This window comes from Microbacterium sp. LMI13-1-1.1, from assembly GCF_040815625.1.
In the GTDB taxonomy this organism is placed as follows: Bacteria; Actinomycetota; Actinomycetes; order Actinomycetales; family Microbacteriaceae; genus Microbacterium; species Microbacterium forte.
In genome coordinates, this window is the sequence record NZ_JBFPNL010000007.1 from 57,349 (window position 1) to 112,470 (window position 55,122).

A 55,122-nucleotide genomic window follows, 5' to 3' on the forward strand; every position below is an offset into this window, starting at 1 on the left:
GGCGCGGATGCTCGGGTCTGCGAAAGCTTCGGTGACGTCGGCGGCACGGGCCTCCGCACTTGCGCCAAGTTGCCGGGTAGTTGGGTATTCGACCGGGATGAGTCCTGTCGCCTCGGTCAGCCGGCGCATCGCCTGCTCGTGCAGGGCGGGCGAGATCGCTGGAGCGGCGAATGCCGGCGATATCACTGCGACCCGATCACCTGGCTGAGCCTTCGGGCCAGCTCTGAACGACTTTGCCACCATCCCCTGATTAGACCAGAAGCCCGAGCCGATAGTGGGTTCCGGGCGGTCCGAACTCCCTGCCGAGAGCCCGTTCCGGCGAGCATTTGTGACGTCCTGTTCTGCATTCGCGGCATGGCCCAGCCGCAAGCGATCGTCTTCGGCAGCCCTCAGCTCGCGGCGCGGACCCGTCGGAGGACGTAGGCGGCGGACTCTTCCGCGGTGAGGTTCGAGGTGTCGATCCAGTGGCTGTTGTCGCTGAAGCTCTCGCGCATCTTCACGTCGAGCCGGTCGTAGCCGGTGAAGTCCCATCGATCGCCGATGTTGCGCGTCGCGTTGCGATCGCGACATACCTCGGCGCCCGGTGCGAGGACGACGAGATCCCACGTGCATGTGAGTGCGTCCGTCAGAGTTGCGAGCTCAGCACGCGACTCGAGCACGACGTCGAGAACTGTGGTGAAATGCGCCGCCGTCATGTTGTTCGCCAAAGCGGCCACATTGCGAAGCATCAGTTCGATTTGTCGCTCGGCTTCATCACGGGGACTGCCGAGAGCCCATACGCGTCCGGAGCGAACCATGGCGGATACTTCGTCTCCGCTGAGGCGCGCTGCTCGGGGAAGGCTCTTCGCGATGATCTCGGTGACGGTGGACTTACCGGCGCCGGGCATGCCGGTCACGATGATGCACTCGGGCTCCGCGATGTCCCGGACTTCAACCATTCCCCGAGTATGCCGCAGTCGCTATGGTGTCGTGGATGGCCACCGAGATCCCGTACCGCGAACTGCCCGTCGAGCTCGATGACGTGACGTACCTGTTCGGCCCGGACTCGGAGCGCCAGGCCGGCGTCATGCCGGGCGAGATCATCGAGTTCACGATCGACGACAGCGTCGTCTATCCCGGCACCACCCGTCAGTGCTGGATCCACGTGCCCGCAGCTTATGACGCGGAGAACGAGGCGGGGCTGATGGTGTTCAACGACGGCTGGTGGTACCTGGATCCCGACGGTGACGTTCGCGGAAGCATCGTGCTCGACAACCTCATTCACCGCGGCGAGATGCCGGTCACTGTGAGTGTGTTCGTCGATCCGGGTGTCTTCCCCGACGCGGACAACCCGAAGAATCGAAACGCGGAGTATGACGCCTTCGACGGCCGCTACGCGACGTTCCTGCTCACCGAAGTCCTACCGGTCGTCACCGCCCGATTCCCTGTCTCGACCGATCCCCGAATGCGGGGGATCTGTGGGGGAAGCTCAGGAGGAAACGCGGCTTTCACCGCGGCCTGGGAACGGCCAGACGCCTTCAGGCGCGTGATCGCGTACCTGTCGAGCTTCTCGCAGATGCCAGGCGGAAACCCGTACCCGCGGCTCCTGCCGTCCGAACCCCGCAGGCCACTGAAGATCTTCATGCAGGCGGCGCACCGTGACGACGGCTGGAACCAGCCGGAGATGAATTGGCTCGCCGAGAACCTCGAAGTCGCCGCCGCTCTGGCCAAAGCGGGCTACGACTTCCGATTGGTGCTCGGAGACGGCGGCCACAGCCCGAACCACGGCGGCGTCCTGCTGCCGGACGCACTCCGCTGGATCTGGCGAGATGCCACGCCAGATTCGAGATAGCCGGCGGCTGTCGGTCGTTATAGGCGGGAACAGCAGATGGGAGTGAGGTTCGCCGTCGACCGCGTTGCTTCCGCGACGAGCCGCTACGGGGCCCCGGCGCGAGAGGATGGTTCGGTGCCGATCTCCTCAGACCGCCCGGAATGCTTCCGCCTGCCGGCCGTCGACGCCGCGGCGATCCGCACGCGCCCGGACCAGCTGCACCTCGTGCCTCCGGACAGCGACACCGACGCCTCGGCGATCATCGACAGCCACCGGCGAGCGCGCGCCGCCCGCAGCAGGAGAGATGCTATCGGGTGTCTCGTCCCGATCGCCGGCGGTCTTCTGCTCGCGGCCGTGGCCGTCGCGGTGACCGCATCGCTCGGGCTGCCGTATCGAGACGCGGTCATCGTCGGCCCAGTGCTGTTCGTCCTGGGCGCGCTGGCGACCGCAGTCATCGCCTCGCGCGGGCGACCGGTCGCGTCCATCCTGAAGCCCTTGCCCTCGGTGCTGATCCATCCCCTCGTGGTGGCCGGGGCCCCGGCTGACCTGCCCGTCCGGGATATCGAGCTCGCGTCGCGGGTTCTCGACGAGCGGGACCGTGCCGAGGCCGACCTCCGGAAGGCTCTCACCGACGCTCAACTCACCGACGAGGAACGATATGTCTCCCCGGGCGACCGGTCGACCTGGTACTTCCGCCCGGAGGACCTGCCGGGCCTCAAGCGCACAGCAGATGACGCTGAGAGGCAGGCTCGTGCTGTCGCCGACCGACTCGGTATCGTCCTCGATGCGGACCGCGGCAGGGACTCATCACCGGAAGACTGACTGCGCCCGGTGGAGATGCCGACAGTGTCGGCGGTGGGCGCGCTTGGCTACCCTGACAGGAACCAGGAAGCCTGACCTCGACGGTCGGTGAGGGCACGAGAGGAGGAACACGATGGGCGTCGTATTCCCGGCGGGGTCAATCTCGGTCATGACTGCAGACGGTGACATCGTCATCCTGCGTATCTGCGATCTGTGCGGTGCGGCTGTCGTCGAAGCCGACGGCACCGATCTCGCGTTCCACAAGCGATGGCACCGGATGACCGGCTCGGGCAACTGGATCGACCCCGAGACCCGCCGTCACCACGGGCCCGCTAGCCCGTTCACTCCGGGCAGATCGATCTGACGCAGCCCCGACTGCACGAAGACCTCGTCTGCCTTGGTGGCGGATGCCGTTCCGGGCGTCATCTCCCAATCGACCTCGATGCGGAACACCTGTAAGTGATCGTGGCGAGCGCGAGGATGGCCACCCCGGCGTCGCCATCTTCACCCCGACCGACCGATATGTTGGCTATCTGAACTTGCTCGCCGACAGAAAAAGGTCCCACCTTATGCGCGTCACCCCTCGGGTCTGGATCGGCCTGGCGATCTACGTCGGCTACGTCGCGGTCATCTTCGTCGTGTCGAAACTGAGCGGGGTGGCGTACACCGAGATCGGCAAGTCCGCCGAGTTCACGTGGCGCGGAGCGGTGCTCGACCTCGCGGTCGGCGCGGTGCTGCTCGCCATCACCACCTGGATTCTGGGGTGGTGGAGGCCTGCGCTGTTCGAGCGCAAGCGGTCGCATCACAAGTGGCCGATCTTCGTGCCCGCGCTCATGCTCGTCGTCGCGGTGGTGAACCTGTTCAACACCGACTGGTCGAAGTTCGACGCGTCGTTCCTTCTGTCGCTGCTCGCCCTCGGGCTCGCCGTCGGATTCTGTGAAGAACTGATGTCACGAGGGCTCCTGCTGACGGCCCTTCGCTCACGTCTCTCGGAAGTGTGGGTGTGGCTGTTCACCTCTCTTCTCTTCGGCGGGATGCACATCATCAATGCCGCCCTCGGTGCCCCGCTCGCCCCCACCCTCGGCCAGGTCGTGCTCGCCGCGATGTCCGGCACCTGCTTCTACATCGTGCGGCGAGTCACGGGTTCCCTCATCTGGGCCATGGCGCTGCACGGTCTCTGGGACGTCTCGGTGTTCTCTGTCGGGTTCGCCCCGCTTGGCAGTGCCTGGGCGACTTTCTTCGGGCCAGTCATCGGCATCCTCGCCGTCGCCGTCGTCTACTGGGTGATCAAGGGCACAGATGAGAGGCCGGTCACTACTGCGACGGTGAAAGCGCCCGTGCGAACCTGAAGGAGAGAGACGCGGAGGCTCGTCAAGAGGACCGGGCGGAGACGTTGAATACTGGCTCGGCAACCGTTTCTGAGTTAGAGTGAATGCATCATGATCAGCCCGTTGCCGAAAGGCGCGGGCTGATTTTCTTTTGGGGGATGCATGGTCGAGTACGCCAAAGAGTGGTTGCCTTTGGAAGGTCAGGTCGAGCGGCTGAGGGAGCACGGCCTGCAGGTGCCGGACGACGATCGAGCCGCGAAGGTCCTGGGAGCGATCGGCTACTACCGTCTCACCGGCTACCTGTACCCGTTTCGGAAATCGGAGGGGTACGTCGACGACGAGGATCGTACCCACGTGCGGGTGCTCAGCGGCTTTCAGCCGGGCACGAGGCTTGACCATGCCGAAGAGATCATCGACTTCGATCGCCGGCTCCGGCTGCTCGTCCTAGACGGGGTCGAGCGAATAGAGGTGGCCGTGCGCATGCGCATCGGGTACGTGCTGGGAAGGGCGTCCGCCTATGCGTATGAGGACCCGACTCGATTCATCGAGACGTTCACCGCAAATGGCACTGACATCCGCTGCCCGAAGCCGAGCAAGCACGTGCAGTGGCTGCAACGCGTCAGCGCACGCCAAGCAAGCTCCGATGAGAAGTTCGTCGAGCACTTCCGAGAGAAATACGACGACAGGATGCCCATATGGGCGCTCACGGAGATCCTCGAGCTCGGTCACCTCTCGGTCCTTTACCGCGGTATGAATCAGGTCGACGCGGAAGATCTCGCGATCGCATTTGGGGTCCCGACGAAGAAGTTGATGGCCAGCTGGCTCGCCAGCCTCAACTACGTCCGGAATGTCGCGGCCCACCATGCACGGCTTTTCAATCGCAAGCTCCAGAATGCGCCGTCGAGGCCGAAGATTGGCCAGATCCCTCTACTCGACCACCTGCGCGCGTCGGAGCATGCCAAACAGGTCTACGGCACCTACAGCGCGTTGGCTGTGATCGCCTATCTTCTGCCGTCTATCGATCCGGACACCGGCTGGGTGTCGCGTGTCGCGACTCTGCTTAGAGACTTCCCGACGTCGGACGGGCTCACGGTTGAGTCTCTCGGTGCTCCCTCTGACTGGAGCGCGCTCGCACTCTGGCACGAGTGAGCCGAGATGACCCACCGCGATTTAGCGGCGATAGATCCGAGCACCATCGAGACCCCACGCCTCAGGCGATGTAGATCTTGCGAAGCGTCTCGGTGACCGTCCACACGGTGCGCTGGCCCTCGGACAAGCGCACGACCGACCCGGGGTCGACCTCGATCGCGGGCAGCGGCGGTTCGACGAACTCGATGCGGGCGTGACCTGCGAGCACGACGAAGACCTCGTCGGCCTCGGTGTCGGATGCCGTGCCCGGTGTCATCTCCCAGATGCCGACCTCGACCTCGCCGACGGTGGCCAGCGGGTGCGTGGCGGAGGTCGGCCGGCCGATGAGAACCTCGTCCGCCGGCAACGGCGAGTGCGCGAGCGGCAGCGCCGCGGCATCCACCCCGGTTCCCGGTGCGAGCTCGCTCACGAGTCGAATCCCATGCCGACCGCGTCGAGTGTCTTGAGGAACAGGTTGCGCTTGCCCTCGTTGTGGTCGGCCTGGTTCATCGCCGCGCGGACGAGGTTGACGCCGATCGAGGCGACGGGCTCTGGCGGGAAGGGGATCGGCTTCTCGCGCACCATCGCGAGCTCGGTGCGCTCGGTCGACTCACCCGAGAGCTTGTCGAGCATGACGTCGGCGGCGAAGCGCGCCGCGCCGACGCCGAGGCCGGTGAAGCCGGTCGCATACGCGACCCGACCCTTGCGGGCGGTGCCGAAGAACGCGCAGAACCGGCTCGATGAGTCGATCGCCCCCGCCCAGCGGTGAGTGAAGCGCAGCCCCTCGAGCTGCGGGAACGTCGTGAAGAAGTGCGAGGCGAGCCTGCGGTGGCTCTCGGCACGGTCCTCGTATTCGGGACGCACCTTGCCGCCGAAGTGGTAGACCGCGTCGTATCCGCCGAACAGGATGCGGTTGTCGGCCGTGAGCCGGTAGTAGTGGAACTGGTTGGCGCTGTCGGCCAGGCCCTGACGGTTCGACCATCCGACCGAGGCGAGCTGCTCGTCGGTCAGCGGCTCGGTCATCAGCACGTAGTCGTAGACGGGAACGGTCATCAGGCGGTTGCGCTTGAGCAGCGAGGGGAAGACGTTGGTGGCGAGTGCCACGGCATCCGCTCGCACCCGTCCGCCGTCGCGGGTCACGAGCGTGATCGCGCTCGACCCGTCGCCGATCACCTCGCGCACGAGCGAGTGCTCGTAGATCTCGACCCCGAGCTCGATCGCGACACGGGCCAGTTCGAGACCGAGCTTCGCGGGATGCACGAGCGCGCACGCGTCGCGTTCCCACGCTCCGGCGAGGAAAGTGTCGGAGTGCACCTCGGCCTGCACGGCGTCGCGGTCGAGGAAGCCTTCCTCCTCGCGCAGCCACTCCACCTGGTGCGGCTCGACGGCCACGGCCAGCTGGCCGGTGCGCTCGAAGTCGACATCCATGCCGTAGCGCTTCACGGTTCCCTCGATGCCGTCGAGGTTCTCGAGGCCGAGCTCTTCGAGGCGATCGATCTCGTCGGGCCAGCGGGTGACGCCGTTCTCATGCCCGTGCGTGAGGCTCGCCTCGCAGAACCCGCCGTTGCGGCCGGATGCCGCCCACGCGATGCGCGATGCCTCGAGCAGCACGACACGTCGCTGCGGGTCGCGCTCCTTGGCGCGCACGGCGGTCCAGAGTCCGGCGTAGCCGCCGCCGACGATCGCGAGGTCGGCCGTGATGCTCCCGGCCAGTGCGGGGTGCGAGACACGCTCGACGTCGTCGAGCCAGAACACGCTGAGAGCCGTGTCGCGCAGCGAGGCGTCGATCACGGCATCCGCGGGGCGGCGACGTTCGAAGACCGTGGTTCCCATGATCAGTCCCGTTCTCGGAGCCGCGCCTCAGCGCGTGCCCCAGTTGTAGAGGTCTTTGTAGAGACCGGCGTAGAGCAGACTTTCGGTGTGGGTGATGCCGGGGATCGTGCGGATGCGGGTGGCGATCAGGTCGAGCAGGTGGCTGTCGCTCTCGCACACGGCCTCGACGAGGATGTCGAAGGTGCCCAGCGTCACGACGACGTAGGCGAGCTCGGTGATCTTCGTCAGCTCCTCGGCGATGAGTCGGGGGTCGCCCGTCACCCGGATGCCGATCATCGACATGCGGTTGAAGCCGAGCTGCATCGGGTCGGTCACCGCGACGATCTGGATGATGCCTGCCTCGGTCATCCGCTGCACGCGCTGGCGCGCCGCCGCCTCGCTGAGCCCCACCTCTCGGCCGATCTCGGCGTAGGGCCGTCGCCCGTCCTCTTGCAGCAGCTCGACGATCCGCTTCGAGATGTCATCCAGCACGGGCTGCTTCGCTGTGGCGCTCATGTGTCGATATTGACAGCACCGCCGCCTTCTGGCAACTGATTCCATCGTTCAGGCCAGCAGGCTCTTCTGTATTCGCAGTCGGATCGCTAGCATGGCGACCATGGCCACAGAACTCCTTCAGAACTTCATCGGCGGGCAGTACGTTCCCGTGAACGGGCAGGGGCGGATGCCGCTCATCGATCCCGTCACCGAGGAGACGTATGGCGAGCTGCCGGTCTCGGACACCTCTGACGTCGATGCGGCGTACGCCGCGGCATCCGCTGCCTTCCCGCTCTGGCGCGACACGACCCCGGCCGACCGCCAGCTCGCGCTGTTCCGCATCGCCGACGAGATGCAGGCGCGGGCCGAGGAGTTCGCCGACCTCGAGTCGAAGGACACCGGCAAGCCCCGGGCCAGCCTCGTGACCGACGAGATCCTGCAGTCGATCGACCAGCTGCGGTTCTTCGCCGGTGCCGCCCGCAGCCTCGAGGGGCGGGCGGCGGGGGAGTACCTCGCCGGACACACCTCGTTCGTGCGCCGCGAGCCGATCGGCGTGATCGGTCAGGTGACCCCCTGGAACTACCCGCTCAACATGGCGGTGTGGAAGATCGCCCCCGCGCTCGCCGCAGGCAACACCGTCGTGCTGAAGCCCGCAGAGTCCACGCCGCTGACCACGCTGCTGCTCGCCGAGATCGTGGCGCTGCACACACCGGCCGGCACGCTCAACGTCGTGCTCGGCGACCGCGACACAGGGGTGGCGCTCGTCGAGCACCCGACCCCGCAGATGGTCGCGATCACCGGCTCCGTGCGTGCGGGCATGGCCGTCGCGCGCTCGGCGGCGAACGACGTCAAGCGGGTGCACCTCGAGCTCGGCGGCAAGGCGCCCGCGATCGTGTTCCCCGATGCGAACCTCGACAAGGCGGCGTCCGGCATCGTCGCCGGAGCATTCTTCAACGCCGGGCAGGACTGCACGGCCGCGACCCGCGTGCTCGTGCACTCGTCGGTGCACGACGAGTTCGTGGCGGCGCTGGTCGAGAAGGCGAAGACGGATGCTCGTACGGGCGGCCCCCACGAGGAGGGTGTGCTCTATGGCCCGCTCAGCAGCGCGGCCCAGCTCGCTCAGGTGCAGGGCTTCGTCGACCGTCTGCCCGCGCACGCGAAGATCGAGACCGGCGGCACGCGTCAGGGCGAGACGGGCTACTTCTTCGAGGCGACCATCGTCTCGGGCCTGCACCAGGACGACGAGGCGGTGCAGGGCGAGATCTTCGGCCCGGTGCTGACCGTGCAGTCGTTCGACACCGAGGAGCGCGCGCTCGAGATGGCGAACGACGTGCCCTACGCGCTCGCGTCATCAGTGTGGACCACCGACCACGCCAGAGCGATGCGCTTCTCGCGGGATCTCGACTTCGGGTGCGTGTGGATCAACACGCACATCCCGTTCGTCTCCGACATGCCGCACGGCGGGTTCAAGCACTCGGGCTACGGCAAGGACCTCTCGCAGTACGGCTTCGACGACTACACGCGCATCAAGCACGTGATGTCGGCGCTCGACTGAGGATCGGGGTTCTGATTCCTCGACACGTATGACGCGATGTGTCAAGCTGGGCGCACGTCGAATCCGGGGGGATCATCTTGGCACGACCACTCGCGGGGCCTCAGACCCTGCTTCGAACGCTCAACGGCCGCGCGATCCTCGAGACGCTCGCGCGCCGGGGCCCACTCACACGTGCGGAACTCGTCGCCGAGACAGGTCTGTCGCGCACGGCGGTGACGCAGGTGCTGCGAATGCTCGAGGCATCGTCGGCGGTGGCCGCGGCCGGGGTCGATCGTGACACGCGCGGACCCGCAGCGGGGCGCGTCGCACTGCATCCGCAGCTCGGGTTCGCCGCAGCCGTGCACGTCGACGCCCACGCCGCTCATGTCGCCCTGGTCGACCCCGCCGGGGCAGTGCGAGCAGAGACTCACGCCGCATTCCCGCCGCGCGGCGACCGGGTGCAGCACATCGCCTCGCTGGTCGACGCGTGTCGTCGCACGGTGAACGGGCCGCTGCTGCTCGCTGTCGTCGGCATCCCCGGCATCGTCACCGCCGACGGAGGCATCCGCGACGACCAGGGTCCCGACGGCGGCGCGTTCAAGAACGGGCTGGCCGCACGGCTCGGATGCCCGGTGCGCGTCGAGAACGATGTCAACCTCGCGGCTCTCGCCGAGCTCTCGGAGGGCACCGGCGCAGAGCTCAGCAGCTTCGCGCTGCTGCTCCTCGACGACGGTCTCGGAGCCGGGATCGTCATCGACGGGTCCCTGCACCGTGGATTCTCGGGTGTCGCCGGCGAGGTCATGTATCTGCCGCAGAGCCCGCTGCCGATCGGCGCTCCGGTGCTCGGCGACGCCGTCGTGCGCGATCTCGCACTCGCCCACGGACGTGACCCCGACGAGACGATCGACCAGCACCTCGACGCGGCGTGGGCCGGCGATGCGGCCGCGCTCGCCATGACCGCCGAGATGGGGCGCAGGCTCACCCTGATCGCCGGCAGCATCGCGCTCGTGCTCGACCCGGAGGCGTTCCTGCTCAGCGGCACGGCCGCGCACCCGGCGCTCGCCCGTGCAGCAGCCGAGTTCGCGGAAGAACTCGCACCGCAACTGCCGCTCACACTCGTGGTCTCGTCGTTCGGTCCGGAAGCGCCCCTGGTCGGCGCGGTCGGCGAGGCGGCATCCGCGCTTCGGGCATCGGTCTTCGCCCGGCTGCTCCCCGCCTCGGACAGGAGCCGAAGATGACCTCGGACCTCGCGGATCGCCTCGGCCTCGCACCCGGAGCCAGGGCCGTGATCATCAATGCGGACGACTTCGGCATGTGCCACGCGGCCAACACGGCGATCACCCAGCTGCTGGACGCAGGCCATGTCGACTCGACGACCCTGATGGTGCCGTGCGCCTGGGCGCCCGAGGCGATGGCATTCGCAGCCTCGCGCACCGACCTCGACGTCGGTGTGCACCTCGTGCTCACGAGCGAGTGGACCGACTACCGCTGGCGACCGCTCACGGGCACCGGCACGACTCTCGTCGACGAAGCGGGGTACTTTCCCACTGACGTCCTCGCGATCGAAGAGCTCGCGACGGTCGATGACGTCGCCGCCGAGATCGCCGCGCAGCTGCAGGCGGCGCTGGATGCCGGGGTCGACGTGACCCACCTCGACAACCACATGGGATCGGTCTACGGTCTGCTCACCGGGCGGGACTTCCTCGGTCCGGTCTTCGAGCTCGCCGCCCGCAACGGACTGCCTTTCCGGCTGCCGCGCAGCATGGAGGGCACAGACGACGACCCCGCGCTGCAGGCGAAGCTCGCGGAGGCATCGGCCGCAGCCGACGCCCTCGGGGTCGAGATCATCGATCGGCTGTGGAGCCACCCGTTCGAAGAGGTGCCCGGCGAATCCTATGAGCAGATCCGCGACGGCTTCATCGCGCTGCTGCGGGCTGTTCCGGCCGGGGTGACCGAGATCTACCTGCATCCGATGGTCGACGACGACGAGCTGCGGGCCGTCGTCGACTTCGCCGCCGCCAAGCGCGGACACGAGCTTCGCCTGCTCTCCGACCCCGCTGTGCTGCAGGCGTTCGCCGACGAAGGACTCGTGCGACTCGGCTGGCGCGACCTGCGCGATCTGCAGCGGAGCCGGCGCGCATGACCTCGATGGCGACGCGGCTGCGCGATCGTCGGCTCGACGGCGCTCCCACCAGAGCGCAGGCGCTCGCGTTCGGCGCATCCGGGTTTCCCACGCAGCTCATGGCGCAGACGTTCTCGGCCTTCGTCGTCTACTTCTACGTCACCCACCTCGGCGTCGCACCGGGGTGGGTCGCCGCGGCGATGATCGCGCACGGCATCCTGAACGCGGTGCTGAACCCCGTCGTGGGCGCGCTGTCCGACCGCATCCGCACACCGTGGGGCCGCCGCATTCCGTGGATCGGTCTCGGCATCGTGCCGCTCGTGGTCGCCTTCGCGCTGGTGTGGATGCCCCCGGAGCTGCCGACCGCCGGGCTGATCGTGTGGTTCCTCGTCGTCGTGGCGGTGTACGACATCGCGTTCGTGGTGGTGGTGCTGAACATCTCGGCGCTGTTCCCCGAGATCTTCCGCACGACCGACGAGCGGGCGCGGGGCAACGTGCCGCGCCAGATCTTCGCGATCCTCGGAATGGTGCTCGGCACCGCGGGCGCCCCTGCACTGTACGGGTCGATCGGCTGGCCGGGCATGGCGATCGTGCTCTCGACCGTCTGCCTCGTGCTGCTGGTGTGGTCGTTCTTCGGCGGCATGATCGAGCGCCGGGTGCCGGAGGCGGCATCCGAGGCTATGCGGTGGCGCGACCAGCTGAAGTACACGTTCGCGAATCGGGCGTTCGTCCCCTACGTGCTCGGCTCGCTGTTCATCCAGACATCGATCGCCGTGATCCTCGCCGCTCTGCCGTTCTACGTGAGGTATTCGCTGGGCGCCGCCGAGGGCGAGGCCAGCCTGCTGCTGGGTGCGATCTTCGTGACCGCCATCCCGTCGATCGTGCTGTGGAGCGCGGTCGTGCGCCGCACCTCACCTCGCGCGGCGCTGCTGTGGAGCGTCGCGGTGTTCGGCATCGCCATGCTCGGCTACCTGCTGCCGTCGACCGTGCCGGCCGCGGCTCTGGTCGGCGTCGCGGTGGGTGTCGGTGTCGGCGGCCTGCTGCAGCTGCTCGAGGTCGTGCTCGCACAGATCATCGACGAGGACGCCACCCGCACCGGTCATCGACGAGAGGGCGCCTACTTCGGCGTGAACGGCTTCGTGGTGCGCGGCTCGGTCGTGCTGCAGGCCGTCGTCGCAGCGGCCGTGCTGACGGCGTCCGGCTTCGATGCGTCGCTGGGCGATGCGCAGCCCGAGGCGGTCGATGGCGGCATCCGCGTGATGGTCGCCGTGGTTCCGCTCGTCTTCTCCGCTCTCGCGTGGCTGTGCTTCTGGCTCTACCCGATCCGCACCCGAGACCTCTGAGGCCGCTCCCGAGACCTCTGAGGCCGCACCCGAGACCTCTGACGTCAGGACGCGGCCCGACGCGCTTCCCACCCCGTCCGCACCATCTCGTCGACCGTGTACCGCATCTTCCAGTCGAGGTCGCGCGCGGCGAGCTCGCCGGTCGCGACGATGCGGTCGGGGTCGCCGGGGCGACGGGGGCCGATCTCGGGGGTGAAGTCGATGCCGGTGACGCGTGCGACGGCATCCATGATCTGCTTCACGCTGAGGCCGTCGCCCGAACCGAGGTTGTAGGCCGCTTCGATCGGCGCGCCGGTGGCGAGGCGCTGGGCTGCGGCGACGTGGGCCGCCGCGATGTCGCCGACGTGCACGTAGTCGCGCACGTTGGTGCCGTCTTCGGTGTCGTAGTCGTCACCGTTGATGCGCGGGGTCTCTCCCGCGAGGAGCTTCTCGAACACGATCGGGAACAGGTTGTGCGGGCTCACGTCGTAGACGGTCGGGTCTGCGGAGCCGACGACGTTGAAGTAGCGCAGCGACGTGTGTCGCAGCGGCTTGTCGGACTCGGCGGTCGCGATCGCCTGATCGCGCAGCAGCCATTCGCCGATCAGCTTCGACTCGCCGTAGGGGCTGGCCGGCTTCTTGGCGGTGTCTTCGACGACGAGCGCCACATCGGGGGTGCCGAACACGGCGGCCGACGACGAGAACACGATGTTGGCGACGCCCGCGGCCTCCATCGCCTCGAGGATCACGCGGGTGCCTTCGACGTTCTGCGCGTAGGTGTGCAGCGGACGCTGCACCGACACCCCGGCGTACTTGTATCCGGCGACGTGGATGACGCCCTCGGCGTGGTGGTCTCGGAGGGTCTTCTCGACGAGCTCGCGGTCGAGGATGCTGCCCTGCACGAAGGCCACGCCCTCGGGCACGAACGATGCGACGCCACTCGAGAGGTCGTCGAGGATGACGGGCGTCAGCCCCGCATCCGACAGTGCGCGAACGACGTGCGAGCCGATGTAGCCGGCGCCGCCGGTCACGATCCAGGACATTGTGCTCCTCAGGGTGGGGAAGTGTTCAGTATCTCAGGTCGCGATCAGCAGACCCTGACTCCGGTCAGGCGTCGCGGCGCGCTCCGGCCGACGGGGTGACGGTGAAGATCACGGGGGCCGTGAACCCGGATGCGGCGAACGCGGCGTTCACAACATCCGTCACCTGCTGCACGGCATCCTGCTCGATGAGCGCGATCGCGGCTCCGCCGAACCCGCCGCCGGTCATCCGAGCGCCGATAGCTCCGGCGGCGAGGGCGGCCTCGACCGCCGTGTCGAGCTCGGGCACCGAGATCTCGAAGTCGTCGCGCATCGAGGCATGAGAGGCCACGAGCAGGTCGCCGATGGATCGGGGGCCCTCTTCGCGCAGCACCTTCACAGTGTCGAGCACGCGCTGGTTCTCGGTGACCACGTGGCGCACTCGACGGAAGGTCACGTCGTCCATGAGCTCTTCGGCGCGGGCCAGGTCGTCGACCGAGACGTCGCGCAGGCTCGGCACGCCCATGATCGCGGCGCCGCGCTCGCAGGCGGCGCGGCGCTCGCCGTAGCCGCCGGTGGAGTGGGCGTGCTTGACGCGGGTGTCCATCACGAGGATCGCGAGGCCGGCCTCGGCGATGCCGACCTGCACGAGGTTCGCGTCGAGCGAGCGGCAGTCGAGGAAGATCGCCGCGTCGGGCTCGCCGAGCATCGAGGCCATCTGGTCCATGATGCCGGTCGGAGCGCCGACTGCCTCGTTCTCGGCTCGACGGCCGACGCGCGCGAGGGCGGTGCGGTCGAGTCCGGCGGCCCAGAGGTCGTTCAGGGCGGATGCCGTGGCGCTCTCGATCGCGGCGGACGACGAGAGTCCTGCGCCGACTGGGACGTCGGAGGTGATCGCGATGTCGAGGCCGCGGCCGTCCGCACCCGCCTGACGGAGCGCCCAGGCGACGCCGAGCGGGTATGCGGCCCATTCGGGCACACCGGGGGCGGTGCCGGACGGGGTGGGGAACAAGTCGTCGAGCTCGACGAGGGAGACCTCGACCGGTGCATCGGCGAAGGTCGATGCGACGCGCACTCGGCCGAGGCCGTCGTCGCGGATCCCGACGGCCGCGTAGGTGCGGTGCGGGATCGCGAACGGCAGCACGAAGCCGTCGTTGTAGTCGGTGTGCTCGCCGATCAGGTTCACTCGTCCCGGCGCCGACCAGACACCGTCGGGGGCGCGGCCGGTGAGGTCGGTGAAGAGCGCCGTCGCGGCCTCGATGGTGGTGGTCATGCGGATGCCTCGTCTGCGGTGTCTGCGGTGTCTGCGGATGCGTGGGTGGCGTCTGCCTTCGCGATGGCCTCGCGGATGCGGGCGGCGCCCTGTTCGGGGGTGACCTCGGCGGCCCAGGCCCACATCGCGGCCTCGGAGCCGGCGAGGAACTTGAGCTTGTCGGCGGCCCGGCGGGGGCTGGTCAGCTGCAGATGCAGCCGCACGCTGTCGCGACCGACGTTCACGGGAGCCTGGTGCCAGGCGGCGATGTACGGGGTCGGGGTGTCGTAGAGCGCGTCGACGCCACGGAGCAGGCGCAGGTAGAGGGGAGCGAGCTCGTCGCGCTCGGCATCCGTCGTCTCGGCGAAATCGGGAACGTGGCGGTGCGGCATCAGGTGCACCTCGAGAGGCCAGCGGGCGGCGAAGGGCACGAAGGCCGTCCAGTGCTCTCCGCGGAACACGACGCGCTCGGACGCCTGCTCGGACTCGAGGATGTGCTGGAACAGGTCGGGAGCGGTGCGGTCGATCGAGTCGAGCAGCCGCGTGGTGCGCGGCGTCACGTAGGGGTACGCGTAGATCTGGCCGTGGGGGTGGGGGAGCGTGACCCCGATGGCCTCGCCGCGGTTCTCGAACGGGAAGATCTGCTGGATTCCCGGGAGCTGGGAGAGCGCTGCGGTGCGGTCGGCCCAGGCCTCGATCACGGTGCGGGCGCGTGTGACCGACTGCGTGCCGAACGATCCGGTGTGCTCGGGGCTGAAACAGACGACCTCGCAGCGACCGACCGACGTGCGGGTGCGGCCGAGGCCCAGAGCGCTGAGGTCGTCGAGTCCGCGCGGAGGGTTGCTCGCTGCGGGGGCGGTGCCGGTGGCCTCGGCCAGGGCAGGGCCGAACGCGGGCGAGCGGTTCTCGAACACGGCGACGTCGTAGAGCGACGGCACCTCAGACGGGTTGGTCGGCGACTGTGGAGCGAGCGGGTCGGCGTCGGGGCTCGGCATCATCACGCGGTTCTGCCGGTTCGCGGCGACGGTGATCCAGTCGCCCGTCAGCACGTCGAGGCGCATCGTGGCGGTCTCGCCGCGGGCATCGAGGGTGCGTGCGTCGACCGCGCGCTCGGCACCGAGCGTCGTGTCGGGGTCGTCGAAGTAGATCAGCTCGCGGCCGTCGGCGAGCGTGGTGGCCCGTTTGATGATTCCGGCTGAGAGAGTCTCGGTTCGCAACTCAGGAGATTCGTGCGTGTTCACGTAAACATGGTACGCACATCGTCGTGGTAACGTCAACATTCTGAGAGTTGTGGACGGACTTCGACGGAGACGGACCGAGTGATGGGTGGAGGATGCCGATGAGCGACGACCTCGCGCTCCGCGGCGACCGGCCGCGCCGGAATCGCCCCGCATCGGGTCGAGTGTCGATGGCGATGGTCGCCTCTCGCGCCGGCGTCTCGGGTCAGACCGTCTCACGCGTCGTCAACGACAGCCCCCGCGTCGACCCCGCCACCCGTGAACGTGTCGAGACGGCGATGGCCGAGCTCGGTTATCGCCCGCATCGCGCCGCGCGGGCGCTGCGCACCGGCCGCTCGCAGACCATCGGGCTCGTCGTCACCACTCTCGCGACGGTCGGCAACTCGCGGATGCTGCAGGCCACCGCCGAGGCAGCGGCGGAACGCGGCTATGCGCTCACCCTCGTGACGGCGGGCGACAGCGTCGCCGACGCCTTCGAGCGGCTCGCCGAGCAGGAGGTCGACGGGGCGATCGTGCTGAACGAGGCGTCCGCTCTCGTTCCCGAAGCCCAACGCCCGCCCGGTCTGCGACTGGTCGTGGTCGATGCGCCGGCGTCAGCCGAGCTCGCCGTCGTGCACAGCGACCACGTCGGGGGCGCCGCCGCGGCGACCGCCCACCTGTTGAGCCTCGGTCACGAGACCGTGCACCATCTCGCCGGGCCTTCCGGGTCGTTCGCCGCGGCGGAACGCGAGCGCGGGTGGAGGCAGGCTCTCGCGGACGCGGGCATCGAGCCGGCGCCCGTCGTCCGCGGCGACTGGACGGCCGAGGCCGGTTTCGTCGCCGGGGAGGCGCTGCGCGCAGCATCCGCCGTCTTCTGCGCCAACGACCAGATGGCGCTCGGGCTGCTGCGGGCCTTCGCCGAGGCGGGGCGGCGGGTTCCCGAAGACGTCGGCGTCGTCGGGTTCGACGACGTGCCGGATGCCGCGAACTACCGGCCTCCGCTGACGACGATCCGCCAGGACTTCACGGCTCTCGCGCAGCGCGCCGTGGGTCTGCTCGTCGCCGAGATCGAGGGCACGCCGGGCGCCGCGGCATCCGCTGTCGTCCCGACTCTTCTGATCGACCGCGCCAGCACCCGCTGAGGCGCTCGGTTCTTCACGCGGGCAGCCGCCCGTCTCGCCCTGCGGGGTCAGAAGCGCGCCCGGCGCACGGTGTGGGGCCAAAAACGCATCTGGCGCACGGTGCGGGGTCGAAAAAGCACCGGAACAGGCCGGTTCGGATGCGGAATTGACCTCTGCACCCGGCCCCGCCCAGCGAGACCCGTCGCAGAACTAAGGGAGAGCGTTTTCCCCACTGCTTGCACATAAGCCTCGGGCGTGGCATGCTGACGGAAAGCGCTTACCCGCGCCGGATCGCACACAGGGGTTTCCCCGCAGAGGATGCGGGATCTGAAAGAAGAGAACGGACCAGCAATGTCGCAGACGACAACCCGCCAGATCGGGATCATCATGAACGGCGTCTCGGGGCGCATGGGCTACCGGCAGCACCTCGTGCGGTCGATCCTCGCGATCCGCGAAGAGGGCGGCATCGAGCTGCCCGACGGATCCCGCATCACGGTGAAGCCGCTGCTCGTCGGCCGCAATGAGGCCAAGCTCGCCGAGCTCGCCGCCAAGCACGGCATCGAGGACTACACGACCGACCTCGACGCGGCCCTCGCCGACCCGAAGTGGGAGATCTACGCCGACTTCCTCGTGACCAAGGCCCGTGCCTCCGCTCTTCGCAAGGCGATCGCGGCAGGCAAGGCCATCTACACCGAGAAGCCCACCGCCGAGTCGCTGGACGAGGCTCTCGAGCTCGCGCGTCTCGCCGATGAGGCGGGCGTCAAGACCGGCGTCGTGCACGACAAGCTCTACCTGCCCGGCCTGCAGAAGCTCAAGCGCCTGATCGACTCGGGCTTCTTCGGCCGCATCCTGTCGGTGCGAGGCGAGTTCGGCTACTGGGTGTTCGAGGGCGATTGGCAGCCCGCGCAGCGCCCCAGCTGGAACTACCGCACCGAAGACGGCGGCGGCATCATCGTCGACATGTTCCCGCACTGGAACTACGTGCTCGAGAACCTGTTCGGCGAGGTCAAGAGCGTCTACGCGCAGGCCGCCGTGCACATCGCCGACCGCTGGGACGAGAACGGCGAGCACTACACCGCCACCGCCGAAGACGCGGCATACGGCATCTTCGAGATCGAGGGCGGCATCATCGCCGAGATCAACTCGAGCTGGACGGTGCGCGTGAACCGCGACGAGCTCGTCGAGTTCCAGGTCGACGGCACCCACGGATCCGCCGTGGTCGGACTCTTCGGCGCGAAGATCCAGCCGCGCAACGCGACGCCGAAGCCGGTGTGGAACCCCGACCTCGAAGACAGTCATGACTACGACGCCGACTGGCAGCAGGTGCCCACGAACGACATCTTCCTCAACGGCTTCCGTCAGCAGTGGGAGGAGTACCTGGTCTCGTTCGTCGAGGGCACGAAGTACCCCTTCGACCTGCTTTCGGGTGCTCGCGGCGTGCAGTTCGCCGAGGCCGGTCTGACCTCCAGCGCCGAGGGCCGCAAGGTCGCGCTCGAGCCGCTGACGCTGGGCTGAGCATGAGCACTCTCCGACTTCTCGACACCGCGGGCGCGGTGACGGATGCCGAGCTGCGCGAGGGCGGCGGGTACTCGCGACCGTCCTCGCCGCTGCAGAGCCGCGTCGCTTACGCCGCAGCCCACGTCGTGCCCAAGGTGCACGCCGACAACACCCCCGGCCAGCCCGCCGACATCGATTGGGATTCGACGCTCGCGTTCCGCCGCAACGTGTATTCGTGGGGACTCGGCGTCGCCGATGCCATGGACACCGCGCAGCGCAACATGGGCCTGGATGCCGCGGCGACGCGCGAGCTCATCGCACGCAGCGCCGAGGTCGCCCGCGAGGAGGGTGGCTCCGTCGTGGTCGGCGTCAACACCGATCACGTCGCCGAGTCGCACATCACGCTCGACCAGGTGATCGATGCCTACAAGGAGCAGCTGCACTTCACCGAGGAGCAGGGCGCGGGCCCCGTGCTCATGGCCTCGCGCCACCTGGCCCGCGTCGCGGAGAGCTCCGACGACTACCGTCGCGTCTACCGCGAAGTGCTGTCGTCGGCCACGGTTCCGGTCGTGCTGCACTGGCTCGGCACGGCCTTCGATCCCGAGCTCGCCGGCTACTTCGGCGCGGACGAATGGCAGACGGCATCCGCTGTGCTGCTCGACATCATCGGGGAGCAGCCCGACAAGGTCGCGGGCGTGAAGATGAGCCTGCTGAACGCCGAGTCCGAGATCTCGGTTCGTGAGCAGCTTCCGCAGGGCGTGCGCATGTTCACGGGCGACGACTTCAACTACGTCGGCCTCATCGGCGGCGACACCGTGGGGCAGGGCGACGGGCATTCCGATGCGCTGCTCGGCGCGTTCGCGGCGATCACCCCGGTGGCGTCCGCAGCGATCCAGGCGCTGGATGCCGGAGCCCCTGCCCGCTACCTCGAGATCCTCGGACCGACCGAAGAACTGAGCCGCCAGGTATTCGCCGCTCCGACGTTCTATTACAAGGCCGGAGTCGCCTTCCTCTCTTGGCTCAACGGGCATCAGCCCGCGTTCCAGATGGTCGGCGGTCTGCACTCGGCGCGGAGCCTTCCGCACCTCAGCCGCATCGTCGAGCTGGCCAACGCGTCGCTCGCATTGGAGAAGCCCGAACTCGCGCGCGAGCGCTGGCACGGGATGCTGCGCCTGAACGGGGTGGATGCATGATCGTCGATCCCCGCCTGTCGATCAATCAGGCGACCATCAAGCACGCCGACCTCGCGACAGCGCTGCGGGTGACGGCGGATGCCGGCATCCAGGCGATCGGTCTGTGGCGCGAGCCCGTGAACGAGGTCGGGCTCGACGTCGCCGCCCGCATGCTCGAGGACTCGGGGCTGCGATTCACGACGCACTGCCGCGGCGGGTTCTTCACCCTTCCCGAGGGGCCGGAGCGCGTCGCGGCACTCGACGACAACCGCCGCGCGATCGAAGAGACCGCGACGCTCGCCGCCGTGGGTGCAGACGGGTCGACCGCGGTCCTCGTGCTCGTGGCCGGCGGCATCCCCGCCGGCTCTCGCGATCTGATCGGCGCGCGCGAACGAGTGCGCGACGCGATCGGCGTGCTCGCCTCCGACGCGAAGGCGGCGGGCGTGACGCTGGCGATCGAGCCGCTGCATCCGATGTACGCCTCCGACCGCGCTGTCGTCTCGACGCTCGGCCAGGCGCTCGACATCGCCGCCGACTTCGACGCCGATGTCGTGGGCGCAGCAGTCGACACGTTCCACATCTGGTGGGATCCGCAGGTGCTCGAGCAGATCGCGCGCGCCGGTCGAGAGGGCCGCATCGCGACCTATCAGGTGTGCGACTGGAAGACCCCGCTCGCCGCCGACGTGCTGCTGTCGCGGCACTACACAGGCGACGGCGTGATCGACTTCGGTGCGCTCACCCGCGCCGTGATCGAGACGGGATACGACCGCGATATCGAGGTCGAGATCTTCAATGCCGACATCTGGGCGGATGCTCCCGAGAACGTCGTGCGGCGCACGGCCGAGACCTTCGGTGCCACGGTCTCGCCGCACCTGCGCTGACGTCGAGGACTCGATCGCCGAAGGCGGGTCGCTTGAGTGCGACAGGCGAGCCACGTGCAGGACCAGGGCACGGATGCCGGGCCGGAACACGGCTTCTCGTCCTGCATCCGTGCCTTGATCCTGCAGGCGGCAGAGGGCTCCTCGGACGGCGGCCCGGATCGGAATCGGTCGGCGTGCCACCTGCAGGACCAGGGCACGGATGCCGGAACACGATTCCGATCCTGCATCCGTGCCTCGATCCTGCAGGCGGCGCAGAGCGCTGACACAACGAGAGCCGCCGGGCGCAACCCCCGAGACACCCACGCAGACCGTTGAGAGGATGAACCCATGACAACGATCCGGCCAGGACTCTGCTCGGTGACCTTCGCGTCGCTGAGCGTCGAACGCGTCGTCGAGCTCGCAGCCGAGGCGCGACTCGAGGTCATCGAGTGGGGCGCCGACGAGCATGTGCCGGCCGGGGACGTCGAGCAGGCGGTGAGGGCGGCGAGGCTGACGACGGACGCCGGGCTGGTGTGCTGCTCGTACGGCTCGTACTTCCGCGCCGGTGCCGACGAGGCGGTCACTCCGGTGCTCGACACCGCCGAGGCTCTCGGCGTCGACCGCGTGCGCGTCTGGGCGGGGTCGATCGGATCCGACGAAGCCGCACCGCAGGACTGGGCGGCGACGATCGCCCGACTGCAGGATGCGGTCGACGAGGCGAGCGCGCGGGGCATGTCCCTTGCGCTCGAGTTCCATTCGGGCACGCTCGCCGACACCGCGCCGACGACACTCCGGGTGCTCGAGGAGGTCGCGAGGCCGACGCTCAGCACCTACTGGCAGCCCACTGTCGGTGCCGCGGTCGACGCGGTGCTCGATGAGTATCGCGCGATCGCAGACCATGTGAGCGCCGCGCACGTGTTCTCGTGGTGGCCCGACCACGACCGGCTGCCGCTGCGGGCACGTGATGCCCTCTGGACCCGGTTCTTCGGAGAGGCGCAGTCTGCGCCCACGCCCCCGAGAGACGCACTACTCGAATTCGTGCCCGGTGATGATTCGACGATGCTGCGTGGCGAGGCCGCGACGCTCCGCTCGTACCTCTCGCTCTGAGGCCGGCATGCACGTCAGCACTCGGGATGCCGCCGCCCACCGTTCCTCGGCGCCGCCCGCATCGCACAGTATGCTCGGGGCATGAGTCAGCAGGAAAGCCCTTCCCGGGCGCGTCAGCCGCGGCACTCCCGAGGCGCAGCCCCGACCCTGCACGACGTGGCCCGAGAGGCCGGGGTCTCCCTCGCCACGGCATCCCGCGTTCTGAACGGATCCGAGCGCAAGGTCGCCGAGTCCTTCCGTGAGCGCGTCGAGCAGGCGGCGGCCGAGCTGGGCTACACGGCGAACGCGTCTGCTCAGGCCACCGCCCGCGGCAGCTCACCCGTGATCGCGCTGCTCGTCGCCGACATCGCCGACCCCTACTTCGGACTCATCGCCGCGGGCGTCGCTCGCGGAGCCGACGAGCACGGTCTCGTCGTCACGATCGCGATCACCGAGCGCGACCCGGCCCGCGAGGCGCGCATCGTGCGCGCGCTGCGCGGACAGCGACCCCAGGGCCTGATCCTCGCCGCCTCACGCACGAACGAGCCGACCGACTCCGACACCTCGCGCGAGCTCGCGGAGTACGCCCGGTTCGGCGGGCAGGTGGTCACCTTCGGGGCCGGCAGTGCAGAGAACCGCCACGTCGAGATCGACAACCGCGCCGGTGCGGAGGCGCTGGGCCGCCGCATGGCGTCGCTCGGCTACCGCTCGGCCATCGCGATCGGTGCGGCGGAGGGAGTCCTGACCTCAGACGAGCGTCTCGCCGGATTCCGCGCCGGCTTCGAATCAGGCGGCGGCACGATCGATCGGCTGATCCGAGGCGACTTCCGCCGCGAATCCGGTGTGCAGGCGATGTCGGCGGTGCTCGCCGACGGCGTCGAGCCGGGCACTCTCGTGTTCGGCATGAGCGATGTCGTCGCGATCGGTGCGATGTCGGCGATCCGCGACGCGGGTCGTGAGATCGGCTCCGACATCGCCGTCTGCGGTTTCGACGATGTGCCGTCGTCGAGCGATGTCACGCCGGCGCTCACGACCGTGCGGGTGCCGCTGAGCGAGGTCGGCTACCAGGCCTTCCGAGCGACGGTCGACGCCGACTGGCAGCAGGCGGCGCTGCCGCTCGAGGTCATCGTGCGGTCGAGCACCCCCGGTATCGCCTGATGACCCGCGTCGTGCTGGCGCCGGACAGCTTCAAGGGCACGATCACCGCGGCGGATGCGGCAGCATCCCTCGCTGAGGGCTGGGCGTCGGTCGATCCTTCCGCGACGTTCGTGCACCGACCGATGGCAGACGGCGGCGAGGGCACGGTCGCCGCATTCGCCGCGGCCGTGCCGGGGGCGCGACGCATGCCGGTCGTCGTCGACGGGCCCGCTGGCGTGCCGCTGGAGACCAGCTGGCTGCTGCTGCCCGCATCCGCCGGGTCTCCTGGCGGCACCGGCGTCATCGACCTCGCCTCGACCTCGGGCATCGAACTTCTCGACGACCTGCGCCCGTGGGACGCCGACACCACCGGCTTCGGTCAGGCGATCGCCGCGGCCCTCGACCACGGCGTCACACGACTGGTGGTCGGCATCGGATCGAGTGCGTCGACAGACGGCGGCACCGGGATGCTCTCCGCACTCGGTGCACGATTCCTCGACGTCTCCGGTGAGTCCGTCGTCCGCGGTGCGCGCGGTCTCGCCGACATCGCATCCGTCGATCTGAGCGCCCTGCGCACCGCGCCTCAGGTGCGCGTGCTCACCGACGTCACCAACCCGCTCGTCGGCCCTCGGGGTGCCGCCGCCGTGTTCGGGCCGCAGAAGGGGCTCGACGCCTCCGAGTTCTCAGACGTGGATGCCGGGCTCGCCCGACTCGCCGACCTGCTCGGCCTTGATGCCGCTCTGCCCGGCACCGGAGCCGCCGGCGGCACGGGTGGTGCGCTCGTCGTCTGGGGAGCGGCACTCGCTCCCGGAGCCGCCGAAGTGGCGGAGCTCATCGGACTCGCGGACGCGATCTCCGACGCCGACATCGTCATCACGGGCGAGGGTTCGTACGACGGTCAGTCCGGCGACGGCAAGGTGCCTTCGTTCATCGCCGGCCTCGCGGCATCGGCCGGGGCCGTTGCACTGCTCGCGGCCGGGCGCATCACCGCCGACTCCGATGTGTCGCTGTTCGCGGCATCCGCGTCTCTCACCGACATCGCCGGATCGCCGGATGCCGCTCTCGCGGAGCCTGCGCGCTGGTTGCGCGAGGCCGGCGCGCTGCTCGCCAGTTCGGTCTGACCGGCCGCTGCTGCCGCCTCTGCTCTTCGGGCTGCCCCGCGCAGCATCCGATCGCGCTCGTCTGCGGTGGTCGAAAACGCATCCCAGGCGGCCGTTTCCGGTGGTTCTTCGACCACGCACGTCCGTGCAACCCCCGGTGGCGCGCAGTCACGGTCTGCGGCGGTCGAAAACGCATCCCAGGCGGCCGATTCCGGTGGTTCTTCGACCACGCACGTCTGTGCAACCCGCAATGGCGCGCAGTCACCGTCTGCAGTGGTCGAAAACACATCCCAGGCGGCCGTTTCCGGTGGTTCTTCGACCACGCACGTCTGTGCAACCCGGGATGGCGCGCAGCCACGGTCTGCGGTGGTCGAAAGCGCATCCGAAATCGCTGCGTCGGGTGTGTTCTCGACCTCGCACCGGCGTTGGGTGGCTGTTTCGACCCGGCCTGCGCATGGCGTCCGCCAGGCGGGGGCGCTTTCGCATCGCGGAGCCCAGGCGCTTCCGATCCCGGATTCTCTCGACCCCGGCATGCGCGACCCCGGCATGCGCGACCCCGGCATGCGCGACCCCGGCATGCTCGACCCCGGATGCACTTCTGCCCCCGCACGGGCGGCGTGCGGGGGCAGAAGACGGACGGAAGCGGTACGCCGGGTCAGCCGCCGAGGGCGGCCGACACCACGGCGCGGGCCTCGGCCTGCACCTCGGCGAGGTGCTCGGGGCCGCGCAGGCTCTCGGCGTACAGCTTGTAGACGTCTTCGGTGCCGGACGGGCGCGCGGCGAACCATGCGTGCTCGGTCTGCACCTTGAGACCGCCGATCGCGGCGCCGTTGCCCGGTGCGTGCGACAGCTTGGAAGTGATCTCCTCGCCCGCCAGGGTCGTCGCCGAGACGGCATCCGGCGCCAGCTTGCCGAGCGTCGCCTTCTGCGCCGGCGTCGCCGGGGCGTCGACCCGCTGATAGGCCGACGAACCGAAGGCCTGCTCCAGCTCGGCGTACCGCTCCGACGGGGTCTTGCCCGTCACGGCGATGATCTCGGCCGCCAGCAGGCACAGCAGGATGCCGTCCTTGTCGGTCGACCACACCGTGCCGTCCTTGCGGAGGAACGATGCTCCGGCCGACTCCTCGCCGCCGAAGGCCACGGATCCGTCCAGCAGCCCGGGCACGAACCACTTGAAGCCGACGGGCACCTCGAGCAGGCGGCGTCCGAGCGACTCGGCGACGCGGTCGATGATCATCGACGACACGAGGGTCTTGCCGATCGCGGCGTCGCGCGGCCACTCGGCGCGGTGCGAGAACAGGTAGTCGATCGCGACCGCGAGGTAGTGGTTGGGGTTCATCAGCCCGGCGTCGGGGGTGACGATGCCGTGGCGGTCGGCATCCGCATCGTTGCCGGTGAGCACGTCGTAGTCGGCCTTCTTGGCGACCAGCGAGGCCATCGCCGACGGGGATGACGGATCCATGCGGATCTTCTCGTCCCAGTCGAGCGTCATGAAGCGCCAGGTCGGGTCGACCTCGGGGTTCACGACGGTCAGGTCGAGGTCGTAGACCTCCTTGATGAGCGCCCAGTACTCGACGGAGGCTCCGCCGAGGGGGTCGGCTCCGATGCGCACCCCGGCGGCGCGGATCGCGTCGATGTCGATGATGGTCGCCAGATCGCGCACATAGGCGTCGCGGAAGTCGTATCCGGGAAGCGCGTCCCAGTCGATATCGGCGAAGCGCTCGCGCTTGACGTCGACCAGACCGCCGGCGATCAGCTCGTTGGCGCGGTCGGCGATCCAGCCGGTCGCGTCGGTGTCTGCCGGTCCGCCGTGCGGCGGGTTGTACTTGAACCCGCCGTCCCTCGGCGGGTTGTGCGACGGGGTGACGACGATGCCGTCGGCGCGGCCGGCGGCATCCGGCGCGAGGTCGCGGTTGAAGGTGAGGATCGCGTGGCTGAGCGCCGGGGTCGGCACCCACGCGTCGCGGGAGTCGACTCGGACGTCGACGCCGTTCGCGACCAGCACCTCGATGGCGCTGCGCTCGGCCGGCAGCGACAGGGCGTGCGTGTCACGACCGAGGAACAGCGGGCCGGTGATGCCCTGCGCCGCGCGGTAGTCGACGATCGCCTGGGTGGTGGCCAGGATGTGGTTCTCGTTGAAGCTCTTGGTGAGCGACGACCCGCGATGACCGCTCGTCCCGAACGCGACCCGCTCGGCGGCGACGCCGGGGTCGGGGACGCGATCGTAGTACGCGGCGATCAGCTCGTCGACATCGATCAGATCGGATTCTTCGGCTGGTAGGCCGGCACGGCTCGTCATGCAGACAGTCTGCCCCCATCTCGGCATCCGCGCATCTTCTGGGCCCCTACCCGTGCCCTAAGGTGAAACGCGTGACTGAACGCCGCACCTACAGCTATCTCGGCCCCGCCGGAACATTCACCGAAGCGGCGCTCGAGCAGGTCGCCGAAGCGCGAGGCCAGGACTGGCGTGCCGTGCACAACGTCGGCGAGGCGCTCGCCGACGTGCTCGAGGGTCGTAGCGATGCCGCCATGATCGCGATCGAGAACTCGATCGAGGGCGGCGTCTCGACCACGCAGGATGCTCTGGCGACGCTGCCCGGCCTGCGGATCGTCGGCGAGTACCTGGTGCCGGTGAACTTCGTGCTCGTGGCTCCGCGCGGCACCACGCTCGCCGATGTGCAGGTGATCGCCGCGCACCCCGTCGCCTATGCGCAGTGCCATGGCTGGCTCGGCGAGCACCTTCCGACGCACTCGCACGTCCCGGCGGCGAGCAACGTGGCGTCGGCGATCGGCATGCTCGACGGCGGTCTTCCCGCGCAGGCGGCCATCGCCGCTCCGGGCGTCGTGAAGCACCTCGACGTCGACGTGCTGGCCGAGGACATCGGTGACAACGCCCAGGCCGTCACCCGCTTCGTGCTCGTCACCCGCACCACCACGGCACCGGCTCCCACCGGCGCCGACAAGACCTCGCTGATCGTCGAACTGCCGAACGACCACCCGGGTTCGCTCCTCGAGATGCTCGAGCAGTTCTCGACCCGTGGCATCAACCTCTCGCTGATCCAGTCGCGTCCGATCGGCGACGAGCTCGGCCGCTACCGGTTCGTGATCGACGCCGACGGCCACATCGAGCACGAGCGCATGGCCGATGCTCTGCTCGGCATCCGTCGTTTCAGCCCCCGCGTGGTGTTCCTCGGGTCCTACCCGCGGGCCGACCGGCAGATCGTGCAGTACCCCGAGCGCTACTCCGACGACATCTTCGTCGAGGCACGCGACTGGCTGCGCGGCATCCTCTCGGGCGAACCCGAGGACTGAGACCGACCCCGGGTCAGACCGCGCTGAGCTGCACGAGCGCCCGCTTGAACTCGGGCATCGCCGAGTGCGGATCGACCCGGTCGTCGGTGAGCAGATTCGCGCTCTCGCCGTCGGGGTAGTGGAACGGCAGGAACACCGTGTCGGGTCTGATGTCGTGCGTCAGCTCGGCCCGCGCCTGCACCGTGCCGCGGGAGTTCGAGAGGCGGATGCCGTCGCCCTCGCCGATCCCGTGGCGACGCGCCGTGGCGGGGTGCAGCTGGGCGACGAGGGAAGGCCGCTTCTCGGTCAGCTCGGAGACGCGGCGGGTCTGCGTACCGCTCTGATACTGCTCGAGCAGTCGCCCGGTGATCAGTGTGAGCCGGTCGGCGCTCGGCGTCTGCTGCGCCCGCGCCCGCACCGCCACGAGCTTTGCGCGCCCGTCGGCGTGCGCGAACCGGTCGGCGAACAGACGGGGCGTGCCGAGGCTGCCGATCGGGAACGGCCAGTGCGCCTCGATGCCCAGGTCGAGCAGGGCGTGACTGAGCCCCGAGTAGTCGGCGCGGCCGCCGGCCGATGCGCGGGCGAGCTCGTCGAACACCTCTGAGGGGTCGAGGCTCCAGACGCCGGGGGCGTCGAGGCGGCGGGCGAGCTCGGCCATGATCCACAGCTCGCTGCGGGCTCCCGCGGGGGCGTCGACGGCCCGTCGGCGACGCAGCACCCGGCCCTCGAGGTTGGTCATGGTGCCCTCCTCCTCGGCCCACTGCAGCACGGGCAGCACGATGTCGGCGGCCTTCGCGGTCTCGGAGAGGAAGAAGTCGGCGACGACGAGCAGGTCGAGCCGGCCGAGGGCCTCTCGCACCGTCGAGACGTCGGGTGCAGACACGAAGACGTTGGAGCCGTGCACGAGCAGGGCTCGCACGCCGCCTGGCAGGCCGGCGGTCTGCAGCAGCTCGACGGCCGGCACACCGGCGCCGGGGAGATCGTCGGGGTCGACACCCCACACCGCCGCGACGGACGCGCGCGCCGCCGGGTCCGTGATCGACTGATACCCGGGCAGCTGGTCGGCCTTCTGCCCGTGCTCGCGTCCGCCCTGCCCGTTGCCCTGCCCGGTGAGGGTGCCGTAGCCGCACCCCGGAGTGCCCGGCAGTCCGAGCAGCAGCGCCAGGTTGATGGCAGCGGTCGCGGTGTCGGTGCCGTCGACGTGCTGCTCGACCCCGCGGCCGGTGAGGATGTACGTCGAGCCGGGTTCGGCCAGCCGGCGGGCGAGATCCCGGATGCTGCGCGCGGGCACCCCTGTGACGGTCTCGGCGCGCTCGGGCCACCACGCCGACACCGACTGCCGGAGCGCATCGATGCCCGAGGTGCGCTGCCGCACGTAGCCCGAGTCGTACAGCTCTTCGGCGATCACGACGTGGGTCAGTGCCAGCAGCAGAGCGAGGTCGGTGCCCGGCACCGGCTGCAGATGGATGCCGGCCCCGTCGGCGCACAGCCGGGCCGTCGAGCTGCGGCGAGGATCGACGACGATGAGGCCGCCCCGTGCCCTGGCGCCCTGCAGGTGCGACACGAACGGGGGCATGGTGTCGCCGACGTTCGAGCCGAGCAGGAGAACCGTCTCTGCGGTGTCGAGGTCGGTCAGCGGGAAGGGGAGACCGCGGTCGATCCCGAAGGCGCGGTTGGCGGCGGCCGCGGCGGACGACATGCAGAAGCGGCCGTTGTAGTCGATGCGCGAGGTGCGCAGCGCGATGCGGGCGAACTTGCCGAGCTGGTAGGCCTTCTCGTTCGTGAGGCCGCCGCCGCCGAAGACGCCGATCGCATCGTGGCCGTCCTCCGCGGCGATCCGCTCCAGCTGCGCGGCGATCAGGTCGAGGGTGGAGTCCCACTCCGCCGGATGCAGCTCGCCGTCGTCGCCCCGCACCAGGGGAGTGGTGAGGCGCCCGGTGTCGGCGAGCAGCTCCGCCGCCGTCCACCCCTTCTTGCACAGACCGCCGCGGTTGGTCGGGAAGTCGCGGCCCGCGACGGTCACCGGCAGGGCTTCTCCCGCGGTGGGAGTCAGCGTCATCGCGCACTGCAGCGCGCAGTAGGGGCAGTGGGTGTCGGTCATGCGACGGCCTCCGCGCGGTCGTGCAGCAGTTCGGTGATCCTGGCTCGGCATCCGCCGCATCCGGTGCCGGCGCGCGTGCAGTCCCCGATCGCGGCGACCGAGCCGCAGCCGTCGTCGATCGCATCCTCGATCTGCCCGACGGTGACGGCGTTGCAGATGCAGAGGGTCGCGTCGCGACCGGCAGGCGCCACCACGTCGGAATCCGGATCGTCGAGGCGCAGCAGCAGCGATCGGTCTGCGGGCAGCTCGCCGCCGCGCACATACAGCACGCTCAGCTCGGCGGCGGCCCGCGGCATCCCGACCGCCACGAATCCGGTGAGGATGCCGTCGCGCGTCGCCATCTTGACGTAGGTGCCGTGCTCGGGGTCGGCCCACACCGCGATGCCCGGCGCACCCTCGCCCGCAGGGACCGGCGCGAACGGGTCGGCCGAGACGTCGCCTGCCGAGGCGATGTCGACCAGCTCGCCCTTCAGCACGACGACCCCCGGATGCTCGTCGGCGAACTCGTCGGCGTCTCCGATGCCGTCCAGCTCGGCGGCGATGGTCGCGGCCAGCCAGCTCGCCTGCCGCCATCCAGGGCCGATGAGGCCGTGCGGTCCGCCGGGCACCTGGCGCTCGTGCAGGTGCTCGGCGGGGTCGGCGATGTGGGCGCAGTCGCCGATCGCATGGATGCGGGGATCCGACCACGATCGCAGCGAGCTGTCGACGAGCACGCCGTTGCCGACGCGCAGTCCTGCCGCCTCGGCGAGCTCGGTGCGCGCCCTGACCCCGCACGACAGCACGAGCAGGTCGCCTTCGATGCGCTTGCCGTCGGAGCTGGCCAGCGCGCGGAACCGGCGGATGCCGTCGTCCTCGACGCCGATGACGCCCTCGGCGCGCGTGTGCGGCACGAGCGTGACGCCGGCGGAGGCGAGGGCGGTCGAGAGGATGCTCGCCGATCCGCGGTCGAGCTGACGCGGCATCGGCATCGGGCCGAAGTGGGCGACCGAGGGCACGGCACCCGCATCGGCGAGCAGCATCGCGAGCTCGATTCCGAGCACGCCGGCCCCGAGCACCACCACCCGGCCGCCGCGCTCGACCACGGCCCGCACCTGCTCGGCATCCGCCAGGTCGCGCAGCACGCAGACGCCCGCGGTGAGGCTGATGTCGAGGCCCGTGCCGTCCGGCCCCAGCGTGTCGAGTCCGTCGAGTGTCGGGACGATCGATCGCGCGCCGGTCGCGAGCACCAGCCGGTCATAGCCGACGTCCGAGCCGTCGGCGAGCTCGACGAGCTGCGCCTCGCGGTCGATGCGCACCGCTCGCGCTCCGAGACGCAAATCGATTCCCGGAAGGCCCGCTGCGGTGGCCAGGGTGAGTTCGTCGGCCGAGGCCTCGCCGACCGCGAGCTCCGCGAGGAGCACCCTGTTGTAGGGATTCGCCGTCTCCGCACCCAGCACGGTCACCGTCGCCCGGCCCCCGGAGACGAGGGGCAGGAGCTCCTCGGCGAAGCGGATGCCGACGGGCCCCGCGCCGATGACGACGATGCGCTCGGTCATGATCAGATCCGGTGTCCGGCGAGGGAGGCCCGGGGGATCAGGTAGACGAAGATCGTGATCAGGAGCAGCGCGACGTAGCCGGCCACGAACCCGCCGAACGCCGGGGCGTACGACCCCGTGCCGCTCTTCGCCGCGGCGAGCACCTGGGGGATCACGAATCCGCCATAGGCGCCGATCGCCGAGATCAGGCCCAGGGCGGCCGCACCCTTGCGCTGGGCGCTGACCGCGAGTGCATCACCCGCGGTCGCGGCTCCTCGCGCGGCGAAGACGTTGGGGATCATCCGGTAGGTCGCGCCGTTGCCGACGCCCGCGGCGACGAACAGCAGCAGGAAGCAGCCGAGGAAGAGCGTGAAGCTGTTCGCTTCGAGGGTGACGAGCAGCGAGAGGGCTCCGACGATCATGAGCGAGAAGGCCGCGATCGTCATCGGCGCACCGCCGAAGCGGTCGGCGAGCTTTCCGCCGTAGGGGCGGGCGAGCGAACCGACCAGCGCGCCGAGGAACGCCAGTGTGATCGAGGCGCTGCCGATCTGGAAGGTCGAGAACTCGGGGAAGGTGTCGGCGATGAGCTTCGGGAAGACGCTGGCGAAGCCGATGAACGATCCGAACGTGCCGATGTAGAGCAGCGAGAGCACCCACAGGTGCGGTTCGCGCAGGGCGGCGGCGGCTCCGGCGAAGTCGGCCTTGGCGGACGAGAGGTTGTCCATGTGGCGCCAGGCGCCCCAGACGGCGACCAGGATCAGCGGCACCCACATCCACCCGGCGAGCGAGAGGTTGAACGTGAAGGCGGCGGTCATCGAGACGACGATCGGCACCGCGAGCTGCGCCACGGACGTGCCGAGGTTGCCGCCGGCGGCGTTGAGGCCGAGCGCCCAGCCTTTCTCCTTCTGCGGGAAGAAGTAGGTGATGTTCGCCATCGAGCTGGCGAAGTTGCCGCCGCCGAAGCCGGCGAGGGCGGCCACGGCGAGCAGCACGCCGAACGGGGTCTCGGGGTCTTGCACGACGATGCCGAGCAGGACAGCCGGGATCAGCAGCAGGAGGGCCGAGACCATCGTCCAGTTGCGTCCGCCGAAGCGGGCGACGAGGAACGTGTAAGGGAATCGCAGGGTCGCGCCGACGAGGCTCGGCAGCGAGATCAGCCAGAACGACTCGGTGGTGCTGAGCGTGAAGCCGGCGGCCGGGAGCAGCACGACGACGATGCTCCAGAGCTGCCAGATGATGAACCCGAGGAACTCGGCGAAGATCGACCAGCCCAGGTTGCGGCGGGCGATCGCCTTGCCTTCGGCGGCCCAGAACGTCGGATCCTCGGGGTTCCACCCGTCGATCCAGCGACCGGGTCGATGGGTGAGCGTGACGGCGGGGGCATCGACGCTGCGTGTTCCGGTGGTCTGTGACATCGCGGCTCCTGGCGTTCGAGAGGGTGAATGCTCTGAACGTAGGCGGCGGATGTTGCAGGGCCGCGCGCATGCCGTTTCGGTGTGATTACTTCTCGATCACATCGGGGAGGTCGGCGATGAGAGAACTTCAGGAATCGTGGTCGTCGGCGCGCCAGGATGCCGCCAGCGCGGTGATCGTGGCGACCGCCGCGGCCGTGTCCTCGCGGCTGCCGCCCGCGCGACCTGCCGCGAGGCCGGCGAGGTAGGCACTGAGCGGGGCGGCGGGGCGCGCGACGCCGTGCGCGACGTCGCGGGCGAGATCGAGGAGCAGGCCGATGTCGACGGACGCGCGGTCGATCCCGAGGGCGGCGCAGGCGGCGGACGTCCAGTCGTCGAGGGCCTCGACCGGAAGATGCTGCGGCTGGTCGGTCATGTCGTCTCCTCGTTCGGTGCGCTGCCACGCGGGGCGTCTGTGCCGTTGTCGTGGTCGGCGTCTGTGCCGTTGCGGGGTGCCTGCACGGCGGCGCGGGCTCGTTCGAGATCGTCCCACGTGTCGACGTCGGCCGCCAGGGCTCCCGCCGGCAGAGCGCCGATGGTGAGGCCCGCGAGCAGTGAACGGATGGATGCGTCTCGGCCGCCGTCGGGGAGGGGGGCGACAGCTCGGCGCAGCGCGTCGGTGCGATAGAGCCCGATCAGCCACTGCATCCGCCCGGAGTCGTCGGTCAGGCAGACGCCGTCTTCGCCGCCGGCGAGGGGCGGATGCCGACGCAGCAGCGCGACCGCCTCTTCGGCGTTCGGCAGGTCGGCCGCCAGCACGAACACGTCAGCGCTCTCGGTGCGTGCGAGTCCGGCCGCGACGCCGGCGACCGGGCCGCCGAACTCGGGGGTCTCGCGAGTCCAGACGACCTCGCCCTGCACGGGCGCGGGCGGTCCGACGACGATGATCGGGTCGCAGCCTGCGACGGCCGCGACCGCCCGATCGAGCAGCGTGCGACCGCCCACGTCGAGCAGCGGCTTGGCGGCACCGTCGAGCCGAGACGCCCGCCCGCCCGCAAGGACGATCGCCGCGGTTGCGCCGCTCGTGTCGGCGGCGCTCGCGTCGGCGGCGCTTGCTGCGGTCACGAGAGCAGCATCACGTCGACGAGGTCGCCGGCGGCCACCGCCGATACCTCGGCGGGCACGACGGCGTAGGCATCCGCTCTGGCGAGTCCTGCGGCGAGGTGCGCGCCGGACGACCCGTCGGCGGCTGCCGCGTGCACCGCCCAGGCGGCGGGGTCGGATCGGTCGAGAGTGACCGGCACATACTGCTGTCGTCCTGCCGGGCTGCGCCACCCGGCGGTGGTCGTGAGACGGATCATCGGGCGCTGCAGCGGCTCACGCCCCTGGAGAGCGAGCAGTGCCGGGCGCACGAACGCCTCGAACGAGGCGGCGACGCTGGCGGGGTTGCCCGGCAGGCCGAAGATCAGCGCGTCGTCTATTCGTCCGAAGGCCTGCGGTCGGCCGGGCTGCATGGCGACCGCGACGAACTCGATGCGATCGCGCAGCACGTTCTTGACGACCTCGTGGGCGCCGGCGCTGACGCCGCCCGAGGTGACCACGACATCGACGCGGCCGGAGTGCAGCGCACGGTCGACGAGGGCTGTGAAGGCGGCATCCTCGTCGGTCACCGTGTCGACCGAGATGACGTCGGCGCCCGCCTCGGCGCACATCGACGCGAGCAGCACCGAGTTCGACTCGGGGATCTGCCCTCGGGCGAGGTCTGCGCCGGGGGCGGCGAGCTCGGTGCCCGTCGAGATCACGGCGACTCGGGGGCGGCGACGCACCTGCACGGTGTCGATGCCCGTGGCCGCGATGGCCGTCAGCTGCAGCGGCCCGAGCACGGTGCCCGCCGGCGCGACGACCTCGCCGGCGCGCAGTTCCTCTCCACGGCGGCGGATGTGAGCGCCCTCGCGGGCAGGAGCCGTGGTCACGATGGCCGGGGCGTCCCAGGCCTGCAGCCCGTCACGGGTGTGCTCGAAGGGCACGACGACGGTCGCCGTACGCGGCACGGGAGCACCGGTCATGATCCGAGCGGCCAGCCCTGGACGCAGCTCGGGCTCCTCGGACGACCCCGCCGGCAGGTCGGCGATGACGCGTAGTTCGGCAGGGTGCTCGGCCGTCGCTGCCTCGACGTCGGCGAAGATGACGGCGTATCCGTCCATCGCGGAGTTGTCGAACAGCGGCACATCGACCCGGGCGCGCACGTCGTCCGCGAGGGTGCGACCGGCTGCCCGTGCGATCGGCACCGCCTCTGCGCGGAGCGGCCGGGCGGCGGCCGACACCTTCGCCTGCTGCTCCTCGACCGTCAGCATGGCACGAGGAGCGAGGGAGGTGGCGTGGTGCATGCAGTCAGCGTACGACGGTCGCGGGGGTGTCCCCGCGACCGCGTCGCCCCTCTTCCCCTTGTCTCCCCGTTCTGGTGTCAGCGCTCTCGAGTCAGTGCTCGCGGAACATCGGCCAGCCGCTGCCCGGCAGCATGTGCGAATGCAGCGCACCCTTGGCCGATTCCAGGGTCGGATACGTGCCCGTCGCGGCATCCGCTCCGGCCATGACGACGGTGTATCCCCCGTCATCGTGTCGGATGCTGCCGACGACTCCGTTCGTGCCGTACGCCACCCAGAGGGCCAGAGTCTTGGTCGTGCTCATCATCGAACCCCTTCCGTTGCTGGTGAGGGTACGCCCCGGCGCACCGGAATACCAGCCCCTGTCTGAGGGTGCGCGGGCGCCGGTGCGGCGGCGCGTGGTCAAAAGCGCAGCATCCGGTCGGTGGATGGTCGAAAAGGCACGGCTACGGGCCGGTGGGGATGCGTTATTGACCACTCAGCGCGTCGGTCGTGCGGGGCGGTCGTGCGCACGCAGGGGAGCGGTGGGCAGGCGCAGGGGCAGGGGCAGGCACGGGCGCGGGCGCGGGCGCGGGGGCGGGCGCGGGCGCGGGCGCGGGGGCGGGGGCGGGGGCGGGCGCAGGGGCAGGGGGGCGATGTCAGGAGCGAGACGCGATCGCACGGCGGATGCGGTCGAGCAGCATCCGTCCTCCGTCGTCGAGGTCGAGTTGCGTCACTCGGATGACGATCCAGCCGATGTCCTCGAGTTCTCGCTGCCGCTGAATGTCACGGCGCCACTGGTCGCGGTCGGTTCGGTGTCCGTCGCCCTCGTATTCGACGGCGATTCGGAGCTCGGGATACGCGAGGTCGCTTCTCGCGGTGATCACGCCGTCGCGACGGATCTCGTGCTGGACCACGGGCTCGGGAAGGCCTGCCGCGACGAGCAGCAGTCGCGTCTCGGTCTCCTTCGGGGACTCGACGGCCGCACGCACCGCGGGCAGCGCAGCTCGCACGCGCGCGCACCCGGCGAAGCGCCCCCAGTGGCGCAGACGCGTCTCGATCTCCTCGACCGTGTGCAGGGGTCGGTCGGCGCGCAGCCCCGGGTAGTTGTCTGCGGTCGTGACGAGAGCGTCGAGGGCTACCACGAGCTCGTCGTCGGTGAACGACGCGACGCAGAGGAAGAGGGCGGTCAGAGGATCGACGACGGGGACGCGGCCGATCCACCACAGCTGTGCTCTGCCGGTTGCGAGCCTTCGGCTCCTCACACCCCGCGTGCGCGGCCGGACGGCATCCGTCGCCACGACGACGTCGATGTCGTCGGTGACCTTCCACGAGCCCGGAACGGGATAGCCCCACACGCGCATCGCGGCCGCGCCCCCGATCAGCTGTCCCGGTCTCAGTCGAGAGGCGAGCGCGAACACTCTGTGCAGAGGTGTCGTCTGAGGAGTGAGCGATCGCACACCGTGGAAGGGGCGGTGCAGGTCGGCGGCTGCCGCACGTCCGCGTCCCACCCCCGCTTCCGCCGCCGCTCGAACGGTGAAGGTGGCTCCGAGTGTGGGCGGCAGCACAGATCGACGACGCATCTCCCCAGCATCCGCGTCCGGGAAGCGCCATTCGGAGAGGTGCGCGTTGCGGGCCGGGAGCTGTGCATAAGTCGGTCTCCCCGCCGCAGTGGTGGAGGAGTGATTCAGGCCGTCGTCGCGTCAGCGACGTCGCCCGTACGCCGATGGATGGTCGAAAGAGCATCGGAGCGGAGGAGCGTGGTCAAAAACGCATCCCACGCGGCCCTCAGGCGTGCGCTTTTGACCATCCACGCCCGCGGGCGGGAGGACCGCGACTAGAGAGCGGCGGCGATGAGCTCGAGCGTCTGCGCGCGGCCGGCGGCGGCGTCGCGCGGCTCGGACTCGTAGGCCCCGGCGACGGGTGAGAGCATGACCTCGTCGACGCCGTACTTCGTCGCGAACGCACGCACCTCTTCGGCGACGGACTCTCCCGTGCCGACGAACCACCGCGAGCGGGCTGCTTCGACGACCTGGTCGGTCGCGGGATCCGACTCGGCACCGAGCGCCTCTTCGACGGTCTCGAGCGCGATGAGCGGCTTGTTCAGCCGCAGGCGCGACATCATGCGCAGCTGCGGCAGGGCACGGGCCTCGGCCTCCTCCTGCGTCGGCGAGGCGACGACGTTGACCGTGAGGAACGTGCGGGGCTCGGGGTGCTCTTCGCTCGGCTGGTAGCCGGTGCGGTAGAGGTCGAGCGCTCGTTCGAGACCCTGGCCCGAGAAGTGGTTCGCGAAGACATAGGGCAGCCCGTGCGATGCGGCGAGCTGCGCCGAGTAATCGCTCGACCCGAGCAGCCAGACCTCGGGGCTTCCGCCGGCGGCGGGCGTCGCGTGCACCGTGTACTCGCCACCCGACGTGAAGCGCACGGTGGCGCCGTCACTCGAGAGGAGCGCAGCGATGTCCTGCACGTTGCGGGGGAACTGCTCGACGTCGCTCGTCGTGCCCGATCCGCGCAGCAGCTGGGTGATGACCGGGTCGCTGCCGGGGGCGCGGCCGAGGCCGAGGTCGATGCGTCCTGGCGCGATCGCCTCGAGCGCGGCGAACTGCTCGGCGACGATGAGCGGGGCGTGGTTGGGCAGCATGACGCCGCCCGATCCCAGACGGATCTTCGTCGTGCGCATCGCGGCGGCGGCGATCAGCACCGGGGGAGTGGTGGATGCCACGGCCGGCATGTTGTGGTGCTCGGCGAACCAGTAGCGGCGATAGCCGAGGCGGTCGGCGGTCGCGGCGAGATCGAGGGAGGAGGAGATCGCCTCGGCACTGGTCTGGCCGGTGCGAACGGGGACGAGGTCGAGGACGGAGAGCGCGGTGGAAGTCATCCCCGAATGCAACGGCGGGGGCGGGCGGGGAATTCCCGCCCGCCCCATCGTCGCCGGTGGGTCGTCACGCTGCGGCGAGGGCGGAGGATGCCGACGGCGAGAACTCCTCGGCCAGAGCGTGGCGCGCGAGGTGGTAGCGGATGTGCCAGGCCGCGCTGAAGCTCTGCTCGGGAAGCCGAGCGAGCACCGCTCGATCGTCGGAGCCGAGACCGTCACGGGCTGCTTCGCGCAACAGGTCGTCGCGCGTCGCCGGGTACTCCATCCCGCGCAGGAAGCGGTCGAGTGCAGCGGAGTTGTGCATGGGTCGTCCTTTCCAGAGAGGGAAGGGGGCCGGGTGCGCCCCGGCCCCCGTGCTGTCAGGCAGCGATCGACTGTCGGCTGTCGCTCGACTCGACCTCGATCTTGCGCGGCTTCGCCCTCTCGCTGACGGGGATGATCACCGAGAGCACGCCGCTCTCGTACGAGGCGCTGATCGCGTCGAGGTCCACTCCGTCGCCGAGCGAGAACTGACGGAGGAACGAGCCCGCTCCGCGTTCGCGGGCGAGCCAGCGGACGCCTTCGCGGCCGTCGGCCGTGCGCTGCGCGCGGATCGTGAGCTGGCCGCCGTCGAGGTCGACGTCGATGGAGCCCGGATCGATGCCGGGAAGATCGGCGTGCAGGACGTACTTGTCGCCGTCGCGGTAGAGGTCCACCGGCATGAGACGCGGTGCGCGGACGGAGTCCAGCACGCTCGCAGCGAAGCGGTCGAGCTGACTGAACGGATCGAAGGACATGGCCATGAGTGTCTCCTTTCGTGTGGCCCGGGTGGGCGTTAGAGATGCAGATTATCTGCATCCATTGCTATAGATTTGTTATAGAACAACATCGAATATAATGCAAGTGCCACGAGAAGGAGCTGCCGATGGATGACCGTGATCCGAGCATGCCGGTGTACGGCATCGCCGTCGCCGCCCAGCTCAGCGGCGTCCCCGAAGCGAGTCTGCGGCTCTTCGAGGCGAAGGGCCTGGTCACGCCTGCGCGCAGCGACGGAGGCACGCGCCGATACAGCGACGACGATCTCGCCCGCATCCGTCGGGTGACGGGCCTGCGTGTCGAGGGCATCAACATCGTCGGCATCCGACGAGTCCTCGATCTGGAGGACGAGAACGCGGGACTCCGCGACGAACTCGCGGACGATCGTCCCTGACCCCGTCGGAACCGCCCGACCCCGTCGGAACCGCCCGGCGGCGGCGCGGCAGGGCAGTACTTTAGGGGCATGGATGCCGAGATCTTCTACGTGCTCGTCGGTGCTGTGGTCGTGGCGGCGATCGCCCGATGGCGCGGATGGCCGGCTCCGCTGCTCGTCACGGTGGTCGCGCTCGCGGCATCCTTCCTGCCGTTCGTTCCCGAGGTCGAGATCGACGGGCACCTGCTGCTGAACCTCGTGCTGCCGCCGCTGCTGTATTCGGCGGCGCTCGACGTGTCGTTCGTGGGCTTCAAGCGCAGCCTGCCGCAGATCCGGCGCCTCGGCGTCACCCTCGTGCTGCTCACGGCTGTCGCCGTGGGGCTGGTGGCGTGGTGGATCCTGCCGTCGCTGACCCTGCCGGGCGCGCTGCTGCTCGGCGCCATCGTGGCACCGCCCGATGCCGTCTCGGCCGCGGCCATCGGCCGCAAGCTCGGGCTTCCGCGCCGCATCATGACGGTGCTGTCGGGAGAGAGCCTGATCAACGATGCGACCTCGCTGACCCTCTATCGCGTGTTCGCGGCGATCATCGCCGGGGCGACCCTGACCGTCTGGGACGGCATCTGGCAGTTCCTGCTCGCGGTCGGCGTCGGCGTCGCGGTCGGACTCGTCTTCGGCATCGTGCTGCACCAGCTGCGCATGCGCATCAGCGACCCGGTCGTGATCGGCACGTTCGGTCTGCTCGCCCCGTTCGGTGCATATGCGATCGCCGAGCACCTGCTCGGCTCGGGCGTGCTCGCGGTCGTCGCGATGGGCCTGTATGTCGGATACAACTCGCCTCGCACCGACTACACGACCCGTCAGCAGGAGGCGCCCCTCTGGCTCTCGGCAGACCTGCTGCTCGAGAGCTTCGTGTTCGCCTACATCGGCCTGCAGTTCCCGCGCGTGCTCAGCGACCTCGGCGGCGAGGAGGTCGGTCGCATCCTGACGCTGTCGGGTGTCGTGCTGCTCGTCGTCTTGCTCGTGCGGCCGCTCTACGTGTACCCGACGAATCTCTGGGCGAACTTCCAAGACCGCAAACGGTTGGAACGCTGGGATCGAACGGTCGAATCCGGAGCCTTCGACGAGCGCCGCCGCGACTCGAAGCGCTGGAAGCAGTACAGCGCAGAAGAGCTGCGCTCCAAGATCGTGCGCGACCGCATGGCAGGGCTGCAGCTGACCTGGAAGGACAACGCCGTCATCTCGTGGGCGGGCATGCGCGGTGTGGTGACGCTGGCGACCGCGCTCGCCGCAGCCGATCTCGCTGCTCTCGACACCGAGCCGTCGCACGCGATCGTCGTCGTCGCCTACGTCGTGACCCTCGGCACACTGCTGCTGCAGGGCCTGACCCTGCCGCTGCTGATCCGCAGTCTCGGCATCGCCAGCGACGTCGATGACAAAGAGGACGAGCGCGCGATCGCGGACGTCAAGGCCAAGAGCCGCGAGGCGGGCAAGGCCTTCCTCGCCGAGAAGCGCGACGAGTGGGTCGACAAGTACGGCAGCGTCGACATCGGCGTCTTCGATGCCTTCACCAAGCGCATGACCAGGGTCGAGAAGGCCGCAGACGAGGCGCAGGAGGTCGAGGAGGCGGTGACCCGCCCCTCGTACGAAGACCTCGCAGCGCTCACCCGCGGGTGGCTGCAGGTGCGCCGTGACATCCTCCTCGCAGAGCGAGACGCCGGCAACCTCGACGAGGAGGTCATGCGCGAGCTGATGGCCGCGATGGATGCCGAGGAGCTCGCCCTCGACACTCGCGCCGCCACGCGTCTGCAGGGTCGCGCATAGCGGGAGACAGGCAAGCGCCCCGCCCCTGAGTGGGGCGAGGCGCTCGGTCGGTGCGGCGAAGGGTCAGCGGGTGCCGGCCGGCTCCTTCTCGGATGCTGCGGCATCCGCCTCGGGTGCCTCGTCGTCGGCCGAGTCGTCGGCGAACGGCAGGCCCTCGCGCGGTGCGTTGTAGAGCTCCTCGTCGAGGATGCCCTCGCGCTTCGCGACGATGGTCGGCACGAGCGCCTGGCCCGCGACGTTGACCGCGGTGCGGCCCATGTCGAGGATCGGGTCGATGGCGAGCAGCAGTCCGACGCCCTCGAGCGGCAGGCCCAGCGTCGACAGCGTCAGCGTGAGCATGACGGTCGCTCCGGTGGTGCCGGCGGTGGCGGCGGAGCCGACGACCGAGACGAGCACGATCAGCAGGTACTGCACGAGGTTCAGTTCGATACCGAAGAACTGTGCGACGAAGATCGCGGCGATGGCGGGGTAGATCGCGGCGCAGCCGTCCATCTTCGTGGTCCCACCGAATGGCACGGCGAACGAGGCGTACGAGCGGGGCACGCCGAGGTTGCGCTCGGTCACGCGCTCGGTGAGGGGCAGGGTGCCGATCGACGAGCGGCTGACGAACGCCAGCTGCACGGCGGGCCAGACGCCCGAGAAGTACTGCTTGATCGAGAGTCCGTGCGTCTTCACCAGGATCGGGTAGACGACGAAGAGCACGAGAGCCAGGCCGACGTAGACGGCGATCGCGAACCAGCCGAGCGACGCCAGCTTCTCCCAGCCGTATTTGACCACCGCGGCGCCGATGAGACCGAACGTGCCGAGGGGGGCGATGCGGATGATCCACCACAGCACGCGCTGGATGACCTTCAGAAGCGACTCGGTGAACGCGAGGAACGGCTCGGCCTTCTTGCCGGCCTTGAGAGCGGCGATGCCGACGGCGACCGCGATCACGATGACCTGCAGGATGTTGAAGTTCACGCTCGACGAGAACGTGCCGTCGGTGGCTCCCGGGTTCGTGCTGACGCTGAGCCCGAGGAAGTTCTGCGGGATCAGACCCAGCAGGAAGTTCCACCACGTGCCGACCGTGTACGGGTCGCCGGGCTCGAGGCCCTCACCGGCGCGGTTTCCCGGCTGGATGACCAGGCCGAGCGTGATTCCGATGATCACGGCGATGAATGCGGTGATCGCGAACCACAGCAGGGTCTGCCCCGCGAGGCGCGCGGCGTTCTGCACCCGGCGCAGATTCGAGATGCTGGCGACGATCGCGGTGAAGATCAGCGGCACGACGGCGGCGCGCAGCAGTGTCACGTACGAGCTGCCGATCGTGTCGAGGGTGGCCGAGAGGCCGTTCGGGCTGTCGGCGGTGGCGCCCAGCTGGCGGGCGATCAGGCCGGCGGCGATGCCGAGGACGAGGGCCGCGAGGATCTGGAAGCCGAACGAGGTCAGCAGCTTCCGGACGGGACCGCGGGTGTCAGGCGCCTTCGTGGGGCGGGCGGTGGTGCTCATTGGATTGGGGACTCCAGAATCGGTGCGCGCCGTGTGCGCGCTATAACGCCCAACGCTATGAGGGCGAGTGAATTCCGAGGCTGAGATGACGAAGGATGACGGATGCCGCGCCATCCGTCATCCTTCGTCAGGCGATCCGGCGGGTCAGGCCGCGCACTTCTCGAGGTTGTCGGTCAGGATCTGCGTGGTCAGAGCCTTGTCCTCTTCGCTCGACTGCTTGTCCTCGCCGTTGGCGATGTAGGTGAGGGTCTCGTTGCTCAGGTCGGAGTCGACGAGCGCCTCGGCGAAGCAGGTCGCGACGTCGTCGGTCACGGCGTCGCCGAGCCCCTGGTCCTCGTAGACCTTCTGGATGCCGTCTGCGACGTCGTCGACCGCTGGACGCGACGTGCCACCGCAGGCGGCGAGAGAGAAGGCGAGTGCGGCAATGGGCAGGGCCATGAGGATGCGGGCGGGTGTGCGCAGGTTCCGGTCGTTGAGGTTCATGCGGTCGACGCTATCGACACACAGAAATTTCATAGCAGGGGTTGCGCCGGGCGCGGTCTTCGTGATGCAGCCTGGTCGCGCCGGCAGTGTTCTGCCACGATGGCCTCATGTTCATGGTGACCACGAACGACATCCCCGGCTACCGCATCACCCAGGTGCTGGGGGAGGTCATGGGTCTGACGGTGCGATCGACCGACTTCGGGCAGGGTTTCGCCGCCGGGTTCCGCTCGCTCGGCGGTGGGGAGATCCCCGAGTACACGCAGGTCATGTACGAGGCGCGGCAGGTCGTGATGGGCCGCATGTGGGCCGAGGCGCAGCAGCGCGGTGGCAACGCGATCGTCGCGATGCGCTTCGACGCCGGGTCGATCCAGAACTTCACCGAGATCTGCGCCTACGGCACCGCCGTGGTCGTCGAACCTCTCGCGCCGGTCGCGCCGGTCGCGCCGGTCGCGCAGCCTCCGCAGCCGCCGCAGGCCTGACCTACGCCAGCACGAGCAGCTCGCCGACCTCGCAGCCGAGGGCGTCGCAGATCGCGCGCAACGTCGAGTACCTGATCGCTCGCGCCCGGTCGTTCTTCAGCACCGACAGGTTGACGATGCTCACGCCGACGCGCGCGCTCAGCTCGGTCAGAGTCATGCCGCGCTCCGCGAGCAGCTCGTCGAGGCGGCAGTGGATGCCGGTGAGTTCGTCGTCGTTCTCGGCCGGGGTCATACGAGTCCCCTCGTCTCGTCCTCGAGGGCCGCGTTCGTGCGCTGCAGGCGGATGCCCTGCCGGAACGCTGCCGCGATGAGTCCCACCGCGACACCGGTCGCGAAGATCGGGACGATCGACCAGAACTCGATCGGATGCACGGGCTCGCCGGAGCCGAGGCCCACCGCAGCGGACACCCCGTTCAGCCCCAGCTTCTCGAGCAGCACGATGAACATCGGAGCGAGCACGAGAGTCCAGCCGATCGCGTCGAAGGCCCGCGCGTTGCTCCGCACGAAGAAGCGTCCGCGGAGGAAGTTCCAGGCGACGAGCATCACGCCGACGATGACGATCAACGGGGCGAGCGCCCACAGCACGAGCGAGCCGATGATCGCTGCGGTCGCGGCGGCATCCACTCCGGTGGCGAACACCATCGCCTCCTGAGCGATCCCCTCGACCGACGCGGCTCCTGAGCCGACGGTCGCGTCGATCGGCTGTTCGTCGATCGGGATGGACCACGCGATGCCCTGGTCTCGGAAGGTTCCGAGCACGCGCAGGACGGTGCTGATCGCCGTCACCACCAGAGCGGCGGCGCCGAAGAGGATCACCGTGATCGCATCGGCGGTCTGGGAGCGTGTCGCGGTCACGGTGCTCATCAGACGAGCCCGTCCGTGTCGCGCTGCAGGCGGTCGCCGATGGAGAACACCGTGCAGATGAGGGCGATGACGAACGCCCCGAGGATGAAGGTGAAGGGCTCGACGCTCATCACGGCGTTGTCGATGGCGTTGTCGGTGATCCGCGCGACGGTGGCGTTCGCGAGCATGTTGTCGAAGAAGCGCACCGACGCGAAGCCGAGGAGTCCGGTGGCGCCGGCTGTGGCCACGAGGGCTGTGCGACCGCGGCCGAAGATGCGGCCGCTGACGGTGCTGCGCGCGAGCAGGATCAGGCATCCGATCACGACCAGGATCGTGATGATCTGCAGCACCTGGCCGATGATTCCCGGCACCGCGGCGATCGCCGGCAGCTGAGGAGCGATGATCGTGCCGCTGTCTAGCCCCACGGCCACGCTGCCTCCAGTCGAGAGCGGCAGGTCGACGGCGGACGCATCCGGGGCGAACTCGATCAGCACCGGCACATCGACGCCCCGGGCGAGTTCGATGATCCGGATGATCGAGAACACCGTGATGTAGGCGGCGATCAGGACTCCCGCGATGCAGAAGCCGATCAGGGCGCCGGAGTCACCGCGAGAGATCGTGCGGTCCTTCGTCGAGGTCATCATCCACTCCTTATCGAGAGTCGTTATTACCGATAATCGTTAACATAACGACTGTCGATAAGTGAGTCAACCCCGGCCGCACGAGAGCGCCGTCACCGACCGTCACGGCGCTATGCCGACGGCGAACACGGGCATACAGCATCCGCACGGTGGTTACTCTCGATGTACAGGCGCGGAGACCCGTCGAGGACTCAGCGCTTCGCCCCGTGCGAATAAGGAGTCACAGCATGTTCGAGAGATTCACGGACCGAGCCCGTCGAGTGGTCGTCCTCGCCCAAGAAGAGGCGAAGATGCTCAACCACAACTACATCGGCACTGAGCACATCCTGCTCGGCCTCATCCACGAGGGTGAGGGTGTCGCAGCCAAGGCGCTCGAAAGCCTCGGTATCTCCCTTGACGCCGTCCGCGAGCAGGTGCAGGACATCATCGGTCAGGGCCAGCAGCAGCCCACCGGTCACATCCCGTTCACGCCGCGCGCCAAGAAGGTGCTCGAGCTCAGCCTCCGTGAGGCTCTGCAGCTCGGCCACAACTACATCGGAACCGAGCACATCCTGCTCGGCCTCATCCGCGAGGGCGAGGGTGTCGCAGCCCAGGTGCTCGTCAAGCTCGGCGCCGACCTCAACAAGGTCCGCCAGCAGGTCATCCAGCTCCTGTCGGGTGCTCCCGGACGCGAGCCGGCAGCCGTCGGCGCGCAGTCGAACGACACCCCGAGCGCCCAGGGCGGCTCGCAGGTGCTCGACCAGTTCGGTCGCAACCTGACGCAGGCCGCGCGCGACAACAAGCTCGACCCGGTCATCGGGCGCGAGAAGGAGATCGAGCGGGTCATGCAGATCCTGTCTCGCCGCTCCAAGAACAACCCCGTGCTGATCGGTGAGCCCGGCGTCGGCAAGACCGCCGTCGTCGAGGGCCTCGCCCAGGCGATCGTCAAGGGCGATGTGCCCGAGACGCTGAAGGACAAGCAGCTCTACTCGCTCGACCTCGGCTCTCTCATCGCCGGCTCCCGCTACCGCGGTGACTTCGAGGAGCGCCTGAAGAAGGTCACCAAGGAGATCCGCACGCGCGGCGACATCATCGTCTTCATCGACGAGATCCACACCCTCGTGGGTGCGGGTGCCGCCGAGGGCGCGATCGACGCGGCCAGCATCCTGAAGCCCCTCCTCGCTCGTGGAGAGCTCCAGACCATCGGCGCCACCACGCTCGACGAGTACCGCAAGCACTTCGAGAAGGATGCCGCTCTCGAGCGTCGCTTCCAGTCGATCCAGGTGAACGAGCCGAGCCTCCCTCACACGATCAACATCCTCAAGGGACTCCGCGACCGGTACGAAGCGCACCACAAGGTGCAGATCACCGATGGCGCGATCGTCGCGGCATCGAACCTCGCCGACCGCTACGTCTCCGACCGGTTCCTGCCCGACAAGGCCATCGACCTGATCGACGAGGCCGGTGCACGCCTGCGCCTCAGCATCCTGTCGAGCCCGCCCGAGCTGCGTGAGTTCGACGAGAAGATCGCCAAGGTGCGCGAGCAGAAGGAAGTCGCGTCCGAGGACCAGGACTTCGAGAAGGCCGCATCGCTGCGCGACGAGGAGAAGAGCCTCCTCGCCGAGCGCCTGCGCCTCGAGAAGCAGTGGCGTTCGGGTGACGTCGCGACCCAGGCGGTCGTCGACGAGGGCCTGATCGCCGAGGTGCTCGCACAGGCCACCGGCATCCCGGTCTTCAAGCTGACGGAAGAGGAGTCCTCGCGACTCGTCTTCATGGAGAAGGCGCTGCACCAGCGCGTCATCGGTCAGGAAGAGGCCATCGCGGCGCTCTCCAAGACGATCCGTCGTCAGCGTGCCGGCCTCAAGGACCCGAAGCGTCCCTCCGGTTCGTTCATCTTCGCGGGCCCCACGGGTGTCGGAAAGACCGAGCTGGCCAAGGCACTCGCCGAGTTCCTGTTCGACGACGAAGCCGCTCTCATCTCGCTCGACATGAGCGAGTTCGGTGAGAAGCACACCGTCTCGCGTCTGTTCGGTGCTCCTCCCGGATTCGTCGGATTCGAAGAGGGCGGCCAGCTCACCGAGAAGGTGCGCCGCAAGCCGTTCAGCGTGGTGCTGTTCGACGAGATCGAGAAGGCCCACCCGGACATCTTCAACTCGCTGCTGCAGATCCTCGAAGAGGGTCGACTGACCGATGGTCAGGGCCGCGTGATCGACTTCAAGAACACCGTCATCATCATGACCACCAACCTCGGTGCTCGTGACATCGCCGGTGGTCCGGTCGGATTCCAGATCGAGGGCGTCAACTCGACGAACTACGAGCGGATGAAGGGCAAGGTCAACGAAGAGCTCAAGCGCAACTTCAAGCCCGAGTTCCTCAACCGCGTCGACGACATCATCGTGTTCCCGCAGCTGTCGAAGGAGGAGCTCGTGCAGATCGTCGATCTGTTCACGAAGCGCCTCGGCGAGCGTCTGCTCGACCGCGACATGACGATCGAGCTGTCTCAGGCCGCCAAGGAGCGTCTCATCGAGATCGGGTTCGACCCGGCACTCGGTGCCCGCCCCCTGCGTCGCGCGATGCAGCATGAGGTCGAGGACCGTCTGTCCGAGAAGATCCTGCACGGCGAGCTCAACCCGGGCGACCACGTGAAGGTCGACTCGAAGGACGGCGAGTTCTTCTTCGAGCACGGCCCCCGCGGCGAGAAGGTCGCGGTCGGCGTGAACACCGGCGGAGCGATCTCCGGCACCCCTGACCTGGCGGTCGCCAGCGGGGAGTGACCTGATCACAGAAGGGGCGGATGCTGCGGCATCCGCCCCTTCTGCGTGTCCGGGTGGTCCAGCACTCCGGCATTCCGCGTCCGCTCAGGGTCTCGGGAGGTGACGGGTTCTAGGCTTGACGTGTGAGCGAGTACATCGTCCGGCCGGCGCGCAGCGCTGACATCATCGGCATCCGCAACCTGCTGCAGCCGATGGTCGAGCAGCGCATCCTGCTCGGCAAAGACCTGGCAGTGCTCTATGGCGCGGTGCAGGAGTTCGTCGTCGCCGAAGCCGACGGCGAGCTGATCGGATGCGGCGCGCTTCACGTGTTCTGGGAGGACCTCGGCGAGGTGCGCACCCTCATGGTCCGCGGTGACTGGCTGCACCATGGCGTGGGCGGCGCCATCGTCGGCGCGCTAGAAGAGCAGGCGCGCGAGCTCGGCCTCAGTCGACTGTTCTGCCTCACCTTCGAAGTCGACTTCTTCGGCCGGCGCGGCTATTCGATCATCGGCGAACAGGTCGTCGACCCTGACGTGTACTCGCAGCTGCTGCGCAGCGGCGACGCGGGTGTCGAGGAGTTCCTCGATCTCGCGCACGTCAAGCCGAACACGCTCGGCAACACCAGGATGCTGAAGAGCCTCAACTAACCTGAACTAATGCCTCGTCACTCCGCCGCCGTGTATCGTCGCCGGAGATTGGTGACCCTCGTCGCGGCGATCCTGGTGGTCGCGGTCGTCGGCGTGGCGGTATGGCTGCTCGTGGCTCGTCCGTGGGCGAATGCCGCCGAGGCGACGCCATCGCCCAGCGCATCGGCGTCCGCGCCGGAGTCGCCGACGCCCGATCCCACCGCGGGCGAGTCGCCCGCAGCCGAGTCGCCCTCGCCGGAGTCGTCGGCAGAGGAGACTCCGGGGATCGTCGCGTGCGAAGCCAGAGACGTCGAGGTGGCTGCTGTCACCGATGCTGACGCATACGACCCCGGGGTCATGCCGCAGCTGTCGATCTCGCTGACCAACCGCGGTTCGACCGACTGTGCGATCGACGTGGGGTCGACGACCCAGAGACTCACGGTGTCGAGCGGATCCGACGTCTGGTGGACGTCGACCGACTGCCAGGAGAATCCGAGCAGCATGGTCGCCACGCTTCCGGCCGGCGCGACCGTGACGAGCAAGGTGCCGGTCACCTGGGATCGCACCCGCTCGAGCGTCGAGACCTGCGCCGACGAGAATCGTCCGCGTGCCCCCGGGGGCGGAGCGTCGTACCACGTCGCCGTCGAGATCGGCGGCTTCAAGGGCACGACCACGAAGCAGATCCTGCTCTATTGACGCCGAAACTGGCCAAACGTCTCGAATACAGTCCTGCACTCAGTTTCGGGTGACACTGGTCGTCCTTTGGGATACCATTGAAGTGACCCTCGTAGACTTGCGGCGCATGCCATCCCCAGTGGCGTCGAGCACAGCGTCCCCAGCGCTTCGACATGCCGCCCGGGGGTCCGAGGGCCCTCTCGAGTACCCCAGTCCCCAATGGATGACTCGAGAGGGCCCCTTTCCATCTCTCCTCCCGTTTCGGGACGCGCATCGCCCTCCGCTCAATATGCTGGATGCATGGCAGCGAAGAAGTCGAGATCAGCGAAGAGCGCACCCGCACCCGAGGATTTCCGGTCGGATGCCCTCGCTCAGGCGCTGGAGAAGCAGGACATCGCTGCGGTCGCTCTGGCTCTGCGCCACGGCACCACGGTCGTGCCGCTCGTGAAGCCCGGTGCTCGCGACAATCCGCTCGACAGCGGAGAGGTCTGGACCTATCGCGACCCGAAGTCGGGCGATCTGGCGCTGCTGCTGTTCAGCGACGCCAAGAACAAGCCGGCGAACCTGCCCCCGGGGGTGGGGATCTACACCGCGGACTGGCTGCGCAAGTTCCTCGCCGCGCACCCGATCACGACCGTCTTCCTCGACATCGCCGGGCCGCATCCGATGCAGGCCGCGCCCGACGAGCTGCTCAAGGCGCTCGACGCCTGAGACCCGGCGGCGCTGCGGCCGGATCGCGCGCTCAGAACGGCGGGATGTCTGCGTCGCTGCGCCGGGTGGTGTTGCGGGCGCGCACGTCGTTCAGTGCCGCGCGCAGAGTCTTCGAGCGATCGTCGACCACCTGGTCGTAGCCGAGCCGCGCGGCCTCCGACCGGCGCTGCGCCGACTGGGTCACCGGGCGGATCTCGCCCGCGAGGCTGAGCTCCCCGACGGCGGCGACCGTGCGCGGCACGGAGATCTGCTGGATGGACCCCGCCACGGCGATCGCGATCGCCAGGTCGGCGGCCGGTTCGGTGAAGCGCACGCCGCCCACGGTGGAGACGTAGACGTCGAGGGTGCTGGTCTTGATTCCCGCCCGGCGTTCGAGGATCGCCAGCACCATAGCCACGCGGGAGGAGTCGAGTCCGTGCACGACACGACGGGGGTTGGGTGCGGTCGTGTTGATGGTGAGCGCCTGCACCTCGACGGGCAGCGCCCGTCGACCTTCGAGCGAGATGGCGACGCACGTGCCCGGTTCGGTTGCACCCTGCGAGAGGAAGAGGCCCGAGGGGTCGGGCACCTCGGAGATGCCCGCACCCGTCATCTCGAAGCATCCGACCTCGTCTGTGGGCCCGAAGCGGTTCTTCAGCGCTCGAATGAAGCGCAGTGAGGTCTGTCGGTCGCCCTCGAAGTGGCAGACGACGTCGACCAGGTGCTCGAGCACTCGGGGGCCGGCGACGGTGCCGTCTTTCGTGACATGGCCGACCAGGATGATGGGCAGGCTGCGGTCTTTCGCGACGCGGATGAGAGTCGCCGCCACCTCGCGCACCTGACTCGGCTGGCCCGCTGCGCCGTCGATGAGCGACGACGACACCGTCTGCACCGAGTCGACGATGACGAGCTGCGGTGCCACTTCGTCGATGTGGCCGAGGATCGTCGCGAGATCGGTCTCGCTCGCCAGATAGAGCTCGTCGTGCAGGGCACCCGTGCGCTCCGCGCGCAGGCGCACCTGGGCGGGAGACTCCTCGGCGCTCGCGTAGAGCACGCGACGCCCCGCGCGAGCCGCCTGCGCAGCGACCTCGAGCAGCAGCGTCGACTTGCCGACGCCGGGTTCGCCGCTGAGCAGGATCGCCGCACCGGGCACGATCCCCCCGCCGAGGACGCGGTCGAACTCGCCGACACCGCTCGTGCGGCGCGGGGCGTCTTCGGTGGTGATCTGCGTGATCGGGCGGGCGGCCTTCGCCGCCGTCGGCGCGAGCGGGGTGATGCGGCTCAGGATGCCGGTCTGCACGCCCTGCTCCTGCACGGTGCCCCACTGCTGGCACTCGGCGCACCGACCCACCCACTTGGCCGTCGTCCACCCGCATTCGGTGCAGACGTACGCGGGAGGGGCAGGTTTTCGGGTGGCCATGCAGCCAGGCTATCGCCGGGATCAGACATCCCTATCGGTTCGGGCATTATTCACGGCCCAACCCCTCGATGTCGCGCAGCGGCCACGGAATACTGGAGTCATGGCCAACGGCGGGCCCGTCTGCGGGCCGATCTCGACCTTCTCGCGAGTGCGGATCCTGCACGCGCTGTTCGAGGGCGGCTCGGCGCAGGACGACGGCACGCGGACGCGCGCGGAGCGCACGATCGGCGAGCTCTGCGAGGCGACGGGGCTGCACCCCAACACGGTGCGCGAGCACCTGCAGCGTCTGATCGAGGGTGGCTACGTCATCCAGGCCAGCGAGCATCGCACCACCCGCGGTCGCCCGCGCACGCTCTACAGCGCGGTGACGGGCGCAGCCGATGCCTCCAGCCCCATCGCCCGCAACAAGGCGAAGGCGGCCGCCGTCCGCGGCGATCTGCTGCGCCGAGTCCTTCCTGCGTCGGCATCCGCTCTGGGTCGCGATGCGACCTATCAATTGGATGCCCTGATCGAACACTTGGAGGAGAGCGGCTTCGAGCCCGTCGTCGATGACGAGCAGCTCACCGTCGATCTCAGCCCGTGCCCGCACGCCGCGGGTCGCGCCGACGACCGTCCGATGCTGTGCTCCGTGCACCTCGGCCTCATGCAGGGGGTGCTCACCGAAGCCGGTGGGCCGCTCGCTGCCGAGGCCGTGCGCACCCCCGCCCTCGCGGCGGACTGCGCTGTGCCTGCTGAGTGCGTGGTGCAGCTGCGCCTGACGGAGATGACCGCCGCCTAGGCGAGCATCTGTCTTATTCACGGTCTGCGGCCCCGCGAGGGCAGCGGGCACGTCGTTAGCGTGGCACCCGGGGCACGGAAGAACACGGGCACGGAAGAAGGAGTGGCTCATGGAATGGCTCGACCCGCTGGTCCTGTCTCGATGGCAGTTCGGTCTGACGACCGTCTACCACTACCTGTTCGTGCCGCTGACGATCGGCATGGCGCTCGTGGCCGCGATCTTCCAGACCGCGTGGGTGCGCACCGGCAAGGTGCAGTACCTGCACCTCACACGGTTCTTCGGCAAGATCTTCCTGATCAACTTCGCCATGGGCGTCGTAACCGGCATCGTGCAGGAGTTCCAGTTCGGCATGAACTGGTCGGACTACTCCCGCTTCGTCGGTGACGTCTTCGGCGCTCCGCTGGCCTTCGAAGGCCTGCTCGCGTTCTTCTTCGAGGCGACGTTCATCGGCCTCTGGATCTTCGGCTGGGACAAGCTGCCGCAGAAACTGCACCTCGCCACGATCTGGTGCGTCTCGATCGGCAGCATCCTCTCGGCGTACTTCATCATCGCGGCGAACGCGTTCATGCAGAACCCGGTCGGCTACGTCTTCAACCCCGAGACCAACCGCGCCGAGCTCACCGACTTCTGGGCGCTGCTGACGAACCCCGTCGCGCTCGCCGCCTTCCCCCACACGATCTTCGGTGCGCTGATGTTCGCCGCCGGCGTCGTGATCTCGGTCTCGGCCTGGCACCTCGCACGGGGTCAGCACTTCGACACCATGCGCATCTCGCTCAAGTTCGGGCTCTGGGCGATGATCGTCTCGACCGCCGGCGTCGTGCTCACCGGCGACCAGCTGGGCCTTGCGATGTACGCCGCGCAGCCGATGAAGATGGCCGCGGCCGAAGCCACGTTCAACACGGTCTGCGGGCCTGATGCCTCGTTCAGCCTGTTCACGCTCGGCACCCCAGACGGCAGCTCCGAGCTGTTCTCGATCCGTGTTCCGTACCTGCTGTCACTGCTGTCGACGCACACCTTCGACGCCTGCGTGCACGGCATCAACGACCTCAACGCCGAATACGCCACGACGTTCGCCGACATCGGCCTCACCGAGTTCGCCCCGATCCTGTGGGTCACGTACTGGGCGTTCCGCTGGATGATCGGCCTCGGCATGGCCGCAGCCCTCGTCGCCGTGGTCGGCCTCTGGGTCACCCGCAAGGGCGCCAAGAACCCGCCGGCGCCGTGGATGTGGAAGCTCGCGATCTGGTCGTTCCCGCTCGCGCTCGTCGCCAACATCATGGGCTGGGTCTTCACCGAGATGGGCAGGCAGCCCTGGATCGTGTTCGGCCTGATGACCACGCAGGACGGCGTCTCGCCGGGTGTGAGCGGCGTCGAGGTCCTCATCTCGCTGATCGCCTTCACCGCGATCTACGCCGCGCTCGCCGTGGTCGAGATCCGCCTCATCATCCGCGCGGCCCAGAAGGGCCCGGACACCGAAGAGCAGCCCCACGAGGAGACGGCCCAGCTGCCGTCCGTCGTGTACTGAGAAAGGGATCAGTCATGGAATACATGTGGTTCTGGATCGTCGCCTTCCTCTTCGTCGGCTACTTCGTGCTCGACGGGTTCGACTTCGGCGTGGGCATGTCGCTGCCGTTCCTCGGCAAGAACGACGTCTCTCGTCGCCAGGTGATCAACACGATCGGCCCGATCTGGGATCTCAACGAGACCTGGGTCATCGTCGCCGGTGCCTGCCTGTTCGCGTCGTTCCCCGAGTGGTACGCGACGCTGTTCAGCGGGTTCTACCTGCCGCTGCTGCTGATCCTGCTCGCGCTCATCCTGCGAGGCGTGTCGTTCGAGTACCGGCACCAGCGCGAGAGCGCGGCCTGGAAGCGCGGCTTCGACCGGATGATCGTGATCGGCTCTGCCGTGCCCGCGCTGCTGTGGGGCGTCGCCTTCGGCAACATCGTGCAGGGGGTGGCGATCGACGAGAACCACATCTACGTCGGCGGCTTCTTCGCCCTGTTGAACCCGTATGCGCTGCTGGTCGGCGTCACGACGCTGCTGCTGTTCTTCCTGCACGGCGTGCTGTTCGTCTCGCTCAAGACCGACGGACAGGTGCACGCGGATGCTCGTCGACTGGTGAAGCTCGCCGCCGGCCCGACGGTGCTCGCCGCCGCGGGAACCGTGATCTGGACCATCGGCATCGCCTGGGGGCGCCAGTCTCCACTGATGCTCATGGTGGTCGGCTGCGGGCTCCTTGCAGCGCTGGCGCTCATCGCCTCGGTCCTGTTCTCGCTGCGCGGACGTGATGGGCGGGCGTTCACGGCGGGCGCTGTCACTGTGGCATCCGCTGTCGTGATGCTGTTCGCGGCGCTGTTCCCCTACGTCATGCCGTCGACGATCGACCCGGCCTTCAGCCTCACGATCGAGAACGCATCGAGCACGCCGTATACGCTGACCATCATGAGCTGGACCGCCCTGATCGCACTGCCCCTGGTGCTGGCGTACCAGACGTGGACCTACTGGATCTTCCGCAAACGCGTCACCCGCAGCTCGATCGAGGGGGCTCCGGCGCACGCGTGAGAGCTGACTCCTGTTCCGGTCGCAGTTCGTGCCGCATCCCTGTTCGGGGCGCGGCACGAACTGCGATCGGAGTGTCTTCGCTCGTGTCTGTGGCGCGGGAGGTGCGCTCGTGAAGCCGGTCGACATCCGCCTGCTGCGGTATGCGAGTGCCGCGCGCGGATTCCTGCTGCTGTCGGGCGCGATCGGGGTCGTGCAGACGGCGGTCACCGTGGTATTCGCGTGGATGCTGACGCAGGCCGTCACCGGCGTGCTCGCGGGGCGCGATGTCACGGCATCTCTCCTGTGGCTGCTCGGCTTGGCAGCGCTGCGGGGCGTGCTGATCGCCGCCTCGGATGCCGCCGGCACCCGTGCCGCGGCGAAGACGGGCATGCAGCTGCGGGCTGCGCTGATCGCGGCAGTCGGGCGTCTCGGGCCCGGCTGGCTCGCGCAGCGCAATCAGGCGGGGCTCGCCGTCACGGCGGGGCATGGGCTCGAGGCACTCGACGCGTACTTCGCGCGATACATCCCGCAGCTGGTGCTCACGGTCATCGCGACGCCGGTGCTGGTGGCGGTCATGTGGTGGCAGGACTGGCCGAGCGGACTCACCGCGATCATCACGCTCCCGCTGATCCCGCTCTTCCTGATCCTGATCGGCATCGCGACCCGCACGGTGCAGCGCACGCAGTGGCAGACGCTGCAGCGACTCGCGGCCCGGTTCGCCGACACGGTGCAGGGTCTCTCGACGATGCGCCTGTTCGGTCGCGAGCGGCGGGCCGCCGCCCAGATCGAGGCCACGGCCGACGAGTACCGCCGCGAGACCATGAAGGTGCTGCGGTTCTCGTTCCTGTCCGGTTTCGCGATGGAGCTGCTGGCGTCACTCGCCGTGGCGCTCATCGCGGTGGCCGTCGGGTTCCGGCTGCTGTCCGGCGACCTGTCGCTCGAGGTCGGGCTGTTCGTGCTGCTGCTCGCCCCCGAGGCCTTCCTGCCGATCCGCCAGGTCGGCGTGCAGTTCCATGCCGCGTCCGAGGGGGTCGCGGCGACGGAAGACGTGTTCGAGGTGCTCGACGCGGCGGAGGCTCGCGTCGTCGGCGTTCACAATTCAGCACGGAACCGTGGCACGGTGCCGGAAGAAGAGCTGAGCGCTGGTTTCGGCCGTGTTCATGCTGAATTGCGAACGGGCACCGCGCGAGACCTCGTCGTCTCGGATCTGCGCGTGCGCGATCTGCCGCCGGTCTCGTTCACAGCCGTTCCTGGAACCATCACGCTGATCGAAGGACCGAGCGGCGCGGGCAAGTCGAGTCTGCTCGCGGCTCTGCGCGGTGCCGTCGAGTTCGAGGGTTCGGCTGCGATCGGCGGTGTCGATGTGCGCGAGCTCGCGCCGTCGGA

The 55,122-nt window shown here is 69.0% G+C and carries 54 protein-coding genes (2 of these 54 cut by a window edge); 27 read left to right on the forward strand and 27 right to left on the reverse strand.

Annotated elements, in window-relative coordinates:
• Together MRBLMI13_RS16565 and MRBLMI13_RS16570 are read right to left on the reverse strand one after the other, a co-directional pair.
• Positions 1-243, reverse strand: the 5' portion of a protein-coding gene (locus MRBLMI13_RS16565; protein ID WP_367823962.1) for a S66 family peptidase. Its footprint begins 807 nt before the window's first position; the window shows 243 of its 1,050 coding nt (coding positions 1-243); its start codon is at positions 241-243; its stop codon lies off the left edge, out of view.
• Between the two features lie 146 nt (positions 244-389).
• Positions 390-938, reverse strand: a complete 549-nt coding sequence (locus MRBLMI13_RS16570; RefSeq protein WP_367823964.1) for an AAA family ATPase — start codon at positions 936-938, stop codon at positions 390-392.
• A 35-nt stretch (positions 939-973) separates the two neighbouring features.
• Between MRBLMI13_RS16570 and MRBLMI13_RS16575 the strand changes: the two genes are divergently transcribed.
• Both MRBLMI13_RS16575 and MRBLMI13_RS16580 read left to right on the forward strand, forming a co-directional pair.
• On the forward strand, positions 974-1,831 hold the full coding sequence (locus MRBLMI13_RS16575; protein ID WP_367823966.1) for an alpha/beta hydrolase: 858 nt from the start codon (positions 974-976) through the stop codon (positions 1,829-1,831).
• A gap of 114 nt (positions 1,832-1,945) precedes the next feature.
• Positions 1,946-2,632 carry a hypothetical protein gene (locus MRBLMI13_RS16580; RefSeq protein WP_367823968.1) on the forward strand — a complete coding sequence of 229 codons (687 nt, stop codon included), beginning with the start codon at positions 1,946-1,948 and terminating at the stop codon, positions 2,630-2,632.
• 297 nt (positions 2,633-2,929) lie between these two features.
• Here MRBLMI13_RS16580 and MRBLMI13_RS16585 read toward each other — a convergent pair whose 3' ends face one another.
• Positions 2,930-3,064 carry a hypothetical protein gene (locus MRBLMI13_RS16585; protein WP_367823970.1) on the reverse strand — a complete coding sequence of 45 codons (135 nt, stop codon included), beginning with the start codon at positions 3,062-3,064 and terminating at the stop codon, positions 2,930-2,932.
• A 116-nt stretch (positions 3,065-3,180) separates the two neighbouring features.
• Between MRBLMI13_RS16585 and MRBLMI13_RS16590 the strand changes: the two genes are divergently transcribed.
• Together MRBLMI13_RS16590 and MRBLMI13_RS16595 are read left to right on the forward strand one after the other, a co-directional pair.
• The gene (locus tag MRBLMI13_RS16590; protein ID WP_367823972.1) at positions 3,181-3,960 is read left to right on the forward strand and encodes a CPBP family intramembrane glutamic endopeptidase; all 780 of its coding nucleotides are present in this window, start codon (positions 3,181-3,183) and stop codon (positions 3,958-3,960) included.
• Positions 3,961-4,101: 141 nt separating this feature from the next.
• Entirely contained in the window at positions 4,102-5,088 is a 987-nt protein-coding gene (locus tag MRBLMI13_RS16595) for an Abi family protein (protein WP_367823974.1), read from the forward strand.
• A 61-nt stretch (positions 5,089-5,149) separates the two neighbouring features.
• Here MRBLMI13_RS16595 and MRBLMI13_RS16600 read toward each other — a convergent pair whose 3' ends face one another.
• The 3 genes from MRBLMI13_RS16600 to MRBLMI13_RS16610 are packed head-to-tail and all read right to left on the reverse strand — an operon-like array spanning position 5,150 to position 7,395.
• On the reverse strand, positions 5,150-5,497 hold the full coding sequence (locus MRBLMI13_RS16600) for a cupin domain-containing protein (RefSeq protein WP_367823975.1): 348 nt from the start codon (positions 5,495-5,497) through the stop codon (positions 5,150-5,152).
• A complete protein-coding gene (locus tag MRBLMI13_RS16605; RefSeq protein WP_367823977.1) occupies positions 5,494-6,900 on the reverse strand; it encodes an NAD(P)/FAD-dependent oxidoreductase in 1,407 nt (468 codons plus the stop codon). The genes MRBLMI13_RS16600 and MRBLMI13_RS16605 overlap by 4 nt, the downstream gene beginning before the upstream one ends.
• 27 nt (positions 6,901-6,927) lie before the next feature.
• Entirely contained in the window at positions 6,928-7,395 is a 468-nt protein-coding gene (locus MRBLMI13_RS16610; RefSeq protein ID WP_042541475.1) for an Lrp/AsnC family transcriptional regulator, read from the reverse strand.
• 100 nt (positions 7,396-7,495) lie between these two features.
• On the opposite strand from MRBLMI13_RS16610, the gene MRBLMI13_RS16615 reads away from it, so the two are divergent.
• From MRBLMI13_RS16615 to MRBLMI13_RS16630, 4 genes are all read left to right on the forward strand, one after another.
• The gene (locus MRBLMI13_RS16615; RefSeq protein WP_367823979.1) at positions 7,496-8,929 is read left to right on the forward strand and encodes a gamma-aminobutyraldehyde dehydrogenase; all 1,434 of its coding nucleotides are present in this window, start codon (positions 7,496-7,498) and stop codon (positions 8,927-8,929) included.
• Positions 8,930-9,006: 77 nt separating this feature from the next.
• Positions 9,007-10,146, forward strand: coding sequence for an ROK family transcriptional regulator (locus tag MRBLMI13_RS16620; protein WP_367823981.1), 1,140 nt, complete (start codon positions 9,007-9,009; stop codon positions 10,144-10,146).
• The gene (locus tag MRBLMI13_RS16625) at positions 10,143-11,051 is read left to right on the forward strand and encodes a polysaccharide deacetylase family protein (protein WP_367823983.1); all 909 of its coding nucleotides are present in this window, start codon (positions 10,143-10,145) and stop codon (positions 11,049-11,051) included. Before MRBLMI13_RS16620 ends, MRBLMI13_RS16625 begins: the two co-directional genes overlap by 4 nt.
• Positions 11,048-12,373 (forward strand): MFS transporter, encoded by a 1,326-nt coding sequence (locus MRBLMI13_RS16630; protein WP_367823985.1) that lies wholly within the window; start codon positions 11,048-11,050, stop codon positions 12,371-12,373. The genes MRBLMI13_RS16625 and MRBLMI13_RS16630 overlap by 4 nt, the downstream gene beginning before the upstream one ends.
• Before the next feature lie 44 nt (positions 12,374-12,417).
• Here MRBLMI13_RS16630 and galE read toward each other — a convergent pair whose 3' ends face one another.
• The 3 genes from galE to galT all read right to left on the reverse strand — a co-directional run bounded on the left by galE (position 12,418) and on the right by galT (position 15,864).
• Positions 12,418-13,395, reverse strand: a complete 978-nt coding sequence (gene galE / locus MRBLMI13_RS16635; protein ID WP_367823987.1) for a UDP-glucose 4-epimerase GalE — start codon at positions 13,393-13,395, stop codon at positions 12,418-12,420.
• Between the two features lie 64 nt (positions 13,396-13,459).
• Positions 13,460-14,644 (reverse strand): galactokinase, encoded by a 1,185-nt coding sequence (galK, locus tag MRBLMI13_RS16640; protein ID WP_367823989.1) that lies wholly within the window; start codon positions 14,642-14,644, stop codon positions 13,460-13,462.
• A complete protein-coding gene (gene galT, locus MRBLMI13_RS16645; RefSeq protein WP_367823991.1) occupies positions 14,641-15,864 on the reverse strand; it encodes a galactose-1-phosphate uridylyltransferase in 1,224 nt (407 codons plus the stop codon). Before galT ends, galK begins: the two co-directional genes overlap by 4 nt.
• 167 nt (positions 15,865-16,031) lie before the next feature.
• On the opposite strand from galT, the gene MRBLMI13_RS16650 reads away from it, so the two are divergent.
• The 7 genes from MRBLMI13_RS16650 to MRBLMI13_RS16680 all read left to right on the forward strand — a co-directional run bounded on the left by MRBLMI13_RS16650 (position 16,032) and on the right by MRBLMI13_RS16680 (position 23,834).
• Positions 16,032-16,982 (forward strand): LacI family DNA-binding transcriptional regulator, encoded by a 951-nt coding sequence (locus tag MRBLMI13_RS16650; protein ID WP_367824212.1) that lies wholly within the window; start codon positions 16,032-16,034, stop codon positions 16,980-16,982.
• A 330-nt stretch (positions 16,983-17,312) separates the two neighbouring features.
• Positions 17,313-18,476 carry a Gfo/Idh/MocA family protein gene (locus MRBLMI13_RS16655; protein ID WP_367823993.1) on the forward strand — a complete coding sequence of 388 codons (1,164 nt, stop codon included), beginning with the start codon at positions 17,313-17,315 and terminating at the stop codon, positions 18,474-18,476.
• A gap of 2 nt (positions 18,477-18,478) precedes the next feature.
• A complete protein-coding gene (locus MRBLMI13_RS16660; RefSeq protein ID WP_367823995.1) occupies positions 18,479-19,651 on the forward strand; it encodes a dihydrodipicolinate synthase family protein in 1,173 nt (390 codons plus the stop codon).
• Positions 19,648-20,511 carry a sugar phosphate isomerase/epimerase family protein gene (locus MRBLMI13_RS16665; protein WP_367823997.1) on the forward strand — a complete coding sequence of 288 codons (864 nt, stop codon included), beginning with the start codon at positions 19,648-19,650 and terminating at the stop codon, positions 20,509-20,511. The genes MRBLMI13_RS16660 and MRBLMI13_RS16665 overlap by 4 nt, the downstream gene beginning before the upstream one ends.
• Before the next feature lie 327 nt (positions 20,512-20,838).
• Positions 20,839-21,597, forward strand: coding sequence for a sugar phosphate isomerase/epimerase family protein (locus MRBLMI13_RS16670; RefSeq protein WP_367823999.1), 759 nt, complete (start codon positions 20,839-20,841; stop codon positions 21,595-21,597).
• Positions 21,598-21,678: 81 nt separating this feature from the next.
• Complete coding sequence (locus tag MRBLMI13_RS16675; RefSeq protein WP_367824001.1) at positions 21,679-22,734, forward strand: LacI family DNA-binding transcriptional regulator; 1,056 nt, start codon at positions 21,679-21,681, stop codon at positions 22,732-22,734.
• On the forward strand, positions 22,734-23,834 hold the full coding sequence (locus MRBLMI13_RS16680; RefSeq protein ID WP_367824003.1) for a glycerate kinase: 1,101 nt from the start codon (positions 22,734-22,736) through the stop codon (positions 23,832-23,834). Before MRBLMI13_RS16675 ends, MRBLMI13_RS16680 begins: the two co-directional genes overlap by 1 nt.
• A 634-nt stretch (positions 23,835-24,468) precedes the next feature.
• Here MRBLMI13_RS16680 and pgm read toward each other — a convergent pair.
• Entirely contained in the window at positions 24,469-26,112 is a 1,644-nt protein-coding gene (pgm, locus tag MRBLMI13_RS16685) for a phosphoglucomutase (alpha-D-glucose-1,6-bisphosphate-dependent) (protein ID WP_367824005.1), read from the reverse strand.
• Between the two features lie 62 nt (positions 26,113-26,174).
• Between pgm and pheA the strand changes: the two genes are divergently transcribed.
• Positions 26,175-27,125: a prephenate dehydratase gene (pheA, locus tag MRBLMI13_RS16690; RefSeq protein ID WP_042541487.1), complete on the forward strand. Its 951-nt coding sequence runs from the start codon at positions 26,175-26,177 to the stop codon at positions 27,123-27,125.
• Between the two features lie 13 nt (positions 27,126-27,138).
• On the opposite strand, the gene MRBLMI13_RS16695 is transcribed toward pheA, so the two are convergent.
• The 11 genes from MRBLMI13_RS16695 to MRBLMI13_RS16745 all read right to left on the reverse strand — a co-directional run bounded on the left by MRBLMI13_RS16695 (position 27,139) and on the right by MRBLMI13_RS16745 (position 38,130).
• Positions 27,139-29,205, reverse strand: a complete 2,067-nt coding sequence (locus MRBLMI13_RS16695; RefSeq protein ID WP_367824007.1) for a molybdopterin oxidoreductase family protein — start codon at positions 29,203-29,205, stop codon at positions 27,139-27,141.
• The gene (locus MRBLMI13_RS16700; RefSeq protein WP_367824009.1) at positions 29,202-30,740 is read right to left on the reverse strand and encodes an FAD-dependent oxidoreductase; all 1,539 of its coding nucleotides are present in this window, start codon (positions 30,738-30,740) and stop codon (positions 29,202-29,204) included. Before MRBLMI13_RS16700 ends, MRBLMI13_RS16695 begins: the two co-directional genes overlap by 4 nt.
• A 2-nt stretch (positions 30,741-30,742) precedes the next feature.
• Positions 30,743-32,134, reverse strand: coding sequence for an MFS transporter (locus tag MRBLMI13_RS16705; protein WP_367824011.1), 1,392 nt, complete (start codon positions 32,132-32,134; stop codon positions 30,743-30,745).
• A gap of 127 nt (positions 32,135-32,261) precedes the next feature.
• Positions 32,262-32,546: a DUF6457 domain-containing protein gene (locus MRBLMI13_RS16710; RefSeq protein ID WP_367824013.1), complete on the reverse strand. Its 285-nt coding sequence runs from the start codon at positions 32,544-32,546 to the stop codon at positions 32,262-32,264.
• On the reverse strand, positions 32,543-33,235 hold the full coding sequence (gene mobA / locus MRBLMI13_RS16715) for a molybdenum cofactor guanylyltransferase (RefSeq protein ID WP_367824015.1): 693 nt from the start codon (positions 33,233-33,235) through the stop codon (positions 32,543-32,545). The genes MRBLMI13_RS16710 and mobA overlap by 4 nt, the downstream gene beginning before the upstream one ends.
• Positions 33,232-34,497 (reverse strand): gephyrin-like molybdotransferase Glp, encoded by a 1,266-nt coding sequence (gene glp, locus MRBLMI13_RS16720; protein WP_367824017.1) that lies wholly within the window; start codon positions 34,495-34,497, stop codon positions 33,232-33,234. Before glp ends, mobA begins: the two co-directional genes overlap by 4 nt.
• A 91-nt stretch (positions 34,498-34,588) precedes the next feature.
• Positions 34,589-34,798 carry a methyltransferase gene (locus MRBLMI13_RS16725; RefSeq protein ID WP_042540132.1) on the reverse strand — a complete coding sequence of 70 codons (210 nt, stop codon included), beginning with the start codon at positions 34,796-34,798 and terminating at the stop codon, positions 34,589-34,591.
• A 334-nt stretch (positions 34,799-35,132) separates the two neighbouring features.
• Positions 35,133-36,056, reverse strand: coding sequence for an endonuclease domain-containing protein (locus MRBLMI13_RS16730; RefSeq protein ID WP_367824019.1), 924 nt, complete (start codon positions 36,054-36,056; stop codon positions 35,133-35,135).
• 254 nt (positions 36,057-36,310) lie between these two features.
• Positions 36,311-37,351 (reverse strand): LLM class flavin-dependent oxidoreductase, encoded by a 1,041-nt coding sequence (locus MRBLMI13_RS16735; RefSeq protein WP_367824021.1) that lies wholly within the window; start codon positions 37,349-37,351, stop codon positions 36,311-36,313.
• 64 nt (positions 37,352-37,415) lie between these two features.
• Positions 37,416-37,652: a DUF2795 domain-containing protein gene (locus MRBLMI13_RS16740; RefSeq protein WP_056374222.1), complete on the reverse strand. Its 237-nt coding sequence runs from the start codon at positions 37,650-37,652 to the stop codon at positions 37,416-37,418.
• Positions 37,653-37,707: 55 nt separating this feature from the next.
• The gene (locus MRBLMI13_RS16745) at positions 37,708-38,130 is read right to left on the reverse strand and encodes an Hsp20/alpha crystallin family protein (protein WP_042539909.1); all 423 of its coding nucleotides are present in this window, start codon (positions 38,128-38,130) and stop codon (positions 37,708-37,710) included.
• A 122-nt stretch (positions 38,131-38,252) separates the two neighbouring features.
• Here MRBLMI13_RS16745 and MRBLMI13_RS16750 point away from each other — a divergent pair, with 122 nt between their 5' ends.
• Together MRBLMI13_RS16750 and MRBLMI13_RS16755 are read left to right on the forward strand one after the other, a co-directional pair.
• On the forward strand, positions 38,253-38,537 hold the full coding sequence (locus MRBLMI13_RS16750) for a MerR family transcriptional regulator (protein WP_056374218.1): 285 nt from the start codon (positions 38,253-38,255) through the stop codon (positions 38,535-38,537).
• 69 nt (positions 38,538-38,606) lie between these two features.
• Positions 38,607-40,337 carry a cation:proton antiporter gene (locus tag MRBLMI13_RS16755; RefSeq protein ID WP_367824024.1) on the forward strand — a complete coding sequence of 577 codons (1,731 nt, stop codon included), beginning with the start codon at positions 38,607-38,609 and terminating at the stop codon, positions 40,335-40,337.
• A gap of 63 nt (positions 40,338-40,400) precedes the next feature.
• Here MRBLMI13_RS16755 and MRBLMI13_RS16760 read toward each other — a convergent pair whose 3' ends face one another.
• Together MRBLMI13_RS16760 and MRBLMI13_RS16765 are read right to left on the reverse strand one after the other, a co-directional pair.
• Complete coding sequence (locus tag MRBLMI13_RS16760; RefSeq protein ID WP_367824026.1) at positions 40,401-41,828, reverse strand: dicarboxylate/amino acid:cation symporter; 1,428 nt, start codon at positions 41,826-41,828, stop codon at positions 40,401-40,403.
• A gap of 144 nt (positions 41,829-41,972) precedes the next feature.
• Positions 41,973-42,311: a hypothetical protein gene (locus MRBLMI13_RS16765; protein ID WP_367824028.1), complete on the reverse strand. Its 339-nt coding sequence runs from the start codon at positions 42,309-42,311 to the stop codon at positions 41,973-41,975.
• Between the two features lie 107 nt (positions 42,312-42,418).
• Between MRBLMI13_RS16765 and MRBLMI13_RS16770 the strand changes: the two genes are divergently transcribed.
• Positions 42,419-42,790, forward strand: coding sequence for a YbjQ family protein (locus MRBLMI13_RS16770; protein ID WP_367824030.1), 372 nt, complete (start codon positions 42,419-42,421; stop codon positions 42,788-42,790).
• A gap of 1 nt (position 42,791) precedes the next feature.
• Here the strand turns inward: MRBLMI13_RS16770 and MRBLMI13_RS16775 are convergent, their stop codons facing one another.
• The 3 genes from MRBLMI13_RS16775 to MRBLMI13_RS16785 are packed head-to-tail and all read right to left on the reverse strand — an operon-like array spanning position 42,792 to position 44,274.
• A complete protein-coding gene (locus MRBLMI13_RS16775) occupies positions 42,792-43,022 on the reverse strand; it encodes a helix-turn-helix domain-containing protein (protein ID WP_367824032.1) in 231 nt (76 codons plus the stop codon).
• On the reverse strand, positions 43,019-43,654 hold the full coding sequence (locus MRBLMI13_RS16780) for a hypothetical protein (RefSeq protein ID WP_042539922.1): 636 nt from the start codon (positions 43,652-43,654) through the stop codon (positions 43,019-43,021). The genes MRBLMI13_RS16775 and MRBLMI13_RS16780 overlap by 4 nt, the downstream gene beginning before the upstream one ends.
• Positions 43,654-44,274, reverse strand: coding sequence for a hypothetical protein (locus MRBLMI13_RS16785; protein WP_367824034.1), 621 nt, complete (start codon positions 44,272-44,274; stop codon positions 43,654-43,656). Before MRBLMI13_RS16785 ends, MRBLMI13_RS16780 begins: the two co-directional genes overlap by 1 nt.
• Positions 44,275-44,501: 227 nt before the next feature.
• Between MRBLMI13_RS16785 and MRBLMI13_RS16790 the strand changes: the two genes are divergently transcribed.
• The 4 genes from MRBLMI13_RS16790 to MRBLMI13_RS16805 all read left to right on the forward strand — a co-directional run bounded on the left by MRBLMI13_RS16790 (position 44,502) and on the right by MRBLMI13_RS16805 (position 49,018).
• Positions 44,502-47,027, forward strand: coding sequence for an ATP-dependent Clp protease ATP-binding subunit (locus MRBLMI13_RS16790; protein ID WP_367824036.1), 2,526 nt, complete (start codon positions 44,502-44,504; stop codon positions 47,025-47,027).
• 122 nt (positions 47,028-47,149) lie between these two features.
• Entirely contained in the window at positions 47,150-47,653 is a 504-nt protein-coding gene (locus tag MRBLMI13_RS16795; RefSeq protein ID WP_042539928.1) for an amino-acid N-acetyltransferase, read from the forward strand.
• 9 nt (positions 47,654-47,662) lie between these two features.
• Complete coding sequence (locus MRBLMI13_RS16800) at positions 47,663-48,328, forward strand: hypothetical protein (protein ID WP_367824038.1); 666 nt, start codon at positions 47,663-47,665, stop codon at positions 48,326-48,328.
• A gap of 279 nt (positions 48,329-48,607) precedes the next feature.
• Positions 48,608-49,018, forward strand: a complete 411-nt coding sequence (locus MRBLMI13_RS16805; protein ID WP_042539930.1) for a hypothetical protein — start codon at positions 48,608-48,610, stop codon at positions 49,016-49,018.
• Positions 49,019-49,049: 31 nt separating this feature from the next.
• On the opposite strand, the gene radA is transcribed toward MRBLMI13_RS16805, so the two are convergent.
• A complete protein-coding gene (radA, locus tag MRBLMI13_RS16810; protein WP_042539932.1) occupies positions 49,050-50,417 on the reverse strand; it encodes a DNA repair protein RadA in 1,368 nt (455 codons plus the stop codon).
• A 100-nt stretch (positions 50,418-50,517) separates the two neighbouring features.
• Here radA and MRBLMI13_RS16815 point away from each other — a divergent pair, with 100 nt between their 5' ends.
• The 4 genes from MRBLMI13_RS16815 to cydD form a co-directional block, all read left to right on the forward strand.
• On the forward strand, positions 50,518-51,195 hold the full coding sequence (locus MRBLMI13_RS16815) for a helix-turn-helix transcriptional regulator (RefSeq protein ID WP_367824041.1): 678 nt from the start codon (positions 50,518-50,520) through the stop codon (positions 51,193-51,195).
• A gap of 109 nt (positions 51,196-51,304) precedes the next feature.
• The gene (locus MRBLMI13_RS16820; RefSeq protein WP_367824043.1) at positions 51,305-52,720 is read left to right on the forward strand and encodes a cytochrome ubiquinol oxidase subunit I; all 1,416 of its coding nucleotides are present in this window, start codon (positions 51,305-51,307) and stop codon (positions 52,718-52,720) included.
• Positions 52,721-52,734: 14 nt separating this feature from the next.
• The gene (gene cydB, locus MRBLMI13_RS16825) at positions 52,735-53,757 is read left to right on the forward strand and encodes a cytochrome d ubiquinol oxidase subunit II (protein ID WP_042539938.1); all 1,023 of its coding nucleotides are present in this window, start codon (positions 52,735-52,737) and stop codon (positions 53,755-53,757) included.
• A gap of 109 nt (positions 53,758-53,866) precedes the next feature.
• Positions 53,867-55,122, forward strand: partial view of a thiol reductant ABC exporter subunit CydD gene (gene cydD, locus MRBLMI13_RS16830; protein WP_367824045.1) — the 5' portion only. 412 nt of this gene lie beyond the right edge of the window; only the first 1,256 of its 1,668 coding nucleotides appear in the window; it begins with the start codon at positions 53,867-53,869; the stop codon falls past the right edge of the window.

Bases quoted from the DNA above. Each gene is read 5' to 3' on its own strand.
- MRBLMI13_RS16570 (WP_367823964.1), bottom strand. From the start codon at position 938: ATGGTTGAAGTCCGGGACATCGCGGAGCCCGAGTGCATCATCGTGACC.
- MRBLMI13_RS16575 (WP_367823966.1), top strand. From the start codon at position 974: ATGGCCACCGAGATCCCGTACCGCGAACTGCCCGTCGAGCTCGATGAC.
- MRBLMI13_RS16590 (WP_367823972.1), top strand. From the start codon at position 3,181: ATGCGCGTCACCCCTCGGGTCTGGATCGGCCTGGCGATCTACGTCGGC.
- MRBLMI13_RS16595 (WP_367823974.1), top strand. From the start codon at position 4,102: ATGGTCGAGTACGCCAAAGAGTGGTTGCCTTTGGAAGGTCAGGTCGAG.
- MRBLMI13_RS16605 (WP_367823977.1), bottom strand. From the start codon at position 6,900: ATGGGAACCACGGTCTTCGAACGTCGCCGCCCCGCGGATGCCGTGATC.
- MRBLMI13_RS16610 (WP_042541475.1), bottom strand. From the start codon at position 7,395: ATGAGCGCCACAGCGAAGCAGCCCGTGCTGGATGACATCTCGAAGCGG.
- MRBLMI13_RS16615 (WP_367823979.1), top strand. From the start codon at position 7,496: ATGGCCACAGAACTCCTTCAGAACTTCATCGGCGGGCAGTACGTTCCC.
- MRBLMI13_RS16625 (WP_367823983.1), top strand. From the start codon at position 10,143: ATGACCTCGGACCTCGCGGATCGCCTCGGCCTCGCACCCGGAGCCAGG.
- MRBLMI13_RS16630 (WP_367823985.1), top strand. From the start codon at position 11,048: ATGACCTCGATGGCGACGCGGCTGCGCGATCGTCGGCTCGACGGCGCT.
- galE (WP_367823987.1), bottom strand. From the start codon at position 13,395: ATGTCCTGGATCGTGACCGGCGGCGCCGGCTACATCGGCTCGCACGTC.
- galK (WP_367823989.1), bottom strand. From the start codon at position 14,644: ATGACCACCACCATCGAGGCCGCGACGGCGCTCTTCACCGACCTCACC.
- MRBLMI13_RS16650 (WP_367824212.1), top strand. From the start codon at position 16,032: ATGGCGATGGTCGCCTCTCGCGCCGGCGTCTCGGGTCAGACCGTCTCA.
- MRBLMI13_RS16655 (WP_367823993.1), top strand. From the start codon at position 17,313: ATGTCGCAGACGACAACCCGCCAGATCGGGATCATCATGAACGGCGTC.
- MRBLMI13_RS16660 (WP_367823995.1), top strand. From the start codon at position 18,479: ATGAGCACTCTCCGACTTCTCGACACCGCGGGCGCGGTGACGGATGCC.
- MRBLMI13_RS16665 (WP_367823997.1), top strand. From the start codon at position 19,648: ATGATCGTCGATCCCCGCCTGTCGATCAATCAGGCGACCATCAAGCAC.
- MRBLMI13_RS16670 (WP_367823999.1), top strand. From the start codon at position 20,839: ATGACAACGATCCGGCCAGGACTCTGCTCGGTGACCTTCGCGTCGCTG.
- MRBLMI13_RS16675 (WP_367824001.1), top strand. From the start codon at position 21,679: ATGAGTCAGCAGGAAAGCCCTTCCCGGGCGCGTCAGCCGCGGCACTCC.
- MRBLMI13_RS16680 (WP_367824003.1), top strand. From the start codon at position 22,734: ATGACCCGCGTCGTGCTGGCGCCGGACAGCTTCAAGGGCACGATCACC.
- pgm (WP_367824005.1), bottom strand. From the start codon at position 26,112: ATGACGAGCCGTGCCGGCCTACCAGCCGAAGAATCCGATCTGATCGAT.
- MRBLMI13_RS16695 (WP_367824007.1), bottom strand. From the start codon at position 29,205: ATGACCGACACCCACTGCCCCTACTGCGCGCTGCAGTGCGCGATGACG.
- MRBLMI13_RS16700 (WP_367824009.1), bottom strand. From the start codon at position 30,740: ATGACCGAGCGCATCGTCGTCATCGGCGCGGGGCCCGTCGGCATCCGC.
- MRBLMI13_RS16705 (WP_367824011.1), bottom strand. From the start codon at position 32,134: ATGTCACAGACCACCGGAACACGCAGCGTCGATGCCCCCGCCGTCACG.
- MRBLMI13_RS16710 (WP_367824013.1), bottom strand. From the start codon at position 32,546: ATGACCGACCAGCCGCAGCATCTTCCGGTCGAGGCCCTCGACGACTGG.
- glp (WP_367824017.1), bottom strand. From the start codon at position 34,497: ATGCACCACGCCACCTCCCTCGCTCCTCGTGCCATGCTGACGGTCGAG.
- MRBLMI13_RS16725 (WP_042540132.1), bottom strand. From the start codon at position 34,798: ATGAGCACGACCAAGACTCTGGCCCTCTGGGTGGCGTACGGCACGAAC.
- MRBLMI13_RS16730 (WP_367824019.1), bottom strand. From the start codon at position 36,056: ATGCGTCGTCGATCTGTGCTGCCGCCCACACTCGGAGCCACCTTCACC.
- MRBLMI13_RS16735 (WP_367824021.1), bottom strand. From the start codon at position 37,351: ATGACTTCCACCGCGCTCTCCGTCCTCGACCTCGTCCCCGTTCGCACC.
- MRBLMI13_RS16740 (WP_056374222.1), bottom strand. From the start codon at position 37,652: ATGCACAACTCCGCTGCACTCGACCGCTTCCTGCGCGGGATGGAGTAC.
- MRBLMI13_RS16745 (WP_042539909.1), bottom strand. From the start codon at position 38,130: ATGGCCATGTCCTTCGATCCGTTCAGTCAGCTCGACCGCTTCGCTGCG.
- MRBLMI13_RS16750 (WP_056374218.1), top strand. From the start codon at position 38,253: ATGGATGACCGTGATCCGAGCATGCCGGTGTACGGCATCGCCGTCGCC.
- MRBLMI13_RS16755 (WP_367824024.1), top strand. From the start codon at position 38,607: ATGGATGCCGAGATCTTCTACGTGCTCGTCGGTGCTGTGGTCGTGGCG.
- MRBLMI13_RS16760 (WP_367824026.1), bottom strand. From the start codon at position 41,828: ATGAGCACCACCGCCCGCCCCACGAAGGCGCCTGACACCCGCGGTCCC.
- MRBLMI13_RS16765 (WP_367824028.1), bottom strand. From the start codon at position 42,311: ATGAACCTCAACGACCGGAACCTGCGCACACCCGCCCGCATCCTCATG.
- MRBLMI13_RS16770 (WP_367824030.1), top strand. From the start codon at position 42,419: ATGTTCATGGTGACCACGAACGACATCCCCGGCTACCGCATCACCCAG.
- MRBLMI13_RS16775 (WP_367824032.1), bottom strand. From the start codon at position 43,022: ATGACCCCGGCCGAGAACGACGACGAACTCACCGGCATCCACTGCCGC.
- MRBLMI13_RS16780 (WP_042539922.1), bottom strand. From the start codon at position 43,654: ATGAGCACCGTGACCGCGACACGCTCCCAGACCGCCGATGCGATCACG.
- MRBLMI13_RS16785 (WP_367824034.1), bottom strand. From the start codon at position 44,274: ATGACCTCGACGAAGGACCGCACGATCTCTCGCGGTGACTCCGGCGCC.
- MRBLMI13_RS16790 (WP_367824036.1), top strand. From the start codon at position 44,502: ATGTTCGAGAGATTCACGGACCGAGCCCGTCGAGTGGTCGTCCTCGCC.
- MRBLMI13_RS16800 (WP_367824038.1), top strand. From the start codon at position 47,663: ATGCCTCGTCACTCCGCCGCCGTGTATCGTCGCCGGAGATTGGTGACC.
- MRBLMI13_RS16805 (WP_042539930.1), top strand. From the start codon at position 48,608: ATGGCAGCGAAGAAGTCGAGATCAGCGAAGAGCGCACCCGCACCCGAG.
- radA (WP_042539932.1), bottom strand. From the start codon at position 50,417: ATGGCCACCCGAAAACCTGCCCCTCCCGCGTACGTCTGCACCGAATGC.
- MRBLMI13_RS16815 (WP_367824041.1), top strand. From the start codon at position 50,518: ATGGCCAACGGCGGGCCCGTCTGCGGGCCGATCTCGACCTTCTCGCGA.
- MRBLMI13_RS16820 (WP_367824043.1), top strand. From the start codon at position 51,305: ATGGAATGGCTCGACCCGCTGGTCCTGTCTCGATGGCAGTTCGGTCTG.
- cydB (WP_042539938.1), top strand. From the start codon at position 52,735: ATGGAATACATGTGGTTCTGGATCGTCGCCTTCCTCTTCGTCGGCTAC.